The 57671-nt window shown below is 65.4% G+C and carries 44 protein-coding genes (2 of these 44 cut by a window edge); 22 read left to right on the top strand and 22 right to left on the bottom strand.

Annotated elements, in window-relative coordinates:
* The 3 genes from CI41S_RS02155 to CI41S_RS02145 form a co-directional block, all read right to left on the bottom strand.
* Positions 1-1031, bottom strand: the 5' portion of a protein-coding gene (locus tag CI41S_RS02155) for an ABC transporter permease (protein WP_139857210.1). 691 nt of this gene lie to the left of the window's left edge; 1031 of the gene's 1722 nt are visible here — the first part of the coding sequence; it begins with the start codon at positions 1029-1031; its stop codon lies beyond the left edge, outside the window.
* 220 nt (positions 1032-1251) lie between these two features.
* Positions 1252-2316: an extracellular solute-binding protein gene (locus tag CI41S_RS02150; RefSeq protein ID WP_139857209.1), complete on the bottom strand. Its 1065-nt coding sequence runs from the start codon at positions 2314-2316 to the stop codon at positions 1252-1254.
* A gap of 14 nt (positions 2317-2330) precedes the next feature.
* Positions 2331-3383, bottom strand: a complete 1053-nt coding sequence (locus CI41S_RS02145; RefSeq protein WP_244626432.1) for an ABC transporter ATP-binding protein — start codon at positions 3381-3383, stop codon at positions 2331-2333.
* Between the two features lie 410 nt (positions 3384-3793).
* On the opposite strand from CI41S_RS02145, the gene CI41S_RS02140 reads away from it, so the two are divergent.
* Entirely contained in the window at positions 3794-4111 is a 318-nt protein-coding gene (locus tag CI41S_RS02140; protein WP_139857207.1) for a GIY-YIG nuclease family protein, read from the top strand.
* Between the two features lie 645 nt (positions 4112-4756).
* Here the strand turns inward: CI41S_RS02140 and CI41S_RS02135 are convergent.
* From CI41S_RS02135 to CI41S_RS02115, 4 genes are all read right to left on the bottom strand, one after another.
* Entirely contained in the window at positions 4757-5941 is a 1185-nt protein-coding gene (locus CI41S_RS02135) for a pyridoxal-phosphate-dependent aminotransferase family protein (protein WP_139857206.1), read from the bottom strand.
* A gap of 145 nt (positions 5942-6086) precedes the next feature.
* Positions 6087-6929, bottom strand: a complete 843-nt coding sequence (locus tag CI41S_RS02130; protein ID WP_244626386.1) for an LssY C-terminal domain-containing protein — start codon at positions 6927-6929, stop codon at positions 6087-6089.
* A gap of 203 nt (positions 6930-7132) precedes the next feature.
* The gene (locus CI41S_RS02125; RefSeq protein ID WP_139857205.1) at positions 7133-7855 is read right to left on the bottom strand and encodes a thermonuclease family protein; all 723 of its coding nucleotides are present in this window, start codon (positions 7853-7855) and stop codon (positions 7133-7135) included.
* A 214-nt stretch (positions 7856-8069) separates the two neighbouring features.
* The gene (locus tag CI41S_RS02115) at positions 8070-9797 is read right to left on the bottom strand and encodes a hypothetical protein (protein ID WP_139858535.1); all 1728 of its coding nucleotides are present in this window, start codon (positions 9795-9797) and stop codon (positions 8070-8072) included.
* Between the two features lie 367 nt (positions 9798-10164).
* Between CI41S_RS02115 and CI41S_RS02110 the strand changes: the two genes are divergently transcribed.
* Complete coding sequence (locus CI41S_RS02110) at positions 10165-11022, top strand: caspase family protein (RefSeq protein ID WP_139857204.1); 858 nt, start codon at positions 10165-10167, stop codon at positions 11020-11022.
* Positions 11023-11311: 289 nt separating this feature from the next.
* Here CI41S_RS02110 and CI41S_RS02105 read toward each other — a convergent pair whose 3' ends face one another.
* Positions 11312-12187 (bottom strand): efflux RND transporter periplasmic adaptor subunit, encoded by an 876-nt coding sequence (locus tag CI41S_RS02105; RefSeq protein ID WP_139857203.1) that lies wholly within the window; start codon positions 12185-12187, stop codon positions 11312-11314.
* Positions 12188-12487: 300 nt separating this feature from the next.
* Between CI41S_RS02105 and CI41S_RS02100 the strand changes: the two genes are divergently transcribed.
* From CI41S_RS02100 to CI41S_RS02080, 5 genes are all read left to right on the top strand, one after another.
* Positions 12488-15130, top strand: coding sequence for a type I restriction endonuclease subunit R (locus tag CI41S_RS02100; RefSeq protein WP_244626385.1), 2643 nt, complete (start codon positions 12488-12490; stop codon positions 15128-15130).
* Between the two features lie 40 nt (positions 15131-15170).
* The gene (locus CI41S_RS02095; protein WP_139857202.1) at positions 15171-15431 is read left to right on the top strand and encodes an antitoxin; all 261 of its coding nucleotides are present in this window, start codon (positions 15171-15173) and stop codon (positions 15429-15431) included.
* Entirely contained in the window at positions 15428-15835 is a 408-nt protein-coding gene (locus CI41S_RS02090) for a PIN domain-containing protein (protein WP_139857201.1), read from the top strand. Before CI41S_RS02095 ends, CI41S_RS02090 begins: the two co-directional genes overlap by 4 nt.
* 92 nt (positions 15836-15927) lie before the next feature.
* On the top strand, positions 15928-17373 hold the full coding sequence (locus CI41S_RS02085) for a restriction endonuclease subunit S (RefSeq protein ID WP_172627885.1): 1446 nt from the start codon (positions 15928-15930) through the stop codon (positions 17371-17373).
* The gene (locus tag CI41S_RS02080) at positions 17370-18824 is read left to right on the top strand and encodes a type I restriction-modification system subunit M (RefSeq protein WP_139857199.1); all 1455 of its coding nucleotides are present in this window, start codon (positions 17370-17372) and stop codon (positions 18822-18824) included. The genes CI41S_RS02085 and CI41S_RS02080 overlap by 4 nt, the downstream gene beginning before the upstream one ends.
* Before the next feature lie 681 nt (positions 18825-19505).
* Here the strand turns inward: CI41S_RS02080 and CI41S_RS02075 are convergent.
* Positions 19506-21935, bottom strand: coding sequence for an adenylate/guanylate cyclase domain-containing protein (locus CI41S_RS02075; RefSeq protein WP_139857198.1), 2430 nt, complete (start codon positions 21933-21935; stop codon positions 19506-19508).
* A 126-nt stretch (positions 21936-22061) separates the two neighbouring features.
* Positions 22062-24110 (bottom strand): AsmA family protein, encoded by a 2049-nt coding sequence (locus tag CI41S_RS02070; protein WP_139857197.1) that lies wholly within the window; start codon positions 24108-24110, stop codon positions 22062-22064.
* 222 nt (positions 24111-24332) lie between these two features.
* Between CI41S_RS02070 and CI41S_RS02065 the strand changes: the two genes are divergently transcribed.
* Positions 24333-25007, top strand: coding sequence for a Crp/Fnr family transcriptional regulator (locus tag CI41S_RS02065; RefSeq protein WP_139479905.1), 675 nt, complete (start codon positions 24333-24335; stop codon positions 25005-25007).
* Positions 25008-25289: 282 nt separating this feature from the next.
* Here CI41S_RS02065 and CI41S_RS02060 read toward each other — a convergent pair whose 3' ends face one another.
* Positions 25290-26150, bottom strand: coding sequence for an AraC family transcriptional regulator (locus CI41S_RS02060; protein WP_139857196.1), 861 nt, complete (start codon positions 26148-26150; stop codon positions 25290-25292).
* Between the two features lie 186 nt (positions 26151-26336).
* On the opposite strand from CI41S_RS02060, the gene CI41S_RS02055 reads away from it, so the two are divergent.
* Genes CI41S_RS02055 through CI41S_RS02035 form a run of 5 tightly spaced genes read left to right on the top strand, consistent with a single transcriptional unit; the run spans position 26337 to position 32106 of the window.
* A complete protein-coding gene (locus CI41S_RS02055; protein WP_139857195.1) occupies positions 26337-27914 on the top strand; it encodes an ABC transporter substrate-binding protein in 1578 nt (525 codons plus the stop codon).
* Positions 27911-28912 (top strand): ABC transporter permease, encoded by a 1002-nt coding sequence (locus CI41S_RS02050; RefSeq protein WP_139857194.1) that lies wholly within the window; start codon positions 27911-27913, stop codon positions 28910-28912. The genes CI41S_RS02055 and CI41S_RS02050 overlap by 4 nt, the downstream gene beginning before the upstream one ends.
* Positions 28912-29745, top strand: coding sequence for an ABC transporter permease (locus CI41S_RS02045; protein ID WP_139858533.1), 834 nt, complete (start codon positions 28912-28914; stop codon positions 29743-29745). Before CI41S_RS02050 ends, CI41S_RS02045 begins: the two co-directional genes overlap by 1 nt.
* Positions 29742-31445 (top strand): dipeptide ABC transporter ATP-binding protein, encoded by a 1704-nt coding sequence (locus CI41S_RS02040; protein WP_139857193.1) that lies wholly within the window; start codon positions 29742-29744, stop codon positions 31443-31445. Before CI41S_RS02045 ends, CI41S_RS02040 begins: the two co-directional genes overlap by 4 nt.
* A 25-nt stretch (positions 31446-31470) precedes the next feature.
* The gene (locus tag CI41S_RS02035; RefSeq protein WP_139479900.1) at positions 31471-32106 is read left to right on the top strand and encodes a pyridoxamine 5'-phosphate oxidase family protein; all 636 of its coding nucleotides are present in this window, start codon (positions 31471-31473) and stop codon (positions 32104-32106) included.
* 81 nt (positions 32107-32187) lie between these two features.
* Here the strand turns inward: CI41S_RS02035 and CI41S_RS02030 are convergent, their stop codons facing one another.
* The 4 genes from CI41S_RS02030 to CI41S_RS02015 form a co-directional block, all read right to left on the bottom strand.
* The gene (locus tag CI41S_RS02030) at positions 32188-35334 is read right to left on the bottom strand and encodes an efflux RND transporter permease subunit (protein ID WP_139479899.1); all 3147 of its coding nucleotides are present in this window, start codon (positions 35332-35334) and stop codon (positions 32188-32190) included.
* Between the two features lie 12 nt (positions 35335-35346).
* Positions 35347-36264, bottom strand: coding sequence for an efflux RND transporter periplasmic adaptor subunit (locus CI41S_RS02025; protein ID WP_139857192.1), 918 nt, complete (start codon positions 36262-36264; stop codon positions 35347-35349).
* Between the two features lie 270 nt (positions 36265-36534).
* Positions 36535-37188 (bottom strand): OmpA family protein, encoded by a 654-nt coding sequence (locus CI41S_RS02020; RefSeq protein WP_139857191.1) that lies wholly within the window; start codon positions 37186-37188, stop codon positions 36535-36537.
* Between the two features lie 146 nt (positions 37189-37334).
* Positions 37335-38882, bottom strand: coding sequence for a caspase family protein (locus tag CI41S_RS02015; RefSeq protein ID WP_139479896.1), 1548 nt, complete (start codon positions 38880-38882; stop codon positions 37335-37337).
* 526 nt (positions 38883-39408) lie between these two features.
* Between CI41S_RS02015 and CI41S_RS02010 the strand changes: the two genes are divergently transcribed.
* Both CI41S_RS02010 and CI41S_RS02005 read left to right on the top strand, forming a co-directional pair.
* On the top strand, positions 39409-40215 hold the full coding sequence (locus tag CI41S_RS02010; RefSeq protein ID WP_139479895.1) for an N-acyl homoserine lactonase family protein: 807 nt from the start codon (positions 39409-39411) through the stop codon (positions 40213-40215).
* Positions 40216-40256: 41 nt separating this feature from the next.
* Positions 40257-41138: an NAD(P)-dependent oxidoreductase gene (locus tag CI41S_RS02005; protein ID WP_139857190.1), complete on the top strand. Its 882-nt coding sequence runs from the start codon at positions 40257-40259 to the stop codon at positions 41136-41138.
* A gap of 300 nt (positions 41139-41438) precedes the next feature.
* Here CI41S_RS02005 and CI41S_RS02000 read toward each other — a convergent pair whose 3' ends face one another.
* The gene (locus tag CI41S_RS02000) at positions 41439-41888 is read right to left on the bottom strand and encodes a MarR family winged helix-turn-helix transcriptional regulator (RefSeq protein WP_172626629.1); all 450 of its coding nucleotides are present in this window, start codon (positions 41886-41888) and stop codon (positions 41439-41441) included.
* 260 nt (positions 41889-42148) lie between these two features.
* Between CI41S_RS02000 and CI41S_RS01995 the strand changes: the two genes are divergently transcribed.
* From CI41S_RS01995 to fahA, 5 genes are all read left to right on the top strand, one after another.
* Positions 42149-43777, top strand: a complete 1629-nt coding sequence (locus tag CI41S_RS01995; RefSeq protein ID WP_139857188.1) for an FAD-dependent oxidoreductase — start codon at positions 42149-42151, stop codon at positions 43775-43777.
* Between the two features lie 9 nt (positions 43778-43786).
* Entirely contained in the window at positions 43787-44014 is a 228-nt protein-coding gene (locus CI41S_RS01990) for a DUF2783 domain-containing protein (protein ID WP_139858532.1), read from the top strand.
* A gap of 223 nt (positions 44015-44237) precedes the next feature.
* Complete coding sequence (locus tag CI41S_RS01985) at positions 44238-45194, top strand: MBL fold metallo-hydrolase (RefSeq protein WP_139857187.1); 957 nt, start codon at positions 44238-44240, stop codon at positions 45192-45194.
* Between the two features lie 2 nt (positions 45195-45196).
* Positions 45197-46543 (top strand): homogentisate 1,2-dioxygenase, encoded by a 1347-nt coding sequence (gene hmgA, locus CI41S_RS01980; RefSeq protein ID WP_139857186.1) that lies wholly within the window; start codon positions 45197-45199, stop codon positions 46541-46543.
* 211 nt (positions 46544-46754) lie between these two features.
* Positions 46755-48026, top strand: a complete 1272-nt coding sequence (gene fahA, locus CI41S_RS01975; protein WP_139857185.1) for a fumarylacetoacetase — start codon at positions 46755-46757, stop codon at positions 48024-48026.
* Positions 48027-48174: 148 nt separating this feature from the next.
* Here fahA and CI41S_RS01970 read toward each other — a convergent pair whose 3' ends face one another.
* Positions 48175-48486 carry a DUF1272 domain-containing protein gene (locus CI41S_RS01970; protein ID WP_139857184.1) on the bottom strand — a complete coding sequence of 104 codons (312 nt, stop codon included), beginning with the start codon at positions 48484-48486 and terminating at the stop codon, positions 48175-48177.
* 266 nt (positions 48487-48752) lie between these two features.
* The gene (locus CI41S_RS01965; RefSeq protein ID WP_139857183.1) at positions 48753-49220 is read right to left on the bottom strand and encodes an Lrp/AsnC family transcriptional regulator; all 468 of its coding nucleotides are present in this window, start codon (positions 49218-49220) and stop codon (positions 48753-48755) included.
* A 123-nt stretch (positions 49221-49343) separates the two neighbouring features.
* Between CI41S_RS01965 and hppD the strand changes: the two genes are divergently transcribed.
* The gene (gene hppD / locus CI41S_RS01960; RefSeq protein ID WP_139857182.1) at positions 49344-50462 is read left to right on the top strand and encodes a 4-hydroxyphenylpyruvate dioxygenase; all 1119 of its coding nucleotides are present in this window, start codon (positions 49344-49346) and stop codon (positions 50460-50462) included.
* A gap of 154 nt (positions 50463-50616) precedes the next feature.
* Here hppD and CI41S_RS01955 read toward each other — a convergent pair whose 3' ends face one another.
* The 4 genes from CI41S_RS01955 to CI41S_RS01940 form a co-directional block, all read right to left on the bottom strand.
* Complete coding sequence (locus CI41S_RS01955) at positions 50617-51729, bottom strand: CaiB/BaiF CoA transferase family protein (RefSeq protein WP_139857181.1); 1113 nt, start codon at positions 51727-51729, stop codon at positions 50617-50619.
* Between the two features lie 222 nt (positions 51730-51951).
* A complete protein-coding gene (locus CI41S_RS01950; RefSeq protein ID WP_139857180.1) occupies positions 51952-52752 on the bottom strand; it encodes an FAD binding domain-containing protein in 801 nt (266 codons plus the stop codon).
* A gap of 12 nt (positions 52753-52764) precedes the next feature.
* On the bottom strand, positions 52765-55104 hold the full coding sequence (locus tag CI41S_RS01945) for a xanthine dehydrogenase family protein molybdopterin-binding subunit (protein WP_139857179.1): 2340 nt from the start codon (positions 55102-55104) through the stop codon (positions 52765-52767).
* Positions 55105-55188: 84 nt separating this feature from the next.
* Positions 55189-55674: a (2Fe-2S)-binding protein gene (locus CI41S_RS01940; RefSeq protein WP_139857178.1), complete on the bottom strand. Its 486-nt coding sequence runs from the start codon at positions 55672-55674 to the stop codon at positions 55189-55191.
* A 411-nt stretch (positions 55675-56085) separates the two neighbouring features.
* Here CI41S_RS01940 and CI41S_RS01930 point away from each other — a divergent pair, with 411 nt between their 5' ends.
* On the top strand, positions 56086-57671 hold the 5' portion of the coding sequence (locus CI41S_RS01930; protein ID WP_139857176.1) for a PQQ-dependent dehydrogenase, methanol/ethanol family. 130 nt of this gene lie beyond the right edge of the window; the window shows 1586 of its 1716 coding nt (coding positions 1-1586); its start codon is at positions 56086-56088; the stop codon falls past the right edge of the window.

The raw sequence follows: 57671 nt of genomic DNA, 5'->3' as shown, positions 1-57671 counted from the left end.
GGCGTCACCAGCGTGGTGGCGTTCGGCGAGAACGCGGCGTTGAGCAGCGCGAGATAGGGCAGGAACACCGGGTTGAGCAGCACCAGGAGACAGAAGCCGAGCGCCGCCCAGCGCCAGCCTTTCAGCTCTACCCGGCGCGGCGCGCCGTATTTGCCGCCGATCACGGAATAGCCGCGGCGGCCGAGCAGCGCCTTCTGGCCCTGCAGCAGCAGGATCGTCAGCAGCAGCAGCGGCACCGCGGCGGCGGCGGCGAGCTCGAGCTTCGGCGGGTACTGGAACAGGCTCCAGATCTTGGTCGTCATGGTGTGGAAGCCGGCCGGCAGCGCCAGGATCGCCGGCGAGCCGAACAGCGTCATCGCCTGCAGGAAGGCGATCAGCGCGCCTGCGACCAGCGCAGGCAGCGCCAGCGGAATCGTCACCCGCCGCGCCGTGGTCCAGGCCTTGCCGCCGAGGATCGCGGAGGCGTCTTCCAGCTCGCCCGGCATCGTGTCAAGCGCGTTCGCCACCAGCACGAACACGAACGGAAAGGTGTAGCAGGAGATCACGAAGATGATCCCGGTCAGCGAATAGATGTTGAACAGCGCGTCCGCGTCCTCGCCGGCGAACAGCCGGTAGAGCTGGTTGAGCAGCCCCGAATTCGGCGCCGCCAGCAACTCCCAGGCGACTGCGCCGAGGAACGGCGGCGTCACGAACGACGCCGTCACCAGCGCGCGGATGGTCTGCCGCCCCGGCATATCGGTGCGCGACACCAGCCAGCTGATCGGCGCCGCGACGATGCAGCAGATCACCGCGGAGGTGGTCGCGATGATTGCCGTCGTCCACAGCGGATCGAGGAAATCGGGATTGCTGAACAGCGTAACGAAATTCGCAAGCGTCGGATGCCGGCTCTTGTCGGTGAAGGCGTAGACCGCGAGCCACGACAACGGCAGCAGGATGAGCAGGACGAGGACGGCGGCGAACAGCCACAGGACGGGGCGGGTCCAGTCGAAGCGGGATTTGGCGGCGGGGGAGGTGGTGGTGATTGTTGTCATGTCGACCTGAACCGAACTGCTTCAGCCCCCTCGCCCCGCTCTTCGCGGGGAGAGGGAGGGGTGAGGGGCTGCTTCAGCGAGCGCGGTGCGCGGAGAGTCCCCCTCACCCGCCGCGCATCTGCGATGCGCGGCGGCCTCTCCCCGCATCCGCCTTCGCCCGAAGGCGGGCTTCGGCGGACAAGAGCGGGGCGAGGCAAGGACGTGCGCACCGCGATCATCCTCACACCCGAAACAGCCGCGCATAGCGCGTCTTGATCTCTTCGGTCATCGCCTCGACGCCGGCCGGATCCTCCTTCATCAGCTTGATGTCGGAGAGCTTGCGCCGGCCGGGCTTCGGCGTCACCTGCGTGTGCACCGAATGCTGCGCGGTGAAGTCGACGAAGAATTGCTGGGTCTCGCGGCTATGCAGCCAGGCCTGGAACAGTTTTGCCGCATTCGGATGCGGCGCGCTGGCGAAGATGCCGGTCGGTCCCGAGATCGTCGGCGTGCCCTCGCTCGGATAGACCGACTCGACCGGCTGGCCCGCTTCCTTCAGCAGCACGATGCCGTATTCATTGCCGTCGGCCATCACCGCGCGCTCGCCGAGCGAGAGTTTTTTCGGCGGATCGGTCGACGACTGCACCTGCATCACGCGCTGCTTTGACAACTTCTCGAGATAGGGCCAGCCAAGCTCGCGCACCAGCTGGAACGTCGTGGTCATGATGGTGCCGCTATAGGCCGGATGGCCCTTCACCATCTTGCCGGCCCACCTGGGATCGAGCAGGTCGGCAAAGCTCTTCGGCGCGTCCTCGGCCTTCACCAGATTGGTGTTGTAGGCGATCGACGACAGCCACAGCCGCGTGGTCACGGCCATGCCGTCCGGATCGCGATAGGTTTCCGGAAAATACTTCGCGACGTCCTCGGGCACGAACGGCATCAGCCAGCCGCTCTTCTTCCAGGGGATGAAATGCGAAGCGTCGGCGCTGTTGACGACATCGGCGGCGTGAATGTTGGACTCGAATTCCTGCGCGACGCGCTGGAACAGCCGCTCCGAGCCGGAGCGCTCGATCTGCACCGTGATGCCGGGATAGGCCGCCTCGAACGCCTTGCCGAGTTTTTCGCCGACCGGCAGGTCCATCGACGAATAGAACACCAGCTTGCCGTCCTTCTTCGCCGCGGCGACGAGCTCGGGCGTGATCGCCGTCGGCTCCGGCGCCGCGGCGCACGTGGGAGAGGCGAATACCGCGCCGAGCGCGATCGTCGCAGAACCCTTCAGGACATCGCGTCTGGAAATCCTCTTCCGCATCGCGTCTCCGTCCCTTATCGGCTGAGTGCGCGGCAGCGCGCCGGCGGCAAGGTCAGCCAGACCTCGCTGCCCTTGTCGACCGCGGTCTCGGTGGGCGTGGTGACGCGCAACGACGTGCCATCAGGTGTCTCCACCATGTAGTCGCGGTTCATGCCGAGATAGACCTGCCGCGTCACGGTGGCCTTGATGGTGTTTTGCTGCGCGGTGGGCGCCTGCGTCGACAGCAGGATTTCGTGCTGGCGGATCGCGACCGGCGCGCTCTGGCCGGCTGTGAGCTTCGCCCCCACCACCTGAAGCGTCGCGCCGGCGAACTCGACATGGCTCTCGTCGCGCGCCGTGCCTTTGATCACGTTCGCCGCGCCGATGAAGCGCGCGACGAATTCGGATTCCGGCCGCGCGTAGATGTCCTCGGGCGTGCCGAGCTGGTCGATCTTGCCGGCGTTCATCACCGCGATCAGGTCGGCGGTCGTCATCGCCTCCGACTGGTCGTGGGTGACATAGACCGTGGTGTAGCGATACTCGTCGTGCAGCCGGCGGATCTCGAACCGCATCTCCTCGCGAAGGTTCGCATCGAGGTTCGACAGCGGCTCGTCGAGCAGCAGCGTCTCCGGGCCGACGATCAGCGCGCGCGCCAGCGCGACGCGCTGCTGCTGGCCGCCGGAGAGCTCGCCCGGATAGCGCTGCGCCAATGGTTCCAGCTTGGTGGTCGCCAGGATCGCGGCGAGCTTCTTGGCAATGGTGTCGCGATCCATCTTGCGCAGGCGCAGGCCGTAGACGATGTTCTCGGCCACCGTCATGTGCGGCCACAGCGCGTAGCTCTGGAAGATCATCGACATGTTGCGCTGCTCGGGCGGCAGCGTGCGTGCCCGCGACGACACCACGCGCTCGCCGACCCGGATCTCGCCGTCGGTGGGTTCCAGGAATCCCGCGATCAGCCGCAGCGTCGTGGTCTTGCCGCAGCCCGACGGCCCGAGCAGGCAGACCAGCTGGCCGTGATCGATCGTGAGCGAGACATCATCGACCGCGACAAACGATCCAAACCGCTTGACCAGCCCGCGCAACTCCACCGCCGCCAAGCGATCCCTCCATCTTGTTCTCTCGCAGGGATCCGTGCCCGGCTGTTACCGGCAGTAAAGCGGAAAATGGCGGCGACGAAAAGTGCGGAGGCTCTTAGCAATGCGTCGCACGCATTCCTTCCCCGTCATCCAGTTAATCTCGTCCCGTCATCCTGAGGTGCGACCCTTGCGGCGCAATTGCGCCGCTGGGCGAGCCTCGAAGGATCGACGGCCCGGCTGGTTCCGCGCACAAGTGTTCGTTCGCGGCTGCAGCGGGGCCGTCGATCCTTCGAGGCTCGCCGAAGAGGCTCGCACCTCAGGATGACGGTACGTCGTTTGCGGAATGCTGAAACATTCGACGAACGCTTGCCCGCTGGTCGCGGCGAAGTATGCTCAATCCCGGTGTATCGTGGACAACGGCGATGGGCATCTACGTTTATATGCTTCGCTGCGCCGACAATTCCTTCTATGTCGGTAGCGCAACGGGCGACGATCTGGCGCCACGCGTCGATCAGCACAATGCGGGCGCTTTCCCGGGCTATACTTACAACCGGCGACCGGTCGTCCTCGTCTGGTCAGAATACTTCGATCGCATCACTGACGCCATCGCGGCGGAACGGCAGATCAAGGGCTGGGGCCGGACGAAGAAGGAAGCCCTCATAAAATCGGATTGGGCAACCATCAGCCGTCTGGCACGCCGTCGCGCGGGCGCCCCACGCGCCAAATCTGACGTGGAATGATTCCCTCCCCGTCATCCTGAGGTGCGAGCCCCTTCGGCGAGCCTCGAAGGATGAACGGCCCCTGTGGCTGCGAAGAAGAGACCGTGCAGACGTCGACAGCCGGGCCGTGCATCCTTCGAGGCTCGCCCAGCGGCGCAATTGCGCCGCAAGGCTCGCACCTCAGGATGACGGTTCTTAAGCAGCGCCTCAGGCGCCTACGCCCTCACATTCTCGCCGAGCCACCGCACGGTGGCGTCGTCGAGCTGGCGCCCGCTCGTCAAATCCACGCGAAACGATTCCTCCCCGTCATCCTGAGGTGCGAGCCTCTTCGGCGAGCCTCGAAGGATCGACGGCCCCGGCTGGTTCCGCGCACGAGTGTTCGTTAGCGGCTGCAGCGGGGCCGTGCACCCTTCGAGGCTCGCCGAAGAGGCTCGCACCTCCAGCGACAAAGGCGAAGCCTTTGCGCGGGGATGACGGGTTGGTTTGCTCAACTTGCTCGGTGTCATCACCCGCGCAGGCGGGTGATCCAGTATTCCAGAGGCAGTGGTGATTGATCCGAGAGGCCGCGGCGTACTGGATCGCCCGGTTAAACCGGGCGATGACAGGTGTGGGTGAGGACAAGCTTCGTACCCTCTCAGGTGACGAGTCCGAAGCAGCGCCTCGGCTCTACGCCCTCACGTTCTCCCCCAGCCACTGCACGGCGGCGTCGACGCCGCCGCGGCCGTGGGGGATTTTCAGGGCGGCGAGGGCGACTTCGATGACGCCGAGCGTGCCGAGCACCATCGGCGCGTTGACGTGGCCCATATGGGCGATGCGGAAGGCCTGGCCCTGCAGGTCGCCGATGCCGGTGCCGAGCACGACGCCGCATTTCTCCTTGGCATAGCGCTGGATCGCGGCGGGGTCGGCGCCCTTCACGGTCACCGTCGTCACCGTGTTGGAGCGCTCGGCGGCTTCCGCGATGTTGAAGCCGAGCACCTGGCCCTCGGCCCACACCGCGACCGCGCGGCGCACCGTTTCGCCGAGCAGGCGGTGCCGCTCGAAGGCGTTCTCCAGCCCTTCGGCATGGATCATGTTGATCGCCTCGCGCAAAGCGAACAACAAATGCACCGGCGCGGTGCCGGCATATTTGCGGTAGTGCTCGCTGCCTTCGCGCTCGGTCCAGTCCCAATAGGGCGTGCGCAGATCGGCCTTCTTGTGTGCCTCGAAGGCGCGGTCGCTGGCGGCGACGAAGCCGAGGCCTGGCGGCGTCATCAGGCCCTTCTGCGAGCCGGACATCGCGACGTCGATGTACCATTTGTCCATCTCGAACGGCGTGCAGCCGAGCGAGGCCACGGTGTCGACCATGAACAGCGCGGGATGGCCGGCGGCCTTGATCGCCTTGCCGATCGCCTCGATGTCGTTATAGGCGCCCGAGGCGGTGTCGACCTGCACCGCGAGGATCGCCTTGATCGTATGCTCCTTGTCGCGCCGCAGCCGCTCCTCGACCTCGGCGGGACGAATGGCGCGGCGCCAATCGCCCTTCAGCACCTCGACCTCGGCGCCCATCGCGGCCGCGGCCTGGCCCCAGCCGATCGCAAAGCGGCCGCTCTCCAGCACCAGCACCTTGTCGCCGCGCGACAGCACGTTGGACAGCGTCGCCTCCCAGGCGCCGTGACCGTTGGAGATGTAGATGTAGGACTTGCCTTGGGTCGCGAACAGCTTTGACAGGTCGCGCAGCAGGCTCTCGGTCAGCTCGATCATCTCGGCCGAGTAGATGTCGAGCGCCGGGCGATGCATCGCCTGCAGCACCTGATCCGGCATCGTGGTGGGCCCGGGGATGGCCAGAAATTCCCGGCCCGCGCGAACGGTCATTGTCGTGGTCCTTGTGGGTGAAGCGCGCAAATCATGCGTGTGAGGGGTCAAGCGCGAAGGATAGGCCATCGGGGCGCCGATTGCGAGCAGGACGGAGCAATCCAGAGCTTCGAAAAGCGCAGAACACCGCCCGATTACAGCCGTCTCATTTGCCGATCGCCTGCATCACCGCGTGCCAGACCTGGTCCTTGAACTCGGTCATCGCCGGGCTCGGAATCCGTTCGACCGGACCGTCATGCCTGCTGCAGGCCTCGACCAGCCGCAGCACCCAGATTTCGCCGTCGGTGAAATAGAGATCGCCGCCGCCATTGCGGCCGTCGAAGGTCGGCCCGATGCCGGTGACTTGATATTTCGCGGTCACCATGCCTGCGGATTCCAGGTCGCCCGCGAGCAGCGCGCGCTCTTCGTCGAGGTCGGCCGCGATGTGGTGGGTCACCGCGCCGGTGTAGTGGCTGATGCCGACGCTGCGGTCGAGCGTCGCAGCGCCGAGCCAGACCGGGCGCTTCTCCTCGCCCTGGTCGAGCACCTTCCAGAACCGGACATGGTTGCGGCGGTCGGCGCTCGATCCGACCGGCTTCTCGAAGGCGAGGTCCTCGCGGCGGCCGAGATAGAACAGGCTGCTCACCGGCGCATCCTTGTAGGGACGATCGAGCAGCACGCTGCCGACGATCGCGATCGAGGAGCGCAGCGTGACCGGATCGGCCGGATACCAGCCCGCTTGATGCATCGCGCAGACCACGTCTCTGACGTCGCCGATCAGGCCGATGTTCATGGGATCGCCGGGAATGCCCTGTGCGGTGCGCGTCACCATCGGCAGGCTGGCGAGGCCCTTCTGGTGCTCGTAATGGGTCCAGAATGCCGGCAGCAGCAGATAGGCCACCAGCAGGTAGGTGGTCAGCACCAGCAGCAGCAACAGCTGCGCGCGGCGCAGCCGGCCGCGGCGGCGCGCGGGGTCTGGATTGGCATTGATGTCGGCCTGAGCGTCCAAGAGACCTATCCGCAAACCTGCGTCACCCCTCCCGCAAGCGGGGCGAGGGGGGAACTTACATGATTTCGGAATAATGGAATACCGCTGGATTGCCCGACGTGTCAAGTTACCGCGCCGAACCCCGGCTGCCGGCTACTTTGCATGGGGTTGTTTTCGCTGGTTTGGCCGGACGCCGCTGCGGCGATAGAGCGCATTCGCGGATGTCAGCGCCGGGTCTCGCGGCAGCCGGCGGCCTCGGCCTCCTCGACCGAGCAGAACCAGCGGGTGCCCTTGGAAATCTTCATCTCGATCTTGGCGTACCAGCGGCTGGTGCGCTGGTGGAAGATGCATTCGCCGGAGCGGTTGACGTTGCCCTTGATGGTGCAGTCGGGCGACGGCGCGACCGCACCCGAGGCGGAGGCGAGCAGGATCGCGAGCGCGCCTTCCGGCGGCTTCACGGCGCCGAGCACATGGGTCTTCTTGTTGCGCACGCGCCAGTCCCACGGCGCGATGAAGGCGCCCTGCCACATCCCGGCCTTGGCCTCACGCGCGGCCTGCTCGTCGGCCTCGTAGTCGCGCGAGAGGCGGGTGAAGGCCAGCGCCCAGCCATTGCTCACCAGCCATTTCTGGATGTCCTCGCCGTCGACCTCGCAGCGCGCCACGGTGCGGCCGCGGCGATCGACCGAACGGGCGTGGCAGGTCCAGCTCTTGTGGCCGGCATGCTTGATCAACTCGTCACGCGCCGCGACCCCGCAGGTCCAGCGCTCGCCCTTGGTGTTGAGGCAGAGCTGGTCGGTCGACGGCGCGTCGATGCCGCCGAGCCGGATCCGGGTCGAGCCGATCAGGAGCTGGTCGCCGTCGCGAATCTTCGGCACGCCGGTGATATCGGCGGCGAACGCCAGCGTCGGTGACAGCAGCAGGGCAGCGGTGAGCAACGTCTTGAGCATCGGCAATCCCGATGGGGTGAAGCAATCAATTGTCAGTGCCGAAGGATTGTGCGGGCAATTGGGCAGCCATGCCAGTGGCGTTGTGTTGCAGACGGTTTCAACTTCGCGTCATCCACCGCAATGTCATTCCGGGGCGATGCGCAGCATCGAACCCGGAATCTCGAGATTCCGGGTCTGGTCCTTCGGGCCATCCCGGAATGACGATGGCGAGAAGCTAAGCGCCCGCCATCCGTTTCCGCGCCAGCGCCAGCGCGATCAGCACGAACGCCGACGTCACCTCCGGCCCGCCGACCAGAATCCGCGTCGGCGTCTTCATCTTGTTCCACTCATAGGCCTTGTACGGCCCCTTGCGGCCGCCCTCGCCGAGCTGCTGCACGATGCAGTGCAGCGCCGGCGTGAAGCTCGAAGGCTCGGCGTCGAGATGCGCCAGCGCCATCAGCGCCAGCGCTGCGTCGAACGGGTTCATCTCATGGGCGATCAGCTCGTCCTTGACATAGCCGAGTACGCGGGCGCGGATCAGCGCGAACAGATTGTGCGGATCGATGATGCGCTGCGCGGTCAGCGGCAGCGCGACGAAGGCGGCGTAGCAGCGGCCGAAATAGGCCGAATACAGCTCCGGCAGATAATAGATATGCGAGCGCGGATTTTTGAACGCGCCGCTCTCCACCAGCTTCTGCTGGAAGGCGATGATGCGATGCAGCGTCTCCAGCCGCTGCGGCGTCTCGATGATCTTCCAGCGCTTGAGGTTGCGGAACGAGACCTCGAGGATGTCGAGATTCAGCGTCGGGTCGAGATCGTTGCCATAGGGCCGCTCGCCCCTGAGATTGTCGATCCAGGTGACGACGCCGCCCTCATAGTCGATGTGGTCGTTGAGCGGCACGGTGACGCGGGGCTCATTGGCGCCGGCGCGCACCTGGTAGCCGCGGTAGAAATCGACCAGCGGCTGGCCCAGGATCGGATCGTCGGAGCCGGCCTGGGTCGCGGCCGAGAACGCGCAGGCCGTGGTGTCGCAGTCCGGCACATAGATGCCGAAGCCGAGGTCCTGCTTGATCTGGGCGAAGAAGCGCGAGAAGCGCGGATGCTTGCCCGGCGCCAGCGCGGTGATCACATTCACCGTCGCGCCGTCCTGCGACGGCACCTCCTCGGCGCTGGTCTTGAGGCAAAACTCCACCATCTCCGCGATCGCGTGCCGCGCCGCGGCGGCCTCGCCAGGTGATGCCAGCCCGCTCTCGATGAGGCCGAGCAGCGCCTCGGTGAAGAAGGCGTCGTAATAGGCCGAGCGGTGGCGGATCTGCACCGGCTCCCACATCGGCTCGGCGATGCCGCGCCAGGGCGGGTTGATCAGCGCCCGCGCCGGCGAATGCGCGATGAAAATGCGCGCCAGCGAGAACAGCAGGGTCGAGTTCTTGTAGCCGCGCGCGTTCAGCCCGGTCAGCGCCATCAGCATCTCGCGGCCGCCGATGTCGGGGTCGCCGATGAGGTTGAACGCGGCATAGGTCGGGATGAAGCCGTTGCGGCGGAACGAATGCAGCAGGTGCGCGCCGGTCAGGCGGATCACGCGCTCGATTTCCGCCAGGTCAGGCGGGCGGCCCGGCGCGCCGGCCGCCGGCGGGGCCGGGTGGCGCACGCCGAGATCGTCCATCAGCGCCGCAACCGGGGCGCCGACCGCGGCCCAGTCCGGCGCAGGCTCGTCGCGGGCGGCGAGCAGCGCGGCGCGCAGGCCCGCCAGCCGTTCGCCGTCCTTCAGCGCCGGCAGTCCGGTGCGCCGGAGCAGCGCGCGCAGCGGCGGATTGCCGAGCGCGGTCCGGTAAAATTGTCCGAGATGGGCATCGCCGCCCTGATAGCTCTGCAGCACGGGGTCGCAGACGTCGTAAAGCGACGGGCCGTCCTTGCTCGCCGTCAGCGACCGGCACACGGCGCCGGCGATTCCGTGAAAATCCAGCAAGCTCAAGTTGGATCTCTTTCCCAAGGAACCGGTTAACGCCGCAGGGTGCGGCATGTTCGACCGGTCCGCCCCCAGTCCCGCAAGCCTTTGGAAAGCTACATGAATCCTCAGGAGTTGCAAATGTGACTGACCTCACAAAACGAAATCTTAACCCCGTCAAGTGTCTCTCCGCCCCGGCCACATGCGCCAAACCGGGTTGCCCCGCGCACCCGATCGGGTTAAGGGAGTGCTTGTTGCAACGCCGCAAATTGAGTTCAATTCAACGGCAAGACGCATCGCAACCCCATTAAACCTGACCGTGTTTAACGCGACTAACTGGCGCGGCCTTCACTTGAGCGCCTTTGGGAAAATGATTGGGAACGCCATGAACCTTCGGCAGCTTCGCATCTCCCGCCGCACCCTTGCCTTCGCCGTCGCGGCGGCCGGCACGGTGTCGCTGGCGATCGGCGCCCACGCCGCGCTCAACACCAAGCGTTCGGGCGATGTCGCCAAGACCTTTAGCAATGGGACTGCCGCCACCGAGGTGACCGGCTCGATCGCGCACGCCGCCTCCCGCGTCGCGCTGGTGATCGGCAACGGCCGTTACCCGGACGCATCGGCGCCCTTGATGCAGCCGATCAACGACGCCCGCATGCTTTCGGCCGCGCTGCGCCACGAGGGTTTTGACGTCGACGTCGTCGAGGACGCGACCCGCGACGACATGCTCCGCGCGGTGGAGCGGATGAAGGCCAAGATCACGCCCGACACCGTGGTGATGCTGTTCTTCGGCGGCTTCGGCGTGCAGGTGGGTCGTGAAAGTTACATGATCCCGGTCGACGCCGCGATCTGGAAGGAAGCCGACGTCAAGCGCACCGGCGTCAGCGTCGAGGCGGTGCTCGACGCCATGAAGCAGCAGGGCGCCAAGGCCAAGCTGGTTGTGCTGGATGCCTCGCGCCGCAATCCCTATGAGCGCCGTTTCCGCGCCTTCTCGCACGGCCTCGCCCCGATCTCCCCGCCGGAGAACACGCTGGTCCTGACCTCGGCGACGCCGGGCAAGGTCGCCGACGACGGCAAGACCGCGAACAGCGTGCTGGTCTCCGAGCTGCTCAACAACCTCTCGGCCCAGGCCGGCGCCGAAAGCGCCTTCAACAAGACCCGCCTCGCCATCACCCGCGCCAGCGAAGGCGAGCAGGTGCCGAGCGTGTCGTCGTCCCTGCTCGAAGATATCAAGCTCGGCGGCTAGGCCCGGGCGTAATTCTCTCCACGTCGTGCCGGCCTAGTGCGCAATTGCGCACGGGGCCGGGATCCATGACCACGACGATCAGTCGTCGCGCCGTGTCGTGCCCGCTTGCTCCGCCTCTCCCCTTGTGGGAGAGGCCGGATTGCATCGCCAGATGCAATCCGGGTGAGGGGTATCTCTCCGCACGGCGCGCCGCATGGATAGATACCCCTCACCCCCAACCCTCTCCCACAAGGGGAGAGGGAGCCTGAGAGGCGTGCTCACCTGACGCCATCTGCGCATCAGCGCAACGTCACTTCGCGTCCGCATTCCCCACCGGCCGCACCGGATCGCCCTCGCGCAGCAGCGCGCCGGCGCGGGCGACCACGATGTCGCCGTCCTGGACGCCGTCGCGGATCTCGACCTGGCCGGCCGACATCAGCCCGGTCTCCACCCGCCGGGTCTCGACCCGGCCGCCGCGCACCACCTGCACCACGGTGCCGGCGGTGGAATAGAGGATCGCGGTCAGCGGCACCGCCACCCCGCAGCTCTGCCCGGTCTTGATCTGCGCCCGGCCGGATGAGTTCACCAGCAGCCGCTTGTCGCCGGCGATGCCGACGAACACCCGGCCGAGCTGGCTGTTCGGCTCGACCGTCGGCGCGATCAGCCGCACCTTGCCGTCGAGATCGCCGGCGCCGGAGATCCTGATCCGCGCCGTCTGCTCGGTCTTCAGCCTCGCGATGTCGCGGGTCGGCACCAGGCCGACCAGGTCGTATTCGCTTTTGGCGATGATCGAGAACAGCGCCTCGCCCTTGGCCGAGGCCGGCGCGCCGACCACCGCCGTCGAAGCCGAGATCGTCCCCGCCACCGGCGCCGTGACGTTTATCGAGTTCGCCCCGTCGGTCAGCCGCGCCAGCTGCTGCCCCGCCGTGACATTGTCCCCGGCATCGACCTTCACCTCCGCCACCTTCAGCCCGAACCGCTCGGGGCGAACCTGCTGCTCGTCGCGCGGCAGCACGAAGCCGGTGACCTCGGCGATATTGTCGAAGCAGAATTTTGACGCCTTCAGCACGGTGACGGCGGCGCCCCTCGGCGTGGCGTCGGGTTCGCCGGCGGCGAGCGCGGGGGACGCGGCGAGCAGGAGCAGCGCGGAGGCGAGGGCGGAGCTGCGGGAAAAACGGGGCGTCATCGGCGGATCATTCCCAAAATATGCGCGGCCATGATTAGCAGAAGGGCGGGAGGGCGGCCAGCGGAGGCGGCGGGCCGAGACTATTAGCCGGTCCGGCGTGGGTCTGTTGGGCGGCTCACAGAAGACGGGTTCATCCCCGGAATGAGCAGCTTGATCACTAAAGGCGGGCTTTTCGGCGGCTTCGGATTCACCTAATAGTTGCGTGTGAACGAAAGCGCATTCCACCCGGAGGACAAGGCCCGGTCGCTGATTGACCGGCGGCTCGTGCTTTGCGGATGGGTCGTTCAGTCCCGGGAGGACATGAACCTTGGCGCCGGCCTCGGCGTCGCGGTGCGCGAGTTCCAGACGGCTTCGGGCCCGGTCGACTACGGCCTCTTCGTCGGACGAACACTTTGCGGCGTGATCGAAGCCAAGTCCGAAGGCAGCACTCTGTCCGGCTTCTCCGAGCAGGCATCGCGGTACATCGCCGGCATGCCGAAGCATTTGGTGCGCGAGCCAGGTCAGGTTCGGTTCGAATACGTCGCAACCGGCACCGAGACCATCTTCCGCGATCATGCCGACCCCGACCCGGTCTCGCGCCGCGTGTTCACCTTCCACCGCCCCGAGACTTTGGGGCGCTGGCTGAAGGAGCCGGCCACCTTGCGTGGTCGGCTGCAGGCCATGCCCACTTTTCTGACCGATGGTCTGCGCGCCTGCCAAATCGAGGCGGTCTCCAACCTCGAACGTTCGATGGCTGCGAACCACCCGCGCGCGCTGGTGCAGATGGCGACCGGCGCGGGCAAGACCTTCACCGCCTGCACCTTCAGTTACCGCCTGCTCGCGCACGCCGGCTTCAAGCGCATCCTGTTCCTCGCCGACCGCGCCAACCTGGTGCGGCAGACCCGCGATGAGTATCTCGCCTATCGCCCGCCCGGCACCGGGCGATCATTCTCCGAAATCTACAATGTTCAAAAGCTCGGCGGAGCCGGGTTGGACAAGGACGCTGAGATCGTGATCGCAACGATCCAGCGTGTCTACTCGGTGCTGACGGGCAAGGATCTCTCCGAAGAAGACGAAGAAGCCTCATCCTTCGAGCAGCCGAACACCGAAACCGAACGGCTCGTCACGTACAACCCGTCGATCCCGATCGAGACGTTCGATCTCGTCATCACCGATGAATGTCATCGCTCGATCTATGGCACCTGGCGGCAGGTGCTCGACTATTTCGATGCGTTCACGGTCGGCCTCACCGCAACGCCTTCACTGCACACGCTCGGCTTCTTCGGCAAGAATCTTGTCGCGCAGTATCCCTACGAGCGCTCCGTCGTCGATGGCGTCAATGTCGGCTTCGATATTTTCCGTATCCGCACCGAAATCGGCGAACGTGGTGCGACGGTGAAAAAGGGCTATGAGCTGCCGGTGCGCGACAAGCGCACGCGGGTTCAGCGCTATGAAACGCTGGAGGCGGATTTCAGCTATACGCCGGATCAGATCGACCGCACCGTGCTTGCGCCCAATCAGATCCGCACGGTGCTGGAGACCTATCGCGACACGCTGTTCACCGAGCTCTTTCCGGGCCGCACGGAAGTGCCGAAGACACTGATCTTCGCCAAGGACGACCACCATGCCGAGGAGATCACGCAGCTCGTGCGCGAGGTCTTTGGCAAGGGCAACGACTTTGCCAAGAAGATCACCTACAAGACCGATGGCGGCGACCCCGAAGCGCTGATCGGGGCGTTCCGCAACGACTACAATCCGCGGATTGCGATTACTGTGGATATGATCGCGACCGGCACCGACGTGAAGCCGCTCGAAGTCCTCATCTTTCTCCGTGATGTCAGGTCTGAGCTGTATTTCGAACAGATGAAGGGCCGCGGCGCGCGCACCATCTCGGCGGAAAAGTTGCGTGAGGTGACACCAGATGCCGACGCCAAGACGCGCTTCGTGATGATTGATGCCGTAGGCGTGTCGGAGAGCTTGAAGACCGTTTCGCAGCCCCTGGAGCGCAATCGCGCGATCTCGTTTGACAGGTTGATCGACGAGATCGCCGCCGGCCGACGCGACGATGATGCCTTCGCCACGCTTGCGGGGCGGTTGGCTGCGCTCGATAGGCGGATCGGCGAAAGGGATCGGGCTGCGATCGTCAAGGCATCGGGCGGCGTCGATCTGTCGGGCCTCGCCGGGCGTCTGCTCAGCGCGATCGATCCCGACGCGCTTGCAGCGCGCGTCCCGAAGGAGGCGCCGGAGGCGGAACAGAAGGCGGCGCGTGATGCGGCGAAGGATGATGCGGCGACGATCCTCGACGATCCGGCCCTTCGGCGCCTATTGAAGGAGGTCAAGGCCGCCGCCGATATCAGGATCGACACCGTCTCCACGGACGCAGTCGTTTCCTCCGGTTGGGATGAGAAGAAGGCGGCCGATACGGTGGATCGCTTCCAGCGCTTCCTCGAAGAGCGTCGCGACGAACTGACGGCGCTGCAGATTCTCTATCGTCTGCCGTACGCGGCACGCCGCCTGACCTACGAAGCGGTGGATGATTTGCGCGAGGCGTTGCGCCGTCCGCCTTGGCTGCTAGAACCCGTCGACATCTGGCGTGCCTACAAGCGCCTCGCCTCCGACAAGGTGAAGGGCAACCCGGCCGGCACGCTCGCCGATATCGTGATGTTGGTGCGCTACGCGCTGTCGCAGGCCGAAACGCTGGAGCCGCTGCCGTCGCTCGTCGCCGGCCGGTTCAATCTCTGGCTCGGCCGCGAGGAGAAGGCCGGCCGCGTCTACACTGAGGAGCAGCGGGCGTGGCTGATGGCGATCCGCGATCACCTTGCGGTCAACATCGAGATCAGGCCGGAGGACATCGTCGATGCCCCCGAGTTCGCCGGCCGCGGCGGGATTCTCAGGGCGCGGGCGCTGTTCGGTGTACGGCTGCCAGCGCTGCTCGACGAGTTGACCGATACGCTGGTGGCGTGATATATATCATTGGTATCTATCAAATTGACGGAGGCGGGTCATGAGTGCAACCGCCAAGCTCTTCATGCATGGCCGCAGCCAAGCCGTCCGCCTGCCCAAGGAGTTCCGCTTCGAGGGCAGCGAGGTCCGGGTGAGCAAGGTCGGCGACAAGGTGATTCTCGAGCCGATCAAGAAGCCGCCCATCGACGTGGACGCGTGGTTTGCGCGGCTCGACGAACTCGGTGCGAGGGACTTTCTGCCTGATGGCATTCCCGACGAATCGCCGGTCGAGCCGGATCCGCGGGTGTTTTTCGACGAATGATCTGCCTCGACACCAACATCGCCATCTACGCCATGAACCGCCGCATCCCTTCGGTCAGGCATCGCCTCGGCGAGCAGTTGCGGCTCGGGACGGAGATTGGTTTTCCGGTGATCGCGCTATTCGAGTTGCGCTACGGCTACGCGCGCAGCGACAGGCGCGCCGAGGCTGAGCGTCTATTGGCGGAGTTTCTGGCGCCGGGAATCGAGGTGCTGCCCTTCGAAGCAGAGGACGCAGCGCATGCGGGCGATATCCGCACGCATCTCGAAAGCAAGGGCACGCCGATCGGCGCGTATGACTGCCTGATCGCAGCGCAGGCGCGCCGCCGCGACGCCGCCCTGGTGACGCTGAACACGCGCGAATTTTCGCGCGTGCCGGGGCTGATTGTGACGGATTGGGCGGTGTGATGAGGGTTGGCGTTGCAGCAATTCATGGAGCCGAAGCTTCGATGCAGGACGATGGGCCTTGGTCCCTGCCGTTCGGATGGTGTTGGACAACCATGGATAAGGTCTCTCCACTCAATCCTTCAACGAGTTTCGACGGCCTCGATCCGGCTTCTGAAATTCCGTTCATTCCAATGGTGGCCGTTGCGGAGGAGACGGGACAGATCGATACTTCTGCCCGCCGGCGTGTACAGGATGTCGCCAAAGGTTATGTTCGCTTTATGGAAGGTGATGTGATCTTCGCAAAGATCACGCCCTGCATGGAGAACGGAAAGGTCGCTCCGGTTGTAGGGCTACCTAACAGATACGCAGCTGGATCAACGGAGTTTCACGTCTTTCGTCCCGTTGCGGTCGATCAGCGCTATCTCTGGTATTGGTTGGTCGATCGCGGATTTCGCGGACGCGCAAAGCGAAATATGAGCGGATCGGCTGGGCAGTTGCGAGTGCCCGCAGATTGGTTGAGGGAGGCGAAGTTTCCGCTTGCCCCATTAGCCGAACAGCGCCGCATCGTCGCCCGCGTCGATGAGCTGTTCGCCGAAATTGCGGAGGGTGAGGCCGCGCTGGCAGCGGCGCGCAAGGACCTCGACACCTTCCGCCGCGCGTTGCTGAAGGCTGCGGTCACTGGCGAACTCACGAGGGATTGGCGAGCGGCCAATCCGACATCTGAAACCGGTCGTGACGTCCTTGCCGACATCAAGAAGGAAGGCGCCAACAGTGCCTCTGTAAGCGGACGCACCCGTCGTGCCCTCGTCAAGGAGCAACTCGACACCTCTGCCTTGCATGAAATTCCAAACGGTTGGGCTTGGTCAACCCTAGGGGAGATCGGAGAGATCGTTGGTGGCATCACCGTTGACAAAAAACGGAAGCCTGTCGATCCGGTCATTGTTCCATATCTCCGTGTAGCCAATGTTCAGCGCGGTCACGTCGATCTTTCCGAAGTGAAGTCGATTGTCGTAGAGCGCGCTTCTGCTGAGAAGCTTCGTCTAGTTGCCGGCGATTTACTGCTCAATGAGGGTGGCGATCGAGACAAGATTGGTCGAGGATGGGTATGGGATGGAACTATCCCCAATATGATCCACCAGAACCATGTTTTTCGTGTTCGCCTACATAGCAAGGCTTTCGATCCATTTTTCATATCTCACTATGCCAACGAGATGGGCCGGAGTTTCTTCATTGAAAAAGGAAAGCAGACGACCAATTTGGCTTCGATTAGCTTGACGAAGGTAAGCATGCTGCCCGTCCCCGTTCCGCCGTCGGCGGAAGCCGTTGAAATCATCCGGCGCGTGGCCGACGCTCTTACCTGGTGGGAGGAGGCGATTGCTCTGCTTGATGCCGAGGCAGCTGACGTAGCGCGTTTGAAGCAATCGATCTTGAAGGCAGCGTTCCAAGGCCGTTTGGTGCCACAGGATAAGGCTGATGAACCTGCAACCACATTATTGGCAGGCAACGGCAGCAATTTCGCGCGCACCAAACGCAGTCGCGCACGAAAGCTGGCATCATGAATGCACAAAGCCTCGTCGCCAAGGTCTGGAACTTTGCCCACGTGTTGCGCGATCAGGGCGTGTCCTATCAGGCCTATATCAGCCAGATTTCCTATCTCCTCTTTCTCAAGATGGACGAGGAACGCGTCACGCAGATCGGCGAAGCCTCGATGCTTCCCGAAGGCGCGCGCTGGGATGACATCAAGGACCTCTCGGGCGAGGCGCTCAACGCCGCTTACGTGAAACTGCTGGAGAAGCTCTCCAAGCAACCGGGAATCATCGGCGCGATCTTCCTCAAGGCGCAGAGCGAAATCCAGGACCCTGCCAAGCTCAAGCGCCTGGTGGGGCTGATCGACGGCGAGACGTGGCTCGGCCTTCCCGTCGATGTGAAGGGCAACATCTATGAAGGCCTGCTGGCCCGCAACGCCGAGGACGTCAAGTCCGGTGCAGGACAGTACTTCACCCCGCGTCCGCTGATCGAGGCGATGGTCGAGGTCGTCGATCCCGAGCCGCATCAGACCGTGCACGATCCAGCCTGCGGCACGGCGGGTTTCCTGCTCGCCGCCTGGGAGCGCATGAAGGGGCACGCGAAGGCCGGTGACCGCAGAGTGTATACGGCGCTGAAAAACAAGTTCTCCGGCGTTGATATCGTCCCTGAAGTTGTCCGCCTTGCTGCGATGAATCTCTATCTGCATGGTATCACGGGTGTTGATTCCATCGTCGAAGCCAAGGACGCGCTGCTCGGCGCCGGCGGCAAGACCTATGACGTCGTCCTCACCAATCCGCCATTCGGCAAGAAGCAGAGCTACCGCATCGTCCGCGACGACGGCGAGATCGACAGCGAGCGCGAGGACTACGACCGTCAGGATTTTTTCGTCACCACGTCCAACAAGCAGCTGAACTTCCTTCAGCACGTCATGACGGTGCTTGCGCCGGATGGCGAGGCGGCCGTGGTGTTGCCGGACAATGTCTTGTTCGAAGGCGGCGCTGGCGAAACCATCAGGCGCAGGCTTCTGAAGAACTTTGATTTCCATACCCTGCTGCGATTGCCGACGGGCATTTTCTACAAGCAGGGCGTCAAGGCGAACGTGCTGTTCTTCGACAAGAAGCCGCCCTCCGAGGAGCCGGCCACAAAGGAACTCTGGATTTATGACCTTCGCACAAACCAGCGCTTTACGCTGAAGGAGCGTCCGATGGTGAGGGCCGACCTCGATGATTTCGTCGCGTGTTATCGTTCGGGACGGCGCTTCGAGCGTCAGGAGTCCGAGAAGTTCAAGCGGTTCGATATTGGCACTCTGCTCGCGCGCGACAAGGTCAATCTCGACATCTTCTGGCTCAAGGATCATACGCTCGACGATCCCGATCTCCTTCCACCGCCGGACGAAGTTGCAGCCGAAATCGTCGAGAGCCTGCAAACAGCGCTCGATCGCTTCCGAAATGTGGCCAAGGCATTGGCAGACGGACCAGGATAATTTTCGTATTCCGATTGTCAGAATTTATCTTGACTCCGACCCCAACTCACTTGTACAACCACCCCGTCCCGCCCGACAAGAGGGGCGTTTCGCGAGCGTCACGGACGTGCGGCGGGATGCGATGGACGCTGGGCGGCGCGAGGACGATGCGCGGCCGTCGACGTACGGCGAAATCGTGTGGTTCGGGCGCCCAAGCGGCAGGTGCCCCGGCGCAAGGCGCGCAAGCGCGTTGCGCAGGCGGTGACAACAAAGCCTAGTCTCATCGGGAAGAGCACGTATAAGCCGTCAAACCATTGCGCAGGGAAGGCCGGATGTTTCCGGTTGAACCTGTGGTCCTACTCCCGTGCTTCCTTCGCACGGGACCCACGGGTGCAATCGGCACCCGGCCTTCCCTGCGCCCTCTCGTGTTTGCGGAGGGTGAGACGATCGCACAGCTCGGGCGCGTTGCGCCGCGAGGATGCGGACGCATATCTCTCCCCTCGCTGTTTGAAAATTGAATCAGGAACGGCACCGATGCGCGCTTGCTGTCGAGCCGTCACCCTGAGGTGCTCGCCTCTTAGCGAGCCTCGAAGGGTCGACGGGCACCAGCGGGGCCGATTCATCCTTCGAGGCTCGCAAGAGCTCGCACCTCAGGATGACGGGAGTGGAGGGGCTGCGTTGCGGCCAGAGAAACTGCCCGGCCTACTCCGCCGCCGCCTCCGCGCTCGGCTCGCCCTTCCACCGCAGAATCTCCGCCGCCAAAATCGGGTGATTGAATCCCTTCAGCACGAGGTCGTCGAGCGCGCGGCCCTCGACGTAGGGTTCGACCATGCCGTAGACTCTCCGGCTCACCACGATCTGGCCGGCCTTGGCTTCGCCGCAGAGGCGGGAGGCGAGGTTGGTGACGCTGCCGATCGCGGCGTATTCCAGCCGCTGCTCGAAGCCGACCTGGCCGAGCGTGGCGTAGCCGAGCGCAATCCCGATGCCGAACCCCAGGCTATGCCCGCGATTGCGCCACTTCTCGGTCAGGGCGCCAACGACATCGCGCATCTCCACCGCCATCTTCACCGCGCGCAGCGTGTGGCCTTCGAGCTGGATCGGCGCGTTGAACAGGATCATCACGCCGTCGCCGGCATAGCGGTCGAGCGTGCCCTCGTATTTGAAGATCAGCTTGCCGAGGGCGGCGTGATATTCACGCAGCACGTTCATCGCCTCTTCCGGCTCGGTCGCCTCGGTGAACGCCGTGAAGCCGCGCAGATCGCAGAACACCACCGTCACCTCGCGGCGGTGGCTGTCGAGCAGCCCCTCATGGCCGTCGGAGGAGGCGATCAGCTGCGCCACCTGCGGCGCCAGGAAACGCTCGAGCTTGCGGATGCGCTCGATCTCGCCGAGCTGGGTCTCGACCCGCGCCTCCAGCGACTTGTTCCAGTCCTTGAGCTGTTCGGTCTGCTCGCGCAGCTTGTCGGCCTGCTCGCGCACCGTAGTGTTGGCTTCCTCCAGCGCGTGGCTCTTCTGGTCCACCTCGGTGAACAGCCGCGCGTTGCGCATCGCCAGCACCGCCTGGTGCGCAAAGGTCTTCATCAGGCCGATCAGGCTGGCGGGGAAGTCGCCGGCCGCCTTGCGCAACACCACCAGCGCGCCGAGCACGCCCTGCTGATCGACCAGCGGCACCACCAGCACCGAGTGGAAGCCGGCGCCGACGACAATCTCGCGCAGCGGATGATCGGCGCTCGCTTCGAGGTCGGGGATCGCGAGCGGCTCGCCCTGCGCGGCGGCCTCGCCGAGCGGGCTGCCGCTGGCGTCGATGGCGCGGTGGCGGCCCTCGACCTCGCCGTCGATGCCGATCGATTGCGTCAGCGTAAAGCTGCGGCGCGCGGGCTCATAGCCGTAGATCAGCACGGCGTCGGCATGGGTGATCTCGAGCGCGCGGGCGGCGACCGTCGGCAGCACGGCGTTGAGGTCGAGCGAGGAGGCCACCGCGCGGCCGACCTCCTCCAGCACCTTCAGCTCGTTGACCGATTGCGCGAGGTCGCGCGTGCGCTCCTTCACCTTGGCCTCGAGGCCGGAATAGGTTTCGGCGAGCTGCGAGGCCATGCTGTTGAACTGGCCGGCGAGCTCTTCCAGCTCGTCCCTGGTCTTGACCTCGATGCGGTGGTCGAAATCGCCGGCGCCGAGCCGATGTGCGCCGGTGCGCAGCGCGGTGATCGGCACCAGCATGCGCCGCGCCAGTATAGTGCCGGCGATGATCGCGAGCACGAGGCCGAGCGCGATCAACAGCGCGATGCGCACCAGCTGGTCGCGGATCGGGGAAAGCGCCTGCGCGGTCGGCTGCTCGAAGAACACCAGCCAGCCGAGGTTCTGCATCGCGCTTGCCGTGGTCAGCACCGCGTGGCCGTCGCTGTCGGTGCCGGCGGTGGGCGCCCTGCCGCCCGCGGCCAGCGCGGCGGCGATCTGCGGCAGCGCGGAGAGGTCACGGCCGATCTCCGGGCCCTTCGACGAGGCCGCCAGCACGCGGCCCTTGGGATCGACGACATAGGCGGAGGCGAGGCGGCCGACCTGGGAATCGCCGAGGAATTCGCCGAGGAAGCGCAGGTCGATCTCGGCCACGGTGACGCCGGCATTGACGCCGGAATGCTGCTCGCCGATCGACATGAAGGGCCGCGCGTCGCGGAAATAGGCCGGCGCATAGGCGGTGCCGCGGCTCACCGTCTCGGTGAAGCGGACGTCGCGCGAGAAATCGGCGTTGGAGTTGACGCTGATGGTCTGGCGCGACAGCCGCAGCATCTCGCGCCCGCTGCCGCTCAGCAGCGTCAGCTGGCTCACCGCCGGCACCTGGCCGAGCAATTGCGCATAGTCGGCGCGGCGCAGCTCGATGGTGTTGGAGGAGGCGCGCGTCACCCAGGAGATCTGGCGCTCGAGATCGGCGATCGACTGCTCGATGCGCTTTGCCGTCGCGTCCGCCTTCTCGCCCATCGCATCGGTCAGCGAGCTCTTGATGGCGCGGTAGCTGATCCAGGTCTCCAGCGCGCCGTTCACCGCCAGCACGAATACGACAAGCCCGACCAGCGCGAGGACGTATTTGGCGAACAAGCCCCCGCGCAGGAACCAGCCCTTGGTCTCAGCCCCGGTCATCCAGCCTCGTCCGCCCCTTCAATTGCATCGGGTGCGCCGCACTATCGGGGCCTGTTTAGCATGGATCGGGGACGCGAGGCGGGCGCTGGGGCCGCATGGTTAGCCCGGGATGTCGGCGGGGCGATATCAGCGATTGAACAGCTGCCGCAGCACCTCGTTCATCGCCGGATTGTCCTGCTGCTGGCTGTCGGCCTGCGGCGGGCTGGCGGGCGGGGGCGGCGCGACCTGATCGGTGGTGGACGGGGGCTGGGCGAGGCTGCGGCTCGGACGCGACGCGCCGCCCTGGTTGAGCGTGGAGAGGCCCTGCTGCAGCAGGCTGCCGATGGTATTGCCGAGCTGCCCGCCGAGCGGATCGCCGGGGGGATTGCCTTGGCCGCCGGCGCTGCCCGGTTGCGTGGGGTTGCCGCCGCCCTGCGCGCCATTGAGCAGGTTGGTCAGCCCGCTCAGGCCTTGCGCGAGACCCTGGCCGTTCGGCCCGAACAGGCCCTGGCCCATCTGCTTGAGCCGGGCATAGGCCGCCTCGGGGTTATCGAGGATGCCCTGCATCTCCGGATAGATTTTCGGCGACACCCAGGGCCCCTCGAGCATCACGGGGATGCCGAAGCCGACCGGGTTGCCGGCGCGGCCCTGGCCCTCGGTGGTCAGCACCAGCTGCGGCTCGACGCGGAACCCGATCTGCCGGGTGTTGAGGTCGACGGTGCCGACCCCCGTCACCTTGACCAGCGGACCGATCAGATTGAGGTCGGTGGTGACGGCCTGGCCCTTGTCGAGCTTGAACGAGGCCGAGAGCTGCGACAGATCGGTCGACAACTCCTGGCCCTCCTGCCAGCCGGACAGCGTGCCGGAGGTCAGGTTGCGGATCATCTGCGCGACGTTGAGGCCGAGAATCTTGCCGTCCTGAAACACCGTGAACGCGGTGCCGCTCAGATTGCCGACGATGGCGCGTTCGCTGCTGCCTTGCGAGGCCAGCGTGATCTTCGCCTGCATCTTGCCGTCGAGCTTGTCGAACTCGGCAACGCTCTTCAGCACCGGCAGCGCGCGCACGCCGGCCAGATCGAGCCGCAGCGCGTAGCTCGGCGTAGCGGTGCGGGCGTCGACGCTGAGATCGCCGTTGGCGGTGCCCTCATAGGCGGCGAGATTGGCGAGCCGGCCCTTCAGCACGCCGCCATCGAGCGTCGTCTCGATCGCGGCCTGGGTGAAGCGGCCGTCGCCGATCAAAAGCTCCGGTGTCGAGATGCGCGCCTGCGCGTCGACATAATTGAGCCCGGTGAGATCGATCGTGGCGTTGCTCCAGCTGTTGGTGCCGAGCGGCTGCGCCGCGCCGGACTGGCCGGGCGCCACGATCGCAATGCGCTGGAAATCGAGATCGAGCTTCACCAGCGGCTTGTTGCTGGCGACGTCGATCGAGGCCCAGCCGGTGAAGCCGCCGTCGCCGAGCGTGCCGGAGACGCCGTTGAACATCACCACCGTGTCGTTCAGCTGCACCTCGGCATTGGCCTTGATCGCCGCCGGCAGCAGGCCCGGCGCATCGATGTTGAACTCCGCCGGCACGCTCTGCTGCGCGATCGGCAGAGCCGGCGCGGTGGCGCGGATCTCGAACTTCAGCGGCCTGTCGCCGGCGCGCGCATTGCCGGTGACGACGACCTTGCGGTCGTCGCCGATCGTCGCATCGCCATTCAGCGTCTCGATCCGGTTCTCGACCCGGTCGCGCACATTGGAGAGCACGATGCTGCCGCCGGTGACGCCGACATGCCGGATCGTGATGGCGGAGTTGGAGGCGGCGGACTTCGCCGGTCGATGATGATCGGGCGTGCGCTCGCGCTGCAGCGGCAGGTTGATCACGGGGCGGACGATCGAGAGATCCGTGATGTCGGGCTGGCCCGACCACAGGCTCGACAGCGTCATCTCGGCCTCGATGCTCGCAGCCGCAAACCGGTTGTTGACCTCGCGCTCGGCGGGATCCCCCAACACGACATCGTTCAGCGTGAGCGTGACGGCCGGCCACAGCCCGATCCTGGCGCCGCCTTTGATCGTGAGCTTGTAGCCGGTCTCGCGCTCGACCCGCTCGGTGATCGCCGTTGTGAGGAACCCGGACGGGATCCCGGTCACCGCGACCAGCGCGATGATCACGATCACGGCGGCGAGGGCGGCGCCGGCAAATTTCAATGCTCTCATCTCGTCGTTCCCGGCCGGGCAAGCGGCGTCAGAGCGGTCCGGCCACGGGCAAGGGTGGCCGATCGCGCGCGATTATCCCGCAAATGGGACCCTGCTCCAACGCCTGTAAAAATAATCAGCTCCTGGCATGAACTTATGTGATCTCAGACACACTTCCATGAGGGTGAATTTTGCTAACCGGCTAGCGGGGACCGCTCGGATTGATTTGGAAGGCACAACAAAATGAGCAAACAGGCCGAATTTGCGGTCATTCTGAAGATGAACCCGATGTTCGCGGACCTTGGCGCGGACGAATTGCAGCGGCTTTCGGGCCTCTGCCACACCCAGCAGCTCAACTCCGGCGAGGTGCTGTTCCAGAAAGGCGATCCCGGCGATGCGCTGTTCGGCGTCCGCCGCGGCCAGATCCGCATCGAAACCGGTGCCTCCGACGGCAGCCGGCTGACGCTGAACTTCATGGGGCCCGGCGATCTTTTCGGTGAGGTCGCGGTGCTCGATGGCCAGGACCGCACCGCGGATGCGGCTGCGGGCGAAGCCAGCGAACTGTTCGTGCTGCGGCGGGAAGATTTTCTCGGCTTCCTCGAGCGCGAGCCGAAGGTTGCGGTTAAGCTGATCGCGTTGCTGTGCCAGCGCATCCGCTGGCAGAGCGAACGGATGGAGGAATCCGTGCTGCAGCCGCTGCCGGTGCGGCTGGCGCGGCGGCTGTGCGCGCTGGCCGAGGATTTCGGTTCCGAGGTGCACATCTCGCAGGAACAGCTCGGCATCTTCGTCGGCGCCGCGCGCGAGAGCGTCAACCGGCAGCTGCAGAGCTGGCGAAGGGACGGCATTCTCGACCTGCAGCGCGGGCGCATCCTGCTGCACAACATGCCCAAGCTGACCGCGGTGGCGCGCAACGATTAGCCGCCCCGCCTGCAACGCGCGAGAAGATCGAGCTGTCTCGCGCGCATCGCTTGCGCATGTCCGCGCCGCGGCTGCCTAAAAGACTTGCTTGCGGGAACAGGCCGCGCTCGCTTTGATCGCGCGTGCCGGTTCTTGGGGTGAGCCCCAGCCTTGCTGGCCTCACGCCATCCACCTGCAAACCCCTGCGGTCTTTCCCGTTGACCGCAGGGGTTTTGCGTTGTGACGGTGCGTGTGAAGCACTGCGCGGGAACGGCCTCAATTCCGCGCGCAACAGGGGCGGATCTACCGCAGCACGATCTCCGGATCGGCCCATCGCAGATACTGCCGCGGCGCGGCGCCAAGTTCGCGCTTGAACATCGCAGCGAAGGCGCTCGGACTTTCATAGCCGACATCGAGGGCGACGCAGGTCACGGCCTCGCCGGCACCGAGCCGCGCCAGCGCCTCGAGAAGCCGCACGCGCTGACGCCAAGCCGAGAAGCTCTGTCCGGTCTCGCGCCGGAACAGACGCGTCAATGTCCGTCGGCTGAGCCGGCAGCGATCGGCCCATTCGTCCAGCGTGAGATCGGAACTCGGGTCGACCAGCACCGCCTCGCAGATCGCGGCGAGCCGCGGATCGGGCGGCATCTGCACATGGAGCGACACCTCGGGCATGCCGCCGATCTCGTCGAGCAGGAATTCGACCAGCCGGCCGTCGCGCCCATCCGGATCGTAGCGCGTCGGCATGCGCACCGCTTCGTCCATCAGCGCCTCAACCAGCGGGGAGACCTTGACCAGGCGGCAGGTTGCCGGTGCGTTCGTCACCTGATGCGGCGTGACATAGATCGTCTGGATTTCAACCTCGCCCCATGCGCGCGACTGGTGCACGACGCCGGCGGGAATCCACAGACCGTGGCCGGGCGGCACGACGAAATGGCCGCGCTCGGTCATCATCGAGGTGACGCCCGCCATCTGCAGGATGAACTGGTCGCGCCGATGCGCGTGACGCGCGCTCGTGCTCTCATTCGGATAGGTGGCCGCCATGGCCCCGACCGGCCGCTCCACCTGCTGCAGCTGCCCGGCATAGTGCGCCGCGGCCGCCGGACCGGATTGCTTGCTGCCGACGCGCACGCTGACGGCATCATGTCGTCGCGCTGCGACTTTCAACTGTCGTGAGCTCCTGATCCATCGCGTTTTTCGCAGGGTGCTCATGCATCTTCCGGGCCAGTTGGCCCAATCGCGATGGTCGCCGTCCCCGTTCAGGTAGCGCGGGGCAGACGGTTTGGCAACAATCGCCCAGCCCGCGACATTCGCCGAAATCGAATGTCTGACGCGCGCAGACGGAGAGGTCCGATGAACAGGCGCGAATTCACCATGGCCATGCTGGCCGCCGGCGCGGCGATCCCGTTCGGAATCACGCGGGCGGCGGGCCAGACCCGCGGTGGAACGCTCAATACGATCATCCAGCCCGAGCCGCCGATCCTGGTGACCGCATTCAACCAGCAGCAGCCGACGCTGACGCTCGGCGGCAAAATCTATGAGGGCCTGCTGAAATACGGCGCCGATCTCAAGCCGATGCCCGGGATGGCGCAGTCCTGGGAGATCGCGCCCGACGGCCTCACCTACACCTTCAAGCTGTTTCCCGGCATCACCTTTCACGACGGCACGCCGATGACCTCGGAGGACGTGGTGTTCAGCTGCATGAAGGTGCTGACGGAAACGCATCCGCGCGCGCGGCAGAATTTTGCGCGCGTCGCGTCGGCCGAAGCGCCTGATCCGCTTACCGTCGTGTTCAAATTGAAGCAGCCGTTCGCGCCCTTCATCGGCTGTTTCGACTGCACGTCGGCCCCGATCGTGCCGAAACACATCTATGAGGGCACCGACTATCGCAAGAACCCGATGAACGACAAGGCGATCGGCACCGGCCCCTTCAAGCTCAAGGAGTGGGTGCGCGGCTCGCATGTTCACCTCGTTCGCCACGACGGCTACTATCTGAAGGACCAGCCCTATCTCGACGAAATCGTCTACCGCGTGATCCCGGATGCAGCGTCGCGGGCGCTCGCGCTCGAAAACGGTACGGTCCAGCTCGTGCAGTGGTCCGACGTCGAATTCTTCGACGTGCAGCGCTTCAAGACACAGCAGAATCTCGAATTCACCACCAAGGGCTACGAGTATTTCGCTCCGCACCAATGGCTCGAGATGAACAACCGGGTCGCGCCAATGAACGACAAGCGGTTCCGGCAGGCGGTGATGCACCTGATCGATCGCGACGCGTTCAACAAGCGCGTCTATTTCGGCAACGCCAAGGTGGCGACCGGCCCGGTCTCGTCGAAGACGCGGTTCTACGATCCGAACGTGAAGCGTTACGAATTCTCGGTCGACAAGGCGAAGGCCCTGCTCGACGACATGGGGTTGAAGCCAGGCGCCAACGGCAAGCGGGCCGAGATCAAGTACCTCGTGCCGCCCTATGGCGAGGTCTATCAGCGCTCCGGTGAATTCTTCCGCCAGAGCTTTGCCCGCGCCGGCATCGACCTCGTGCTGGTCGGCACCGACATGGCCGGCTGGGCCGAGAAGGTCGGCAACTGGGACTACGAGATGACCCAGAACCTGCTCTACCAGCTCGGCGATCCTGCGCTCGGCGTCGCCCGCACCTACATTTCGTCGAACATCAAGAAGGGCATCCTGTTCTCGAATACCCAGGGCTATTCGAACCCCGAGGTCGACAAGCTGTTCGAGGAGGCCGCAGTTTCGCTCGATGACGCCAAGCGCCAGGAGCTCTATACCAAGGTGCAGCAGATCCTTGTCGAGGATGTACCGGTGGCCTGGACGCTCGAGATCGAATATCCGATCATCTACGACAAGGCGTTCAGGAACATCGTGACGACCGGCATCGGTTCGCACGAAACCTTCGGGTCGGTCTACAAATCGTGATCCGGCTCGGGAGCCTCGCCGCCGTCGGGCTGCAGGCGATCAGCCGCATCGCCCAGCTGGTCGCCGTGATCCTCGTCATTGCGACGTTCAATTTCGTGCTGGTGCGGGCCGCGCCCGGCGATCCGGCCCAGGTCATGGCCGGGCAATCGGGCGCCGCCGATCCAAAGCTGCTGAACGATCTGCGCAAGGAGTATGGCCTCGACAAGCCGTATCTCGTGCAGCTTGCCAGCCATCTCGGCCGTGTCATCAAGCTCGATCTCGGCTACTCCTATCGCCAGCGCAGGCCCGTCGTCGACCTCATCCTCGAGCGGCTCCCGGCGACGCTGCTGTTGACAGTGACGGCGTTCTGTCTGGCACTCCTGATCGGCACGACGCTCGGCGCATTGGCGGGGCTCGCGGCCGGCAGCGTGCTCGATACGGTCTTCACCGTGCTCTCGCTCGTGCTCTATGCGACGCCGGTGTTCTGGCTCGGCCTGATGCTGGTGCTGGTGTTCTCGGTCACGCTCGGCTGGCTGCCGCCGTTCGGCTACGAGACCATCAATGTCCAGCTCTCGCCGCTTCAACATGCGCTCGACATCATGAAGCACATGATCATGCCGGTCGTCTCGCTGGCGGCGATCTACCTGGCGATCTATGCCCGGCTGATGCGCTCCTCGATCATCGAGGTCGCCCAGCAGGATTTCATCAAGACCGCGCGCGCCAAGGGTTTGTCCGGCCCGCGCATCGTCGTCGGCCACATGCTGCGCAATGCGCTGGTACCGGTTGTCACCGTCGCCGGCATGCAGGCCGGTGCGCTGGTCGGCGGTGCCGTCGTCATCGAGACGGTGTTTGCGTGGCCCGGACTCGGCCGCCTCACCTTCGAGGCGCTGCTGCAGCGGGACTATCCCGTCCTGCTCGGGATCTTCCTGATCCTGTCGATCGTGGTGATCGCGCTCAATCTCCTGACCGACCTGGTCTACCGCCTGATCGATCCGCGCATGACCACGGGGGCGGCATGATGGACACGGTGCGCGCCTTCCTGCGCCATCCGAGCGGAATGATCGGGCTGGTGCTGCTGCTCGTCATCGTCATCGTCGCGATCATCGCGCCGAAGCTGTTTCCGGTCTCGCCCTGGGAGATGGTCGGCGCGCCGTTCACGCCGCCCGGCGAGGACGGCTTGTGGCTCGGCGGCGATACGCTCGGCCGCGACGTCGCGGCGGGCGTCGCCCACGGGGCCCGCGTCTCGCTGCTGATCGGCATCGCGTCCGCGCTCGCCGCGATGGCGATCGGCGTCGTCATCGGCGCGATGTCGGGCTATTTCGGCGGCAAGGTCGATCTGGTGCTGATGCGGATGACGGAACTGTTCCAGACCATTCCAGCCTTCGTGCTGGCGATCCTGCTGGTCGCGACCTTCAATCCGTCGCTGCTGACGATCATCCTGACGATCGGCGCCGTGAGCTGGCCGCCGCTGGCGCGGCTCACCCGCGCCGAATTCCTCCGCCTGCGGCATCGTGAATTCGTCGAGGCGGCGCTGTGCCAGGGCGAGCGCACCTGGCGCATCGTGCTTGGCCACATCCTGCCGAACGCGATCTCGCCGATCCTGGTGGTCACGTCACTGACGGTCGCGACCGCGATCCTGCTGGAAAGCGCGTTGTCCTTCATGGGACTCGGCGATCCCAATCTGATGTCCTGGGGATTCATGATCGGCGCGGGACGCACCGTGATCCGCAACGCCTGGTGGATGAGCGTGTTTCCCGGGCTCGCCATCCTGATCACCGTGCTGGCGATCAACCTGTTTGGCGAGGGACTGTCCGATGTCCTGAATCCGCGCGTCTTGAGGCGCCGGTCATGAGTGAAGCCGCGCAGATCGACACACCGGTGCTTGCGGTCGAGAGCCTTTCGATTGCGCTGCCCAAGGGCGGCGATCGCGAGCTCGCGGTCGAGAACGTCTCCTTCGCGATCAAGCGGAACGAGGTGGTCTGCCTGGTCGGGGAATCCGGTTCCGGCAAATCGATGATCGCCCACGCGGTGCTGTCGCTGCTGCCGCGGGGCGTCGGCATCGTGGCCGGCGCCGTGACGGTTGCGGAAGAGAATCCAGCGCAGCTCGACGGCCGTGGACTGCGGAGGCTGCGCGGCGGCAAGGCCGCGATGATTTTCCAGGAGCCGCTGTCCTCGCTCAATCCGCTCAAGCGCGTCGGCAAGCAGATCGAGGAGATGATTCTCGCCCACCAGCAGCCGGTGCCGTCGGCGGCCGAGGTCCAGGCGCGTGTCCAGACGCTGCTGACGCAGGTTGGCCTGCCGAATCCGCAACTGCTGGAACGAAGTTTTCCGTTCGAGCTTTCCGGCGGCCAGCGCCAGCGCGTGATGATCGCGATGGCGATGGCCAACCGGCCCGCGCTCCTGATTGCCGACGAGCCGACCACCGCGCTCGATGTCACGACCCAGCGCCAGATCCTGCGCCTGATCGGGGACCTCAGGCGCGAGCGCGGCATGGGCGTCCTGCTGATCACCCATGATTTCGGCGTCGTCGCCGACGTCGCCCACCGCGTCGTGGTGCTGCGCCACGGCAAGGTGGTCGAGCAGGGCCCCGCCAGCGAGGTGCTCCGCCATCCCAAGGCGGCCTACACCCGCGAACTGATCGATGCGGTGCCGAAGGCGCGTCTCGCCGACATTCATGGCACCATCGCCCGCCCCGAACCGCTGCTCGAGGTCGTCGGGTTGCAGAAGACTTTTCGGGTCAAGCGCGGCTGGCTGCAGCCGGCGCGCGAGGTGGTTGCCGCCGACGGCGTTTCGCTGACGCTGCACGAGTGCGAGACGCTTGCGGTGGTCGGCGAATCCGGCTCGGGCAAGTCGACGCTCGGGCGCATGATCATGCGGCTCACCGAGCCCGACGCCGGCGCCATCCGCTTTGGCGGCGCCGATCTCCGGCAGCTGCGCGGCGAAGCGCTGCGCCAGGCCCGGCGGCAGCTCCAGATCGTGTTCCAGGATCCGTTCGCGAGCCTCGATCCCCGCCAGAAGGTCGGCGACGCCATCGCGCGTGGACCGATGGCCTATGGCATGTCCCGCACCGACGCGATGGCGCTGGCGAAACGGCTGCTGGTGCGGGTCGGATTGTCTGAAACCACAGCGGATCGCTATCCGCACGAATTCTCCGGCGGCCAGCGCCAGCGCATCTGTATCGCGCGGGCGCTCGCGCTCAAGCCGCGAGTCCTGATCGCCGACGAGGCGGTGTCGGCGCTCGACGTCTCGGTGCAGGCGCAGGTGCTGGCGCTGCTGGCCGAACTGCGCCAGGAGATGCGCCTCGCCATGATCTTCATCACCCACGATCTGCGCATCGCCGCCGAGATCGCCGACCGCGTCATCGTCCTGCAGAAGGGACGCATCGTCGAGGAGGGCTCGACCGCCGAGGTTTTCACCGCGCCGCGCCAGGCCTATACTCGCGACCTGCTCGACGCGATCCCCGGCCGCGCGTTCTTCGATCAGCCCGGCTTCGCGGCCGGCAATGCATCCGAATTCGACGACCGCGTCCAGCGCGACGCGCTGAAGATGTAGACCGATAACACCAGGGAGGCGCGTTATGAACGAACATGTCGCGGGCGGCAGGCCGCCGGTCAGGTCGCAGGACGATCTGCGCACGCATTTCGGGCAAGTCAGCCCGCTGGCGGAGAAGAAGGTCCTCCACCATCTCGACAAGTTCTGCCGCGACTTCATCGCGCTGTCGCCATTCCTCGTCATCGCCTCCAGCGACGGCAAGGGTCATGCCGATGCCAGCCCGCGCGGCGACGCGCCGGGTTTCGTTGCCGTGATCGACGACAAGACGCTGCTGATCCCGGACCGCCGCGGCAACAACCGGGTCGATACGTTCGCCAACATCCTGGCCTCGCCGGGAATCGGCCTGATCTTCATGGTGCCCGGTATCAACGAGACGCTGCGCGTCAACGGGCGGGCCGAAATCTCGCAGGAGGCGGATCTGCTGACGCCGCTGACGGTGCAGAACGTCACGCCGGTCATCGGCCTCAAGGTGCATGTCGATGAAATCTACTTCCATTGCGGCAAGGCGCTGATGCGCTCGAAGCTATGGAATCCTGCCTCGCAGGTCGAGCGCAGCAGCTTTCCGACGCTTGGCCGGATCATCGCCGAACAGACCGCCGCGATCGAGGTCGAAGTCGCCGAGAAGGCGATGGAAGAGGCCTATCGCACCAGGCTGTACTGAGCTTGGTCCCGCGAATTCATCGCTGAATACCTGGGAGCTGCGCCGCTCTGCGCAGCCCGGGTGATCGCGTGCATGTCCGGCTCACTCCGCCGCAGGTGACATTGTCGACGGCGGGCCCTTGGCCGATGGCCGGCCATGCTGTTCGTTCGGCGTCAGCTCGTGGTCGGCGTGCGAGACCACGAGGCGCCTGCCGAAGCGCCAGAACAGATTGCCGATGTCGTCCATCACCATGAACATTGCCGGCACGAACACCAGCGACAGCACCGTCGAGAACAAGAGGCCGCCGATCACCGCGAGCGCCATCGGCGAGCGGAATTCGCCGCCCGCGCCGAACGCGAGCGCCGACGGCATCATGCCCGCGACCATCGCGATCGTGGTCATCACGATCGGACGCGCCCGCTTCATGCCGGCGTCGATCATCGCGTCCTCGCGGGTCTTGCCGTCGCGGATCGCCTCGATCGCGAACTCCACCAGCATGATGGCGTTCTTGGTGACGATGCCCATCAGCATCAGGATGCCGATCCACACCGGCGTGGTGAGCTGCTTGCCGGTGAGCAGCAGCGCGCCGATCGCGCCGCCGATCGATAGCGGCAGCGAGAACAGGATGGTGATCGGCTGCAGGAAGGTGCCGAACAGCAGCACCAGCACCGCATAGACCATCATCAGGCCGGCGGTGATCGCGGTGGCAAAGCCGTCCGACAGTTCGGCAAGGCTTTCGGCATCGCCGGACGGTGAGACCTTGACGCCCTTGGGCAGGCTCTTCATCACCGGCAGGTCGTAGATCAGCTTGGTGGCGTCGCCGAGCGCGGCGGTGCCGACGAGGTCGGCGGCGACGGTGGCCTGCCGCTCGCGGTCGTAGCGGTTGATGCTGGTCGGTCCCTGGTCGAGCTGGATGTCGGCGACGACGGAGAGCGGCACGCCGCCGCGTTCGCCGCGCTGGCCGAGCGGCACCCGCAACTGCTCCAGCATCTGCAGGTCGCTGCGCGCGCTGTCCTCGAGCTGGACCCGGATCGGCACCTGGCGGTCGCCGGCGTCGAACTTCGCCAGCGCCGGGCCGACGTCGCCGATGGTGGCGACGCGAATGGTCTGCGACAGGCTCTCGGTGGAGACGCCGAGCCTTGCGGCAAGCTCGGCGCGCGGGCGGATACGCAGCTCGGGCCGGTCGAGCGCGGTTTCCGAGATCACGTTGGCGATGATCGGGATCCGCTTCATCTGCGTCGCCAGTTCGCTGGCGACGTTGTTGACGATGTTGCTGTCGGTGCCGGTGACCACCAGCGAGATCGCGCGCAGGCCGTTCTCGTCGAGGAACCAGTAGCGGATGTCGGGAACGTTCTCGAGCTCCTTGCTGATCGAGAGCTCGAGTGCGCGCTGGGTGATCTTGCGGTCGGCCTTCGGCGTGTAGTTGATGATCAGCGCGGCGCGGCGGACCTCCTGGGTGCCCGGCGGCACGCGGCCGCCGTCGACGAACACGCTCTTCACCTCGGGCCGCTTGCGCAGCCGCGCCACGATCTCCTCGGTGACCTTCTCGGTATAGGCAAGCTGCGAGCCGGGCGGCAGCTCCATCGCCAGCAGCGAGCGCGCGGTGTCCTGCGCCGGCAGGAAGCCTTGCGGCAGCAGCGTGATGCTCCAGATCGACGCGGCGAACACCGCAAAGCCGATCAGCACGGTGACGTAGTGGTGCTTCACTGACCAGGTGACGAGGCTGTGATAACCGCGCAGGATGCGGCCGGGCGGCGGATCGTCGTGGTCATGGTGCTTGAGGAAATACGCCGCGAGCACCGGCGTCACGAAGCGCGCGGCGAGCAGCGAGAAGAACACCTGCACCGACACGGTGATGCCGAATTGCTTGAAGAACTGGCCGGCGATACCGGACATGAAGCTCGCCGGCGCGAAGATCGCAATGATGGTGAGCGAGATCGCGATCACCGCGAGGCCGATCTCGTCGGCAGCCTCGAGCGCGGCACGGTAGGGCGTCTTGCCCATCCGCATGTGGCGGACGATGTTCTCGATCTCGACGATGGCGTCGTCGACCAGGATGCCGGTCGACAGCGTGATGGCGAGGAAGGAGACCAGGTTGAGCGAGAAGCCGAGCAGGTCCATCGCCCAGAACGCCGGGAAGATCGACAGCGGCAGCGACACGGCAGCGATGATCGTCGCCCTGATGTCGCGCAGGAACAACAGCACGATGATGACGGCGAGGATCGCGCCCTCGAACAGGGTGGAGATCGCCGCCTCGTAATTGCCCTTGGTGAACTCGACCGAGGTGTCGATCAGCTTGAGGTCGACGTCGGGATAGGCCGCCTTCAGCGCCTCGATCCGCTTCTGCACTGCGGCTGCGACCACCACGTCGCTGGCGCCCTTGGAGCGCTTGATGCCGAGCGCCACCACCGGCTCGCCGTTGAAGCGGGCGAAGGTGCGGCGGTCGGCGATGGTGTCGGTGACGGTGCCGAGATCGTCGAGCCGGACCTCGCCGCCGCCGAACAGCGGGATCATGGTGCCTGCGAGCTCGTTCAGCGTCTTGGCGCCGGCCAGCGTGCGGATCGCCTGTTCGTTCTTGCCGATCCCGGCGCGGCCGCCGGCGACGTCGACATTGGTGCCGCGCAGGATCTGGCTGACATTGACCGCGGTGAGCCCCATCGCTTGCAGTTTGTCGGGATCGAGCGAGACGAGGATCTCGCGCTCGACACCGCCGATGCGCTCGACCTGGGCGACGCCGCGCACGCCCTGCAGCGCGCGCTTGACCACGTCGTCGACGAAATAGGACAGCTGCTCCGGCGTCTTGCCGGGCGAGATCGCGGCATAGGTCACGATCGGCAGGCCGATCACGTCGACGCGCTGGATCAAGGGCTCGGTGACGTTCTGCGGCAGGTTGGCGCGCACCCGGGTCACGGCGTCCTTGACGTCGTTGAGAGCGCGGTCGGTGTTGGTCTCCAGCGCGAACTGGATGGTGGTGACCGAAAGGCCGTCGGTGATCGAGGACGAGATATGGCGCACGCCCTCGACGCCGGAGACGCCGTCCTCGATGGTCTTGGTGACCTGCGATTCAAGTTCCGACGGCGCGGCGCCGAACTGCGAGACCGCGACCGAGATCACCGGGATGTCGGCGCTCGGCAGCCGCGTCACCGCGAGCTTGGTGAAGGAGACCCAGCCCAGCACCAGCAGGATGATCGAGAAGACGATCGAGGGAAGCGGGTTCCGGATCGACCATGCCGAAATGTTCAAAGCCATTGGTGTTTCCGATTACCGTGACCGAGTGCGATCGAGTTCGTCGGCGAACATGGTCCTGATCTGGTCGCCGTCATGCAGCGAGGTGCCAGCGTCGGCCACGACGATTTCGCCGACGTCGAGGCCTTCCAGGATTTCGGTCGAGGTGTCCGAGGTCAGCCCGACGCGGACACGGCGGGTCTCGACCGTGTTGCCCTTCACGACCTGCAGGGTCAGGCGGTCGATCGCGGTGCGCGGCACCGCGACGCCGCAGGAGCGCTTGGCGTCGATATTGGCGCGCGCGAACATCCCGACCTTGAGCGTCGGATTGTTGTTCAGCGAGATGCGGACGTGGCCGAGCTGCGTGGTGCGGTCGATCTGCGGCGAGATCTGGCGTACCTTGCCGACCATGTCGGGTGCATCATCGCGGCTGATCCGCACCGTGGCGCCGGGATTGAGTTTTAAAAGCTGGAAGCCCGGCACCTCGGCGTCGAGCTCGATCTCGTTGCCGATCGAGATCTTGAACATCGGGGGCGCCTGCGGGGAGGCCGGCGCGCCGGCTGCGGTGCGCACCTCGGTGACGAGGCCGGCCGCCGGCGCGCGCAGCGAAATCGGCTTGGCGTTACCCTGGGCGGCCTGCTGCGGCGGCGGCGTGAGCCGCGCCAGTTCCTGGTTCTCGGTGACGGTGTCGCCCTCGCGGACCAGCACGTCGGTAACCTTGGAGCCTTCCTGGTCGACGTTCACCTGCGCCTCGCGCCGCGGCACGATGAAGCCGGTGACGCGGACCATGTCGGAGAAGCAGGCATTGGTCGACTTCGTCACCACGACCAGCGCCTGGCCCGGCGTGTCCTTCTCTTCCGGATGGGAGCGGTGCTCGAACGCGTAATAGGCGACCGCGACGGCGACAAAGACGACGGTTCCAAGCGCGGGCTTGAGGTACTGGGAGAAATTCATCGCCACATCAATCCAGAACTTGAATCCAGAACGCTAATCCCGAACCGTGGCGCGCCATGAGCGCCCGTCGAAGGCTCATCCCGCTCGCCACCTTGTTGCTTTGAGCATGTGGACGCCGGGTGCCATTGTTCCGGATCATGCTCTGTCGTCATGTGCGGCGGGTCACCAGGAATTGCCTCCGGGCTCGGCCCAAAAGCAAATGCGCCCCGCCGGGGTGCGGGACGCATTGTAACCTCAAAAACGCGGCATGCCATGGCCCATCGCTTGCCATCATTTGGCGGCGGTGGCCTTGTTTTCCATGTTCACGACCTGCACGCGGCGGTTGACCTCCGCCAGCGGCTGGGCCGGGTCCTTCAGCTTGCTCTTGCCATAGCCGACGGTGACGAGATCGGTGCCGTTGATGCCGTATTTGTCGACCAGATAGCGCTTGATGGCGTCGGCGCGGCGCTCGGAAAGACCCTGATTGTATTCCTCGCCGCCGGCGGCATCGGTGTGGCCGGCGACCACGAAGGTCGAGCCCTGCAAATCGGGGTTGGTCAGGGCGCGGCCGAGCGCCTGCACCGAGGGCAGCGATTTCGCGCTGATATCGGCGGAGTTGTAGTCGAAGTTGATCTCGAGATCGATCTTCGGCTTGTCCTTGACGATGGTCGCGATCTCCTCGCGTTCGGCCGAGGACAGCGAGCGGGTGGCGCGGCCGCGGACGCTCTGCACGAATTTGGCCTGGTCGGCGTTCAGTCCGGGCGAGGTCTGCGGGCCGACGGAGAGGCCGCGGGTCAGTGGCGGCTTCTTCTCGGGCGTCAGTGCCCTGAGGATCTGATCCTCGGTGACGTTGTCGCCGGCGCGGGCCGCCGCCATGCCAAGCGACAGCGCGGCGCCGATGGTCACGATCGAAAGGATGGCGGCTTTTCCGGACGGCTTGAACATGTCGGCCCCTTCTGCGCGCGGTCGGCGCGGTTCCAAATCACGCTGAAATCGATGGCCGGCTATGGGCTCCGGCAAGCACCCTCTGCTGCTTAGTCGCCGGATTCCGCCCGTGGTTCGAGGCCGACGCGGGCAGGCTGCAATCCCCGTCACTGGACGCCGTAATCGGCGAACTCCTTGACGATGTTCGGGTCCATCGCCTTGGCGTTGGCAATGTCGAGATCGCCTTCCGCGACCGAGCCGTTGCGCTTCTTGGCGAGGCCGCGTCCGTATAGCGAGGACGTCAGCCGCGGGTTGATCTTCAGCGCGGCGTCGAAATCGGCGATGGCGTTCTTGTTCTGCCCGCTCTTCAGGTTCATCAGCCCGCGGCTGTCGAGCGCGTCGACGAAGTTCGGGCGCAGCCGCAGCGCCTCGTTGCAGTCCTTCAGCGCCGCCTGCAGGTCGCCGATCACGGTGCGGACCCAGCAGCGGTTGTTATAGGCCTCGACATCCTTCGGGTTCAGCCGCAGCGAATTGGTGAAGTCCTTGACCGCGAGATCGTAGGCGCCCTTGCTGGCAAAGACCTGGCCGCGGCGATACAGCGCAGCCGCATCGTCAGGGTTCTTGTCCAGTTTCTCGTTCAGGCTCTTGATGGTCGGATCGTCGGCCAGCACGGGTGAATTGCTCGGCGCCGGCGTTGGTGTCGGCTGGATCACCACCGGCGGGGGAGCCGCGGGTGGCGGCAGGACGACCTCGGGCGGCTTCGGCGGCGGCGAGGCGGGCGCTGGCGTAGCGGGTGGCGTCGTTGCGGGCGCTGCCGCAACCGGCGGCGGGGTCGGCGCGGCCGCCGGCGGCGGTGTGGTTGCCGGAGGCGGCGCCGGCGGAGGCGAAACCGGCGGTGCCGCCGCCACCTCGGGCGAGGGCGATGCGGCCGGCGCGGGAGCCGTGCCCGGCGGCTTTGCCGCGCCGGCGGGGATGAAGGAGAAATCCTCGGCCAGCGACGATGAGATCCACGGCACCTGCTCCTGGCGCGAGGCCCGCGTGACGCCGACCCGGGTGCGGTTCAGCGTCTCCTCGGCCATCAAATCGGGGGTGCGGATTTCCTTCAGGAGTTCCCGAACGAACAGGCTGTGATCGCTGCCATTGTCCGAGACCACCGACGACAGCGCGGCCGAGTACATCACCAGCGTACCGTTCGGCGCGATGACCGGGGCGAGGCCGGCCGAGAAGCTGCGGAACCGGCGCTCGAACGGGTTACGCCTGGAGGCGTCGACCAGGGCGATCTTGACCCCGGCGCCGCGGCTGTTGATCTCGCCAAGCGCGGTCTCGAGGCTGAAGCCGTCGCGGCGAACATCGGCCTCGGCCCAGATCTGGGCGTCGACCGGGATCATGTAGCTCTGCCGGTTCGACTGGATGCCGTAGCCGGAGAAAAAGATCAGCGCGACCGAGCCCGGCTTGATCTTGCTGTAGAGCCGGTCGAAGGCGCGGCGCATGCCGTCGCCGGTCAGGTTCTCGCCGACCTCGACGGCGAAGCCATCGCGCTTCAGCTCGTCGGCGACATCGCGCGCGTCGTTGATCGGCTCCTTCAGCGGCGCATCGGCGTCCGGATATTTGGCGTTGCCGATCACCAGCGCGAAACGCTCGCCGGTCGCGAAGGAGGGCGCGGGCGACGCGATCGAAAAAATCAGCGTGGCGAGCAATGCGAGGCAGATTTTCATGATCGCGGCAATCCAGATCGCGGCATTCCAAATGAAATGGCGCCGGTATCAGCTTGCGCCGCGGCGACCTTACTCTAGCGAAAACCCATTATCAAACCGCCGCAAAACCGCGTCAACGGCCTGTGGCACCACTGCAAATTGCAACGACTGGCGCGAGGCAGCGGTGCAACAGTTGCGCGCGTGGCGCCCGTCATGATGCACCTTCCGGCAGGCCGATCATGTGACCGCTTTAAAATGCCGAAAAACAACCCCATGCAAAGTAGCCCGCGGCTGCCGGCGTTCACACGGCGACTTGACACGTCGGGCAACTCACCGGTATTCTTCCATTATTCCGAAACCGTGCGAGCGCCTCTCGCCCAAGGCCCGGGCATGACGAGCCATCGGGCGCGGCCGCTAGCCATATGCGACAGCCTGCCCTGTCATGCGTGCGTCACAGGTCCCCATGGTTTGACCTTTGGGCGCGGCGATGGCTTTGTGTGCAGGACGGCAAGCCATTCAAAAGCCCCTGCAAAAAAGAGCAAAACCAATGGGAAACGCCTACGAGATCTACGCCCTGCGCTATGCGACGATGTCGCCGCGCACGCCGCACCTCAATTTCCTGGTGCCCGATCCGCACGACACCACGGCACAGGACCTGGATTATTTCGTCTGGCTGGTCCGCGGCCACGGCCGCGACATTTTGGTCGACACCGGCTTCAACGCCGAGGAGGCCAAGGCGCGCGCCCGCAAGCTGACGCTCAACCCGGTCGATGCGCTGGCCGGCTTCGGCGTCAGTGCCGACGCGATCCGCGACGTCATCGTCACCCACCTGCACTATGACCATGCCGGCAATCTCGACCGCTTCCCGAATGCACGCTTCCATCTGCAGGAACGCGAGATGAGCTACGCGACCGGCCGCTGCATGTGTAACGGCATGCTGCGCCATCCATTTTCGGTCGAGCACGTCACCCAGATGGTGCGCCATGTCTACGGCGAGCGCGTCACCTTCCATTCCGGCGATGGCGAGGTCGCGCCCGGCGTCACCGTGCATCGGGTCGGCGGCCACTCCGACGGCCTGCAGGTGGTGCGGGTCGAGACCGCGCGCGGCCCGGTCGTGCTGGCCTCCGACGCCGCGCATTATTACGCGAACCTGCACAAGCGCAGCCCGTTTCCGATCGTCTACAATGTCGGCGACATGGCGCAGGGCTGGGAGACCGTCGAGCGGCTCGCCGGCCATCCGGACCGCTTCATCCCCGGCCACGATCCGATCGTCAGCGAGATCTATCCGCGCGCCAGCGACAAGGTCGATGCGTTCGCGCTGCACCTGGCGCCGTCGCGCTCGTTTGCGAAATAGCGGCGCCGATCCGTCAAGAAACGTCAAGAAGAAGAGTTGATATGACCGACTACAACACTCTCGGCTTCATCGGGCTCGGCGTGATGGGCGAGCCGATCTGCCGCAACCTCGTCAAGAAGAGCAGCAGGCGCGTGATCGCATTCGACCTCGCGGCCGAACCGCTGCAGCGCCTGCGTAGTGACGGCGCCGAGGTGGCGGCGTCGGTCGCCGACGTCGTCAGGCAAAGCGATCTCTTGTTCCTGTGCCTGCCCAGCGCCAAGCACGTCCGCGCCGTGTTCGAAGCCGACGGCGTCCTGCGCAACATCAGGAGCGGCCAGGTCGTGGTCGATCTCGGCACATCCTCGGTCAGCCAGACCCGCGACTTCGCCGCGCAATTGCAGGCCAAGGGCGCGGCCTGGGCCGACGCGCCGATCGCGCGCACGCGGCAAGCGGCGCAGGACGGCACGCTCAGCGTGATGGTCGGCGCGGCGCCGGCGCTCTATGCCGCGATCGAGCCGCTGATCCGCTGCTTCGCCACCGACGTCACCCATTGCGGCGATGTCGGCGCCGGGCAGGTGACGAAGATTCTCAACAACATGGTGCTGTTCGAGACCGTGAACGCGCTGGCGGAAGCGGTTGCGGTGGCGAAGCACAATGGCGTCGATCCGAAGCTGCTGCTTGAGACGCTGTCGAAGGGCTCGGCCGACAGCTTCGCGCTGCGCAACCACGGCCTGAAGGCGATCGTGCCGGGCGTATTTCCGGAGCGCGCATTCTCGACCGAATATGCGCTGAAGGATCTGTCCTACGCGCTGGAGCTCGCCGCGGATGCCGGCCTCAAGATCCGCGGCGCCGAGCTGATCGGGACGGTGCTGCAGGAGGCGATCGACAAGGGATCGAAGGACAATTACTTCCCGGTGATCGCGAAGCATATCGACAGGGCGTGATTCTCTCCGCCGTCATCGCGAGGAGCGAAGCGACGAAGCAATCCATCGTCCCGCGGATGCATGGATTGCTTCGCGGAGCCTGTCATCGGGCGCGCGTTCGCGCGACCCGTTGGCTCGCAATGACGGTGGAGGAAGCAGCGCAGCGCACACAACTCCATCCCCGTCACCCTGAGGTGGCCGCTTCTTCAGCGGCCCTCGAAGGGTCGACGGCCACCACGGCCACCAGCGGGGCCGATTCATCCTTCGAGGCTCGCAAGAGCTCGCACCTCAGGATGACGGATTGCATAGGAAGGGCTGCGCCTAATACGCCTCCTTCGCGTCGGCTTCCTCGCTGGTCTGCACCAGCTCGAGGCTCTGCTCGACCTTGCCGAGCAGGCGCGCGAGATCGCGGCGTTCCTGCGCCGACAAGCAGGACAATATCTCCTGCTCCTTGCGCAACAGGCGCGGGATCAGTTCCTCGTACAGCGCCTGGCCCTTTTTGGTCAGCCGCAGGCGGAATTCGCGGCGGTCGTCCTCGTTCTCGACGCGCTCGACGATCTCGCGCTCCATCAGCGCCGAGACGGCGCGGCTGATGGTGGATTTATGGGTGCGGGTGCAGTGCGCGATGTACTGCGCGCTGCAGGGATCGCTGCGAAAGCCGAGCGTAGCGAGCACGCGCCATTCCGGAATGTCGAGGCCGTAGCGCGCCTGATACTCGCTCGACAGCGCCGAGGAGACCTCGGCCGCCAGCCGGTTCAGCCGGAACGGCATGAAGTGAAAGAGATCGAGGCGCTTTTTCCCCGTCGCGACATCGTCGCGCGGGTCCGCCTCGACCGCGGCGCGCGGCCGCAGCGGAGGCTGGCCAGCAGTGGTCCTTGCCAAGAATCTCTCCAATTTGAGTTGACGGCGAGCCCGACTGGGAGTTTAAGATAGTTGCAAGTGAGACTAATTTAGCAAGGTCGCGGTCCGGTCGCAAGCCTGTCACACGAGACCGGTCGCCGGCGCCACAGGGAACATCCAGGGTTACGCGCATGGCAGACGCCAGGACGGCACAGGCCAGAACCCAGTTCGGCTATCGCCGCCATCCCGATCAGGACCGCACGGGCGCCAATATGGCGGAGCACCCAGTCGTGGTGGTCGGCGCCGGGCCGGTCGGCTTGTCGCTCGCGATCGATCTCGCGCAGCGCGGCCAGCGCGTGGTGCTGCTCGACGACGCCGACCGGATCGGCGAAGGCTCGCGCGCGATCTGCTTCTCAAAGCGCTCGCTGGAGTTCTGGGATCGCCTCGGCGTCGGCGACCGCATGGTCGACAAGGGCGTGGTGTGGAGCGTCGGCAAGATCTTTCACGGCGCCTCGCAGCTCTATCAATTCAACCTGCTGCCCGAGGAGGGCCACAAGCGGCCTGCCTTCATCAACCTGCAGCAGTTTTACGCGGAGGCTTACCTGGTCGATCGGGTCGAGCAATTGCCCGAGATCGACCTGCGCTGGCGCAACAAGGTGACCGCGCTGGAGAGCCGCAATGACGGCGTCGCGCTGACCATCGCAACCCCCGACGGCGCCTACCAGGTGCATGCCAGCTTCGTCGTCGCCTGCGACGGCGCCCGCTCGTCGCTGCGCCAGATGGTCGGCGCTGACTTCGCGGGCCAGGTGTTCGAGGACCAGTTCCTGATCGCCGACGTCAAGATGACCGCCGCGTTCCCGACCGAGCGCTGGTTCTGGTTCGATCCGCCGTTCCATGCCGGACGCTCGGCGCTGCTGCACAAGCAGCCGGACGACATCTGGCGCATCGACCTGCAGCTCAATCCGGATGCCGATCCGGTCGCCGAGAAACGGCCGGAGAATGTGCGGCCGCGGATCGAGCGCATGCTCGGCCACGACAAGTTCGAGTTCGAATGGATCTCGCTCTACAAGTTCCAGTGCCGGCGGATGGCCAAGTTCATCCACGGAAGGGTGATCTTCGCCGGCGATTCCGCGCACCAGGTCTCGCCGTTCGGCGCGCGCGGCGCCAATTCTGGGCTCGAGGACGCCGAGAATCTGGCGTGGAAGCTCGATCGCGTGCTGCGCGGACATTCGCCGGAAGCGTTTTTGGAGAGCTACCACATCGAGCGCAGTGCCGCGGCCGATGAGAACATCCGCGAATCGACGCGTTCGACCGACTTCATGGCGCCGGTGACGCGGCAGGAGGCACGGCTGCGCGAGGCGGTGCTGTCGCTCGCCAAGGACACCGAGTTCGGCAAGCGCATGGTCAATGGCGGCCGTCTGTCGGTGCCGTCGGTCTATGACACGCCCCTGTCGAGCGGGGATCGTGACGAATGGCGCGGCGGCCCGCGGCCGGGCGCCTCGATGCCGGATGCGCCGATGATCGAGCAGGGCGGCGGTTCCACCTATCTGACCGACGCCTTCATCCGGCAGGGAACGCGCTTCACGCTGCTGGAGTTTTCCAATGGCGCGGCTGTTGATCTCCCCGAGGGCGTCGGCAGCATCCGGGTCGGCGGCGCGGGCGGCCTGGTCGATGCGCAGGGTTTTGCCGGCAAGCGTTACGACGCCGAGCCCGGCACCGCCTATCTGCTGCGGCCGGACGGCTACGTCGCGGCGCGCTTCCGTAATGCTGCGCGGCCGGCCATCGATGCGGCGCTGGCGCGCGCATCCGGGCTGAATTGAGGTTTGGCGATGGCGCTGTCGACCAGTTCGAACTTTGCAAAGCCCGACGACGCGTTCCGCGCCATCGTCGAGGCACATCGCGGCTTGACGGATGCGCAAAGCGCCGATCTCGACGCCGCGCTGGTTCTGGTGCTCGCCAACCATATCGGCGACATCGACGTGCTGCGCGAGGCGATTGCGCTGGCGAAGCGCCGGATGCCCGACGCGAGCCAGCAGCAGCAACAGCAACAACAATAGTCACGGACCGAGCTTGGATGAATCAAATCGTGCGGCAGTCCTCCCTTCACCTCGCCCCGCCTGCGGGGAGAGGTCGGAACGCATCGCCAGATGCGTTCCGGGTGAGGGGGAGTCGCCGCAGACACATCTGTCACCGTCTACGCGGAGACAGCCCCTCACCCCAACCCTCTCCCCGTAAGAACGGGGAGAGGGGGTGCGCTCTTGAACGAACAGGATTGAACTGATGGCCAAAGGTTTTGCTTCGACCACGGATCTCGGCGAGAAGAAGGTCACCTTCTCCGAGATCGGCACCGATCTCTACGCCTTCACCGCCGAGGGCGATCCCAACACCGCCGTCATCGTCGGCGACGACGGCTGCCTGGTGTTCGACGCGCAGGCGACGCCGGCGATGGCGAACAAGGTGATCGAGCGGGTCAAGACCGTCACCGACAAGCCGATCAAGTATGTCGTGCTGTCGCATTACCATGCCGTCCGCGTGCTCGGTGCCTCCGCCTATCAGGCGCAGGGCATCGTCGCCTCGCAGGAGACCTATCGCCTGATCCAGGAGCGCGGCCAGCAGGACTGGGATTCGGAATACGGCCGCTTCCCGCGCCTGTTCCAGGATGCCGCCAGCATTCCCGGCCTGACCTGGCCGACGCTGACCTTCGAGGGCGAGATGTCGATCTATCTCGGCAAGCGCGAGGTGCGGCTGATGCAGTTAGGGGCCGGCCACACCTCGGGCGACATCGTCGCCTGGGTGCCGGACGCCGAGGTGATGTTCTCGGGCGATCTCATTGAATACCACTCGGCCTGCTATTGCGGCGATGCGCATTTGCGCGAATGGCCGATGACCTTGAACGAGATCCGCGCCTTCAATCCGAAGGCGATTGCGCCGGGCCGCGGCGACGCGCTGAAGGGCCTTGGCACCGGGCGCGATGCGATCGCGATGACCCGCGACTTCGTCACCACGCTGTATGGCGCCGCCGAGTCCTCGGTCGCCAAGGGCCGCACCTTGAAGGAATCGATGGCGGCGACGCGCGAGGTGATGGACCCGAAATTTTCCAGCTTCGCGATCTACGAGCACTGCCTGCCGTTCAACGTCTCGCGCGCCTATGACGAGGCGTCCGGGATCGATGACCCCGTGATCTGGACCGACAAGCGCGACCAGGAAATGTGGGCCGCCCTGCAAGGAGGAGGATAGTCATGAACATCAACGCCTCGCCTGATCAGATCGTGCGCAGCACCGCGCAGGTGACGCCGGGCTACATGTCCGGCTTCGGCAACAGTTTTGAGACCGAGGCGCTGCCCGGCGCGCTGCCGATGGGGCGCAACTCGCCGCAGCGTTGCGCCTACGGGCTCTATGCCGAGCAATTGTCCGGCTCGCCGTTCACCGCGCCGCGCGGCACCAATGAGCGCTCCTGGCTTTACCGCATCCGCCCGTCGGTGCGGCACTCCGGCCGCTTCGCCAAGGCAGATGCCGGGCTGTGGCGCACCGCGCCGTGCTATGAGTACGACATGCCGATCGCGCAACTGCGCTGGGATCCGGCGCCGATCCCGAAGCAAGACATGACCTTCCTGCAGGGCGTGCAGACCATGACCACGGCGGGCGACGCCAACACCCAGGCCGGCATGGCAGCGCACGTCTACCTGATCACCAAATCGATGGTGGACCAGCACTTCTACAATGCCGACGGCGAGATGATGTTCGTGCTGCAGCAGGGCAATCTGCGGCTTGTCACCGAGTTCGGCCGTATCGATGCCGAGCCGGGCGAGATCGTCGTGATCCCGCGCGGCGTCAAATTCCGCGTCGAGATTCCATCAGGTCCGGCGCGCGGCTATCTCTGCGAAAACTACGGCGGCGCGTTCACGCTGCCGGAGCGCGGCCCGATCGGCGCCAACTGCCTCGCCAATTCGCGCGACTTCCTGACGCCGGTAGCCAGCTACGAGGACAAGGACACGCCGACCGAGCTCTACGTGAAATGGGGCGGCTCGCTGTTCAAGACGCAGCTCGCCCATTCGCCGATCGATGTGGTCGCCTGGCACGGCAATTACGCGCCTTACAAATACGATTTGCGCACCTTCTCGCCGGTCGGCGCGATCGCTTTCGATCATCCCGACCCCTCGATCTTCACGGTGCTGACCTCGCCGTCGGAGACCGCGGGCACCGCGAATATCGACTTCGTGATCTTCCCGGAGCGCTGGATGGTGGCCGACAACACCTTCCGTCCGCCGTGGTACCACATGAACATCATGAGCGAGTTCATGGGGCTGATCTACGGCGTCTACGACGCCAAGCCGCAGGGCTTTGTCCCCGGCGGCATCAGCTTGCACAATTGCATGCTGCCGCACGGCCCCGACCGCGAGGCGTTCGAGCATGCCTCCAACAGCGAGCTGAAGCCGGTGAAATTGACCGGCACCATGGCCTTCATGTTCGAGACCCGCTTCCCGCAGCGCGTGACCCAGCACGCCGCGACCTCGTCGAGGCTGCAGGACGACTACTCGGACTGCTGGAAGGGACTCGAGAAGAAGTTCGATCCGAACAAGCGGTAAGGACTTCACCCTCCCCTGGAGGGGGAGGGTCGACGCGAATGAAATGAGCGGCGGGGTGGGGTGACAGTCTCTCCTTTGAGGCGGTGCCCGAGTGGAGAGATCACCCCACCCCGCTTCGCATTTCGCTTCGCTCCATGCGAACCGACCCTCCCCCTCCAGGGGAGGGTGAAGAACATCAGCCGTCGCATCTGATTGCAGATCGGGAAATCCTATGCCCCACCCCAACGACCCATCCCTCCGCTCCTTCATCGACGTCGCGCCGACCTCGGACTTTTCGATCCAGAACCTGCCCTATGGCGTGTTCTCCTCGAAGGACGGTCTGCCGCCGCGGATCGGGGTTGCGATCGGCGATTACGTGCTCGACCTCTGGGAGCTCGAGCAGGACTCCCGGCTCGATGTCGGGCCGCTCGGCGTGTTCTCGATGCCGTCGCTCAACGCCTTCATGGCGCTGGGGCCGAAAGTGTGGTCGAAAACCCGGGCGCGGATCAGCGAGCTGTTGCGCTCCGATCATCCGGAGTTGCGCGACCACAGGGAGCTGCGGGCGCGGGCGCTGGTGCCGATGGCCGATGTGAAGCTCTATATGCCGTTTGCGGTCTCGGGCTACACCGATTTCTATTCGTCGAAGGAGCACGCCACCAATGTCGGCGTCATGTTCCGCGGCAAGGACAACGCGCTGCAGCCGAACTGGCTGCACATGCCGATCGGCTATAACGGCCGCGCTTCGACGGTCGTGGTGTCGGGCACGAAAGTGCGGCGGCCGCGCGGCCAGCTCAAGCCGCCGACCGCAGAGGTGCCGAGCTTCGGCGCCTGCAAGCGGCTCGATTTCGAGCTCGAAATGGGTGTCGTGGTCGGGCAGGCATCGCCGATGGGCGAGATGCTGACCGAGAAGCAGGCCGAGGAGATGATCTTCGGCTTCGTCATCCTCAACGACTGGAGCGCGCGCGACATCCAGCAGTGGGAATACGTGCCGCTCGGCCCGTTCCAGGCCAAGGCGTTTGCGACCTCGATCAGCCCGTGGGTGGTGACGCGCGAGGCGCTGGAGCCGTTCCGCCTGCAGGGCCCGGCGCAACAGCCGCAGCCGCTCGCTTATCTGAAGCAGGCGGGTGCGAACAATTACGACATGCAGCTCGACGTCGCGCTGCGCGCCGGTGCGATGAACGAGGCGAAGACGATCTGCAGCACCAATTTCAAATACATGTACTGGTCGTCGGTGCAGCAGCTCGTGCATCACGCCTCCAGCGGCTGCGCGATGAATGTCGGCGACCTGCTCGGGTCCGGCACGATCTCCGGGCCGGAGAAACATCAGCGCGGCAGCCTGCTCGAGATCAGCTGGAACGGCACCGAGCCGGTGGAGCTTGCGAGCGGCGTGACGCGCTCGTTCCTGGAAGACGGCGATTCACTGGTGATGCGCGGCTGGTGCCAGGGCGACGGCTATCGCGTCGGGTTCGGCGAGGTCGAGGGCACGATCGTCGCGGCCGAGTGATTTGCTTCACCTCCCCTTGAAAAGGGGGGGCGGTTTGCGCAGCAAACCGGGTGGGGATCTGCTCTCTCAACGAATGCCGGCGCTCGTGGCGAGACCCCCATCCCACCTTCCCCCTTTCAGGGGGAAGGAGCCTGAGAGCGTGCTGGCCTTACCGCTCTTCCGGCCTGATATCCCGCAGTCGCGCCGAATGCGCCGCGCAGTCTTCAATGCTGTACTTCAGATGCACCCGCTTGTCGGACGGCGGCTGGTTCACCGTACAGACGCCCGGCCGCCACGCCTTGGCGGGGCGGATCGGGCGCGGCGCGAAACCGCCGCCGCAGTTCGGGCAGACATTGCCGAGCTTTTGCTCGGCGCAGTCCGCGCAGAACGTGCATTCATACGAGCAGATCCGCGCGTCCGTCGCGCTCGGTGGCAGGTCCTTGTCGCAATATTCGCAGTTCGGTCGCAGCTGCAGCGCCATGGTCGTCTCTCTTCTTTAGATGCCGCGCACTCCGGTGCACCTCTCCCCTTGTGGGAGAGGTCGGATCGCATCGCTAGATGCGATCCGGGTGAGGGGTAGCGGTCCATCCAAGCAGTGCGCCCCGCGGAGAGAACCCCTCACCCCAACCCTCTCCCACAAGGGGAGAGGGAGCCCACCGCCGATGACGCAGCATCGAACCAGTTCGTGCGATCATCTCAAATCATGCTGCAAAAGCGAATGTCGCATTTCCCTCGATTTGCGCCACGTCACGCCTTCAGCGGCAGCTTTGAGCTCTCCTTCAGCCGGTCGAGCACGATCGAGGAGCGCACATGGGCGACGCTCTGGTGCGGCATCAGCACGTTGTTGATGATGTCAGACAGGCTTTTCAGGTCGCGCAGCATCACCTTGAGGACGTAGTCGGCATCGCCGGTCAGCGCATAGGCCTCCTGGATATCGTCGACGCGGTTGACCAGTTCGCGAAATCTTTTCGAGTTGTCCGGCGAGTGGGTCGCCAGCGTGATGTGGATGAAGGCGATCAGGCCGAAGCCGAGCGCTTCGCCGGCGAGATCGGCGTGGTAGCCGGCGATGACCTTTTCCTCCTCCAGCCGCATCCGCCGCCGCGAGCACTGCGAGGCCGACAGGCCGACGAGGTCGGCCAGTTGCTGGTTGGTCAGCCGGCCGTCGTCCTGCAGGGCGGCAAGCATTTTGAGGTCGAAGGCGTCGACTTCGATCATGCGGAAACAGCCAGTTCTGTGCGTATATCGTGCATCGATATAGCTAATCACGGGTCATTTTGCACGCACTTTGCGCGAAAAACGGCGGAAACTCATCCCCAGACAAATCAGGGAGATGCCGCCATGGGTCCGTTTCCGCACGATGCGCCGCCGGCCGAGATCAGCGCCGACAACCCGATGGGCACCGACGGCTTTGAGTTCGTCGAATATGCCCATCCCAACCCGCAAGAGCTGCACACGCTGTTCAAGCTGATGGGCTTTGCGCCGGTCGCCCGTCACAAGAGCAAGGCGATCACGGTCTATCGCCAGGGCGACATCAATTATCTCGTCAACGAGGAGGTGGGCACCCACGGCTTCGACTTCGTCGCCGCGCACGGCCCCTGTGCGCCGTCGATGGCGTTCCGCGTGGTCGACGCCAAGCGCGCCTATGAGCGCGCGATTGCGCTCGGCGCCGAGCCGGCGGATGCGTCGTCCGCGCAGAAGGCGCTGGATGTCCCCGCCATCAAGGGCATCGGCGGCAGCCTGCTCTACTTCGTCGACCGCTACGGCGCCAAGGGCTCGGCCTATGATGCCGAGTTCGAATGGCTCGGTGCGGTGGATCCTCGCCCCGCGGGCACCGGCCTCTATTACATCGATCACCTCACCCACAACGTCCATCGCGGCCGCATGGATGTATGGACCGGCTTCTACGCAAAACTGTTCAACTTCCGCCAGATCCGCTTCTTCGACATCGAGGGCCGCGCGTCGGGCCTGTTCTCGCGCGCGCTGACCAGCCCGGACGGCAAGATCCGGATTCCGATCAACGAGGACGCCGGTGATTCCGGGCAGATCGAGGAATATCTCAACACCTACCGCGGCGAGGGCATCCAGCACATCGCCTGCGGCGCGCGCGACATCCATTCGACGGTGGAGACGCTGCGCGAGGCCGGCCTGCCCTTCATGCCGTCACCGCCGGACACCTATTTCGAGCGGATCGATGCCCGCCTGCCCAGGCACGGCGAGGACGTCGCGCGGCTGCAGACCAACGGCATCCTGATCGACGGCGAGGGCGTGGTCGACGGCGGCCAGACCAAGGTGCTGCTGCAGATCTTCTCGGCCAACGCGATCGGGCCGATCTTCTTCGAATTCATCCAGCGCAAGGGCGACGACGGATTCGGCGAAGGCAACTTCAAGGCGCTGTTCGAATCGATCGAGGAAGACCAGATCCGCCGCGGCGTGCTGAAGGTGGATCACGCGGCGTGATCTGAGGAAACAGGTCGTGGCCTGATCGCGTCATTGCGAGCCAACGGGTCGCGCGAACGCGCGCCCGATGACAGGCTCCGCGAAGCAATCCATAGTTCCGCTTGTGGGACGATGGATTGCTTCGTCGCTTCGCTCCTCGCAATGACGGCAGGGATTACTTTCCCGTCTTCCACGCCGCCGTCACATCGCCAATGCTCGCGAGCTCCGGCTCGCGGATCGCCGACGGGGTGCGCGAGAAGCGCGGCGCGGGGGCGGGCTGGGTCACGCCATGGCGCTCGACGAACACGTTGCGCGCGGCCATGTGCGGGTGCTTCGGCGCTTCCTCCATGGTCAGGATCGGCGCGAAGCAGATGTCGGTGCCTTCCATAATCGTGCACCAGTCGGCGCGCGACTTGGTCTTGAACACCTCGACCAGCTTTTGCTTCAGCGCCGGCCAGGCCTTGCGGTCCATCTGCGCGTCGAAATCGGCGTCGGACAGGCCGGCGTGCTGGCGCAGCAGCGCATAGAACTGCGGCTCGATCGAGCCGATCGAGATGAAGTTGCCGCAGGAGCATTCATAGACGCCGTAGAAATGCGCGCCGCCGTCGAGGAAATTCTGGTCGCGGCCCTCCTTCCAGCGGCCCTGCGCGCGCATGTCGTAGAACATCGACATCAGCGAGGCCGCGCCGTCGCACATCGCGGTGTCGACCACCTGGCCCTTGCCGGACTTTTGCGCTTCCAGCAGCGCGGCGAGCACGCCGACCACGAGATAGAGCGCGCCGCCGCCGAAATCGCCGACCAGATTGAGCGGCGGCACCGGTTTCTCCTTGGTGCCGATCGCGGCCAGCGCGCCGGTGATCGAAATGTAGTTGATGTCGTGGCCGGCGGCGTTCGCCAGCGGGCCGTCCTGGCCCCAGCCGGTCATGCGGCCGTAGACCAGCTTTGGATTGCGCGCGAGCACGACGTCGGGGCCGAGGCCGAGGCGCTCCATCACGCCGGGGCGAAAGCCCTCGATCAGTGCGTCGGCATGGCCAAGCAGCTCGAGCACCTCGGACACCGCGGCCTTGTTCTTCAGGTCGAGCTCGATGACCTTGCGGCCACGGGTGGCGACCGCCTTGAGGTTCTTGCCGGCGCCGACGCGGTCCAGCGTGATCACCTCGGCGCCCATGTCGGCCAGCAGCATGCAGGCGAACGGGCCGGGACCGATGCCGGCGAATTCGACGATGCGGAAGCCTGTGAGCGGGCCGGAGGCGCGGACGGCGGTTTGGGAAGCGGGCTTGTCGAGCACGTTGTTGTTCCGTTTGGTGGTTGGGCGTGAGGCGGCTGAGATGCCTGCCGCGGTGGCGAATCGATTCTCCCGGCCGTCCGTGGACGGTATTTTTAATTAGCTGATTAGCTAAATTGTCTCGCCTTATGCGCGGTGTGGCAAGCGGCTTTTGCCCGACCTTGGCGGTAAAATGCCAACGGCGCGCATTGCTGCGCGCCGTCTCCGACTTGTGTCTAGGCGCTATCAGCCCGCGGTGATCACCGCGCGCTGCGCCATCACCTTGATCAGGTTGGCGCGATAGGCCGCCGAGCCGTGGATATCGGCGAGCAATCCCGCGGAGGGAATCGTCACGCCGTCGATGGCGCCCGCCGACCAGTTCGCCTTCAACGCCGCCTCGATCGGGCCGACCCGCATCACGCCGCTCTGCGAGGCGCCGGTCGCGGCGACGCGGACGTCCCCCGCCGGCGTCCTGGCGACGAACACGCCGGTGAGCGCGAAGCGCGAGGCCGGGTTGGGGAATTTCGCATAGCCCGCTTTGGCCTGCACCGGGAACGACACCGCCGTGATGATCTCGCCATCTTCGAGCGCCGTCGCGAACAGGCCCTTGAAGAAGTCGTCCGCCGCGATCGTGCGCTTGTTGGTCTTGATGGTCGCGCCCAACGCCAACACTGCCGCCGGATAGTCGGCTGCGGGATCGTTGTTGGCGAGCGAACCGCCGATCGTGCCGCGATGCCGCACGGCCGGATCGCCGATCAGCGAGGCGAGATGGGCCAGCGCAGGGATCGCCTTTTGCACAACGTTGCTGGTGGCGACATCGTAATGGGTGGTCGCGGCCCTGACCACGATCCCGTCGCCGGTTGGTTCTATACCGATCAGTTCCTTGACCTTGCTGAGATCAATGACGTCGGACGGCGCCGCGAGGCGCTGCTTCATGACAGGCAGCAGGGTCTGCCCGCCGGCGAGGAATTTGGCTTCCGTGCCCTTGCCGAACAGCGCCACAGCATCGTCGACGGAGGAGGCGCGGTGATAAGTGGTCTCGTACATCGTATCCTCCCCTTAGCCGTGAATGGCGTGCCAGACGCGATCGGGCGTCGCCGGCATTTCCAGTTTGTTGTTGCCGATCGCGTCCGTGATCGCGTTGATCACGGCCGCCGAAGCGCCGATCGCGCCGGCTTCGCCGCAGCCCTTGACGCCGAGCGGATTGCCCGGACACAGCGTCGGCGTGTGCGAGAGCTGGAACGACGGCAAATCGTCGGCGCGCGGCATGGTGTAATCCATGAACGACGCGGTCACGAGCTGACCGGTGCCGTCATAGACCACGCCTTCGAGCAGCGCCTGGCCGATGCCCTGGGCGAGGCCGCCATGGACCTGGCCTTCGACGATCATCGGGTTGATCAGCCGGCCGAAATCGTCGGCCGCGACGAAGTTGACGAAGGAGGTCTTGCCGGTGCCGGGATCGACCTCGAGCTCGCAGATATAGGCGCCGGCCGGGAAGGTGAAGTTGGTCGGATCGTAGAACGCCGTCTCCTTCAACCCGGGCTCCATGCCGTCGGGCAGGTTGTGCGCGGTGTAGGCCGCGAGCGCGACCATCGGCAGCGCGATCGACTTGTCGGTGCCGGTGACCTTGAACTCGCCGTTCTCGATCACGATGTCGCTCTCGGAGGCCTCGAGCGCGTGTGCCGCGATCTTCTTGGCCTTGGCCTCGACCTTCTCCATCGCTTTCACGATGGCCGTGCCGCCGACCGCGATCGAGCGCGAGCCGTAGGTGCCCATGCCGAACTGCACCTTGTCGGTGTCGCCATGGACGATCGAGACCTGGCTGACCGGCACGCCGAGCCGCTCCGCAATGATCTGGCAGAACGTCGTCTCGTGGCCCTGGCCGTGGCTGTGCGACCCGGTGAGCACCTCGATGGTGCCGACCGGGTTGACGCGGATCTCCGCGGATTCCCACAGGCCGACGCCGGCGCCGAGACTACCCACCGCCTTCGACGGCGCGATGCCGCAGGCCTCAATGTAGCAGGACACGCCGATGCCGCGCAGCTTGCCTTCACCTTTGGCTTTGGCCTTGCGGGCCGGGAAGCCGGCATAGTCGATCGCCTTCATGGCGGCGTCGATCGAGGCGTGGAAGTCGCCGATGTCATACGCCATGATCACGGGCGTTTGGTACGGGAACGTGGTGATGAAGTTCTTCTTGCGCAGCTCGGCCGGATCGACCTTGAGCTGCCGCGCCGCGGTCTCCATCATGCGCTCGAGCAGATAGCTCGCCTCGGGCCGTCCGGCGCCGCGATAGGCGTCGACCGGCGTGGTGTTGGTGTAGACGCCCATCACCTCGGCATAGATCGCCGGGATCACGTACTGGCCCGACAGCAGCGTCGCGTAGAGATAGGTCGGCACCGCCGACGAGAACAGCGACATATAGGCGCCGAAATTGGCATGGGTCTTCACCCTGAGGCCGACGATCTTGTTGTCCTTGTCGAACGCCATCTCGGCTTTCGAGACATGGTCGCGGCCATGCGCGTCGGTGAGGAAGGCTTCGGAACGATCGCCGGTCCACTTCACCGGGCGATTGACCTTCTTCGACGCCCACAGCGCCACCATCTCTTCCGGATAAATGTAGATCTTGGAGCCGAAGCCGCCGCCGACATCGGGAGCGATGACGCGCAGCTTGTGCTCGGGGGCGATGTTGTAGAACGCCGACAGCACGAGGCGGGCGACGTGCGGGTTCTGCGAGGTCGTGTAGAGCGTGTAGTGCTCCTCGGCCTGGTCGTAATGCGCGATCGCCGCACGCGGCTCCATCGCGTTCGGCACCAGGCGGTTGTTGGTCAGCTCCAGCGTCACGACGTTGGCGGCCTTGCTGAAGGCGTCCTTCACCGCGGCTTCGTCGCCGAGATGCCAGTCGTACACGACGTTGCCGGGAGCCTCCGGATGCAGCTGCGGCGCGCCCGCCTTGAGCGCGGCCTTGATATCAGGCACGGCGGGAAGCTCTTCATAATTGACCACGACCGCCTCGGCGGCGTCCTTGGCCTGGTTCTTGGTCTCGGCGATCACGACCGCGACCGCCTGTCCGACGAAGCGCACGGTCTCCGGCGCCATCGCCGGCCACGCGCCCATCTTCATCGGCGAGCCGTCCTTCGAGGTGATCGCCCAGCCGCAGATCAGGTTGCCGACCTTGTCGTCGACGATCTGCTGCCCGGTCAGCACCGCGATCACGCCGGGCATCTTCATCGCCTCGGCTGAATCGATGCCCTTGACCTTGGCATGCGCATGCGGGCTGCGGATGAAGTGAGCATAGCTCATGCCCACCATCTTGATGTCGTCGACGTAACGACCCTGTCCGGTAATAAAGCGTCGGTCTTCCTTGCGCACGACGCTTGCGCCGATACCTTCAACACCCATTGTCTAGTCCTCCCGACCGGAGATTTCGGATTGCCGCCGCTTCCATCGAGTTGGCGGTCATGAGCTTGTTTCGCGTTGCGTGGGCTATTCGGCGGCCTGCGCAACCTTCATGCGACTGGCGGCGTCGAGCACCGCCTTGACGATGTTGTGGTAGCCGGTGCAGCGGCAGATGTTACCTTCGAGCTCGTGGCGGACGGTCTCCTCGTCGAGCTTGCCGCCATGACGATGCACGATATCGACCGCGGACATGATCATGCCGGGGGTGCAATAGCCGCACTGCAGGCCGTGATTGTCGCGGAACGCGGCCTGCATTGGGTGCAGCTCGTCGCCCTTGGCGAGGCCTTCGATGGTGGTGACATTGGAGCCGGCGGCCTGGCCGGCCAGCATGGTGCAGGATTTGACCGCGCGGCCGTCGACATGGACGACGCAGGCGCCGCACTGGCTGGTATCGCAGCCGATATGGGTGCCGGTCAGGTTCAGGTTTTCGCGCAGCAAATGCACGAGCAGGGTGCGGTCCTCGACGTCGACCGAGACCGCCCTGCCGTTGACGGTCAGTTTGATTGTAGACACGCGTCTATCCTCCCGAAGTCTCAATTATTGGCCCAGTACAGCACGCTTCTTTTACGACGTAATCGCGATCAAAGTCGTAGTCGCGGCCTTGTCATGAAGGCGAGCCGGGCAGTGGCTGCGATCCTAGCAGGCAGCCATTGAATGGGCAATTTACAAGCGGACGCAAGGCCTGTCCGGCGCGGCGAAATTGCGTCCGCATGCGCGGTCTCGCGGCTCGGTCGGGCGTGCTGTCGCGCGCCGGAATCGCCGGCGCGGCCGCTACTACCTTCCGCCTATAACGACGCAAAAGCGTTGCTGTCATTTTCGTCGCCGACGCAGCGACGGAAGATCGCTGGTTCATGAATTGGGTCAAGAGCCGCGCGCGCGATGCATGCATCGCGGCAACGAAACCATTTTGTTTGGAGGAAACAGATGAAGCTGAGGAGCGGGATTTTCTTTGCCGGCGTGTCGCTGGCTGCCATGCTGATGGTGAGTGTCGGGGCCGCGAGGGCCAATGATTCCGTCGTCAAGGCGGTGTCCGATCCCAACGGATGGGCGATCGCCGGCCACGACTACGGCAATACGCGCTTCAGCCCCCTGAAGCAGATCACCTCCGAGAACGCCGGCAAGCTCCAGCTCGTCTACTCGCTGTCGCTGGCCTCGCTGCGGTCCAACGAGTCGTCCCCGGTCGTGATCGGCAAGACGCTCTACGTCTCGACCTCCTGGGGGCCGAAATATGTCTACGCGATCGACGCCGCGACCGGCGCGCGCAAATGGACCTGGCAGCCGGATATTCCCGACGACGTGCTGCAATATGCCTGCTGCGACGTCAACAGCCGCGGCGTCTCCTTTGCCGACGGCAAGATCTTCGTCGGCCGGCTCGACGGCAAGCTGACCGCGCTCGATGCCGAGACCGGCAAGGAGCTCTGGACCTCGACGGTGGTCGACTACAAGCAGGGCTCGGTCATCACCTCGCCGCCGCTCATCGTGCGTGACAAGGTGATCACCGGCTTCGGCGGCGGCGAGTACGGCGTCCGCGGTTCGCTGCAGGCATTTTCCGTCAAGGACGGCAAGCTGCTGTGGCAGACCTATACGGTGCCGGCGCCGGGCCAGCCCGGCAGCGAGACCTGGAAGGGCGACACCGGACTGCACGGCGGCGGCGCCGCCTGGCTGGTCGGCTCCTACGACGCCAAGTCCGACACGGTGTATTGGGGCACCAGCAATCCGGGACCCTGGAATACGGCGGTGCGCTCCACCGGCGACGGCAATTTCGGCAAGCTGACCAACCTCTACACGGCGTCGACGCTGGCGATCGATCCCAACACCGGCAGCATCAAGTGGCACATCCAGGGCACGCCGGCCGATGCCTGGGACTATGACGGCGTCAACGAGCTGCTGCTCGCCGACCTGAAGATCAAGGGCGCCGACACGCCGGTGCTGATGAAGGCGGACCGCAACGGCTTCTTCTTCGTGGCCAACCGCGAAACCGGCAAGGTGATCTCGGCCGAGAAGTACGTGTTCGCCAACTGGGCCAAGAAGTGGGACATCAACACGATGCGGGCGGAAGAGGATCCCGACAAGCGCCCGGGCCCCGGTCATCCCGCCAAGGATATCTGCCCCAACCTGATCGGCGGCAAGAACTGGCAGCCGATGTCGTTCAACCCGCAGACCGGCCTCGTTTATATCCCGACCAACAATGTCTGCATGGACTGGTCGGTCAGCGACGTGAACTACAAGCGCGGCGTGTTCTATCTCGGCGCCGAATTCCCTACCAAGGAAGGCCCCGGCGGCTTCCTCGGCGAGCTCGTGGCCTGGGATCCCGTCGCCAACAAGAAGGTGTGGGGCATCAAGGAAGACCTGCCCTTCAACGGCGGCACGCTGACGACGGCCGGCAACCTGGTGTTCTCTGGCAATCTGCACGGCGACTTCCGCGCCATCGACGCCAAGAACGGCAAGGTGCTGTGGAGCAAGAACCTCGGCAGCGGCATCGGCGCAGGTCCTGTGACCTATTCGGTCGA

The organism is Bradyrhizobium ivorense (assembly GCF_900696085.1).
Lineage (GTDB): Bacteria > Pseudomonadota > Alphaproteobacteria > Rhizobiales > Xanthobacteraceae > Bradyrhizobium > Bradyrhizobium ivorense.
The sequence above is the reverse complement of the archived record's forward strand: the minus strand, read 5'-3'. Positions and strand labels throughout refer to the sequence as shown.

Excerpts from the sequence above, each read along its gene's own strand:
- CI41S_RS02150 (WP_139857209.1), bottom strand. The coding sequence starts at position 2,316 with ATGCGGAAGAGGATTTCCAGACGCGATGTCCTGAAGGGTTCTGCGACG.
- CI41S_RS02140 (WP_139857207.1), top strand. The coding sequence starts at position 3,794 with ATGGGCATCTACGTTTATATGCTTCGCTGCGCCGACAATTCCTTCTAT.
- CI41S_RS02135 (WP_139857206.1), bottom strand. The coding sequence starts at position 5,941 with ATGACCGTTCGCGCGGGCCGGGAATTTCTGGCCATCCCCGGGCCCACC.
- CI41S_RS02125 (WP_139857205.1), bottom strand. The coding sequence starts at position 7,855 with ATGCTCAAGACGTTGCTCACCGCTGCCCTGCTGCTGTCACCGACGCTG.
- CI41S_RS02110 (WP_139857204.1), top strand. The coding sequence starts at position 10,165 with ATGAACCTTCGGCAGCTTCGCATCTCCCGCCGCACCCTTGCCTTCGCC.
- CI41S_RS02105 (WP_139857203.1), bottom strand. The coding sequence starts at position 12,187 with ATGACGCCCCGTTTTTCCCGCAGCTCCGCCCTCGCCTCCGCGCTGCTC.
- CI41S_RS02100 (WP_244626385.1), top strand. The coding sequence starts at position 12,488 with ATGAACCTTGGCGCCGGCCTCGGCGTCGCGGTGCGCGAGTTCCAGACG.
- CI41S_RS02095 (WP_139857202.1), top strand. The coding sequence starts at position 15,171 with ATGAGTGCAACCGCCAAGCTCTTCATGCATGGCCGCAGCCAAGCCGTC.
- CI41S_RS02090 (WP_139857201.1), top strand. The coding sequence starts at position 15,428 with ATGATCTGCCTCGACACCAACATCGCCATCTACGCCATGAACCGCCGC.
- CI41S_RS02085 (WP_172627885.1), top strand. The coding sequence starts at position 15,928 with ATGGATAAGGTCTCTCCACTCAATCCTTCAACGAGTTTCGACGGCCTC.
- CI41S_RS02080 (WP_139857199.1), top strand. The coding sequence starts at position 17,370 with ATGAATGCACAAAGCCTCGTCGCCAAGGTCTGGAACTTTGCCCACGTG.
- CI41S_RS02075 (WP_139857198.1), bottom strand. The coding sequence starts at position 21,935 with ATGACCGGGGCTGAGACCAAGGGCTGGTTCCTGCGCGGGGGCTTGTTC.
- CI41S_RS02070 (WP_139857197.1), bottom strand. The coding sequence starts at position 24,110 with ATGAGAGCATTGAAATTTGCCGGCGCCGCCCTCGCCGCCGTGATCGTG.
- CI41S_RS02065 (WP_139479905.1), top strand. The coding sequence starts at position 24,333 with ATGAGCAAACAGGCCGAATTTGCGGTCATTCTGAAGATGAACCCGATG.
- CI41S_RS02055 (WP_139857195.1), top strand. The coding sequence starts at position 26,337 with ATGAACAGGCGCGAATTCACCATGGCCATGCTGGCCGCCGGCGCGGCG.
- CI41S_RS02045 (WP_139858533.1), top strand. The coding sequence starts at position 28,912 with ATGGACACGGTGCGCGCCTTCCTGCGCCATCCGAGCGGAATGATCGGG.
- CI41S_RS02040 (WP_139857193.1), top strand. The coding sequence starts at position 29,742 with ATGAGTGAAGCCGCGCAGATCGACACACCGGTGCTTGCGGTCGAGAGC.
- CI41S_RS02035 (WP_139479900.1), top strand. The coding sequence starts at position 31,471 with ATGAACGAACATGTCGCGGGCGGCAGGCCGCCGGTCAGGTCGCAGGAC.
- CI41S_RS02030 (WP_139479899.1), bottom strand. The coding sequence starts at position 35,334 with ATGGCTTTGAACATTTCGGCATGGTCGATCCGGAACCCGCTTCCCTCG.
- CI41S_RS02025 (WP_139857192.1), bottom strand. The coding sequence starts at position 36,264 with ATGAATTTCTCCCAGTACCTCAAGCCCGCGCTTGGAACCGTCGTCTTT.
- CI41S_RS02020 (WP_139857191.1), bottom strand. The coding sequence starts at position 37,188 with ATGTTCAAGCCGTCCGGAAAAGCCGCCATCCTTTCGATCGTGACCATC.
- CI41S_RS02015 (WP_139479896.1), bottom strand. The coding sequence starts at position 38,882 with ATGAAAATCTGCCTCGCATTGCTCGCCACGCTGATTTTTTCGATCGCG.
- CI41S_RS02010 (WP_139479895.1), top strand. The coding sequence starts at position 39,409 with ATGGGAAACGCCTACGAGATCTACGCCCTGCGCTATGCGACGATGTCG.
- CI41S_RS02005 (WP_139857190.1), top strand. The coding sequence starts at position 40,257 with ATGACCGACTACAACACTCTCGGCTTCATCGGGCTCGGCGTGATGGGC.
- CI41S_RS02000 (WP_172626629.1), bottom strand. The coding sequence starts at position 41,888 with ATGCCGTTCCGGCTGAACCGGCTGGCGGCCGAGGTCTCCTCGGCGCTG.
- CI41S_RS01995 (WP_139857188.1), top strand. The coding sequence starts at position 42,149 with ATGGCAGACGCCAGGACGGCACAGGCCAGAACCCAGTTCGGCTATCGC.
- CI41S_RS01990 (WP_139858532.1), top strand. The coding sequence starts at position 43,787 with ATGGCGCTGTCGACCAGTTCGAACTTTGCAAAGCCCGACGACGCGTTC.
- CI41S_RS01985 (WP_139857187.1), top strand. The coding sequence starts at position 44,238 with ATGGCCAAAGGTTTTGCTTCGACCACGGATCTCGGCGAGAAGAAGGTC.
- hmgA (WP_139857186.1), top strand. The coding sequence starts at position 45,197 with ATGAACATCAACGCCTCGCCTGATCAGATCGTGCGCAGCACCGCGCAG.
- fahA (WP_139857185.1), top strand. The coding sequence starts at position 46,755 with ATGCCCCACCCCAACGACCCATCCCTCCGCTCCTTCATCGACGTCGCG.
- CI41S_RS01970 (WP_139857184.1), bottom strand. The coding sequence starts at position 48,486 with ATGGCGCTGCAGCTGCGACCGAACTGCGAATATTGCGACAAGGACCTG.
- CI41S_RS01965 (WP_139857183.1), bottom strand. The coding sequence starts at position 49,220 with ATGATCGAAGTCGACGCCTTCGACCTCAAAATGCTTGCCGCCCTGCAG.
- hppD (WP_139857182.1), top strand. The coding sequence starts at position 49,344 with ATGGGTCCGTTTCCGCACGATGCGCCGCCGGCCGAGATCAGCGCCGAC.
- CI41S_RS01950 (WP_139857180.1), bottom strand. The coding sequence starts at position 52,752 with ATGTACGAGACCACTTATCACCGCGCCTCCTCCGTCGACGATGCTGTG.
- CI41S_RS01945 (WP_139857179.1), bottom strand. The coding sequence starts at position 55,104 with ATGGGTGTTGAAGGTATCGGCGCAAGCGTCGTGCGCAAGGAAGACCGA.